This window comes from Streptomyces sp. NPDC096311 (assembly GCF_044763085.1).
Classification (GTDB): Bacteria; Actinomycetota; Actinomycetes; order Streptomycetales; family Streptomycetaceae; genus Streptomyces.
In genome coordinates, this window is sequence record NZ_JBIWFN010000013.1 from 283,750 (window position 1) to 339,870 (window position 56,121).

Sequence of the window (56,121 nt, forward strand, 5' to 3'; positions counted from 1 at the left end):
TGTCCGGGCTCTCGGTCCGCTCACTCGCGTGGGCCTCCGAAAGCAAAGGCCGGGAACCGTCGAGTTCGAGCAGTCCTTCAACGGAATCGAAATTTCCGCCATGTAGACAACGGTCAATCGCTGGTACCGGCTGAGGCGGAAATCCGCGACGGGGTGGCTCTGTCGACGGGCCATCCCGGGAACGCTCACGCCTGCTGCTGTGCGAGCCACTGCGTGAAGCGGGTGTCCGCGATCCGCGCGTCGGGGCCGGGCAGCAGGGTGGTCTTCTGCAGCTCGGCGCCGAAGTACCTGGCGTGCGGGCCGGTCACCACGGTGCGCGGGTCGTTCTTCGCGGCCAGCCCCTTGCGGATGACCTCGTCCAGCTGGAACGTGTCGGAACCGGACATCTCCACGACGCCGTTGACGGGGGTGCCGAGGGCCGTACGGCCCACGGTGGCGGCCACGTCGTCCGAGTGGATGGGGCGGATCGTGGCCGGGGCCAGCCGTACGGTGTCATCTTCGGTCGCTTCGGCGGCGATCCCCTTCATGAACTCGAAGAACCGCGTGGTGTGCACGATGGAGAACGGGATCCCGGACGCCTTGATCAGCTCCTCTTGCGCCTGCTCGGCACGGAGGCAGCCACTGTCCTGGAGGTGCTCGGCGCCGACCACCGACAGGGCGACGTGGTGGGTCACACCGGCCTCGCCCTCGGCCTTGAGGAGGCTGGCGGTCGAGGTGCGGAAGAACTCCATGGCGTCGTCGTCCGCGAACGAGGGGGAGTTGGACACGTCGACCACGACCTGTGCGCCCTCCAGGACCTCGGCGAGACCCTCACCGGTCAGCGTGTTGACGCCGGTTCCGTCGATGACTACAACCTGCATGATGCAATCCCTCTCGGAAGGCTCGGCGGATACGTTTTGGTCTTCATCAGGTAAAGACCGGGTTGTCACCGTGGTTGTGACAGCCACCCGCAAGAATTTCGATTGCTTGGTCCGTCACTGACTCCGAGCCGGACCGCGGGGTGTTCGTGACAACCCGGGGCCCGTGGCGGTGCGTCAGGGCAGAAGGCTGCCCAGCGGGACGGCGGGATCGGTGAGGGCGGCGTCGTCGAGCTCGGCCCCGGACTCGATGAGCGCGCGGATCGGGTCGATGACGTCCCATACGTTGACGCTCATCCCCGCGACGACGCGGTTCCCCGACATCCAGAAAGCGATGAACTGGCGATTGTCGGTCGGGCCCCGGAAGAGCACACGGTCGTTTCCGCCGGGTTCGGTGTGGCCCGTGTACTCCATGCCCAGGTTGTACTGGTCCGTGTAGAAGTACGGCAGGCGGTCGTACACGGCGTGCTCGCCGAGCATGCTCGCCGCCGCCGTGCGGGGCTGGTGGAGTGCGTTGGCCCAGTGCTCGACGCGCAGATGACGGCCGTACCGAGGGTGGTAGGCGTTGGCGACGTCTCCCGCGGCGTAGATGTCGGGCGCCGAGGTGCGCAGATGCTCGTCGGCGACGATGCCGTCGCGCACTTCCAGGCCGGCTTCCTGCGCGAGGCGGACGTTCGGCGTGATGCCCACACCCACGACGACGGCGTCGGCCGGCAGGTGGGTTCCGTCGGCGAGCAGCACGCCGTCCGCGCGGCCGTCGCTCGCGGTGATGCGCTCGACCTCCGCATGGGGGTGCAGGCGCACTCCGTGTTCCGTGTGGAGACCGGCGAACACCTGGGCCGCCTCCCGGCCCAGGACCTTGTGCAACGGCAGCTCGGAGTGCTCGAGGACCGTCACCTCCGACCCGGCCAGGCGGGCGGCGGCCGCCGTCTCCAGGCCGATCCAGCCGCCGCCGATCACCACGATCCGCGCGCCTTCGGTGAAGGCGGCCTTGAGCCGATCACTGTCGCCGACCCGGCGCAGGTACAGCACGTTCTCCAGGTCGGCTCCGGGGACCGGCAGACGGCGCGGCGTCGAGCCGGTGGCGAGCAGCAGCCTGGCGTACGCGATGCGTCGGCCACCCTCCAGTTCGACCAGTGCCGCGCGCGGGTCGACGGTGCGCACGGTCGTTCCGAGCAGCAGGTCGACGTCGTGGTCGGCGTACCAGTTCTCGGGGTGGACGTAGATCGACTCGCGGTCCTCCTTGCCCAGCAGATAGCCCTTGGACAGCGGGGGCCGGATGTAGGGCCTCTCCCGTTCGTCACCGATGACGAGGAGGCGGCCGTCGTAGCCGCGTTCGCGCAGGGCCTCCACGGCCGTGCCCGCGGCCAGGCCGCCTCCGACGATCACAAAGGGATTCACACCAGACATGGAGTTCCTCGTTTCCGGTCGTGCCATGGCGGGAGGCATGGTGCGTGACTCAACCTTCAGACCGAGTGATCACCCATCTTGTGACAGGAGCGGCGGGTGCGAGCGTGAGGTCAGGGCAAGCGAGGATCACACTGTTGTCACACTTTTACGTGTTGCTTGGTCATACAGGTGCCGAGAGGGCTGCGCCGGTCAGCCCCGATGACAGCGAACGTCCCCAGGGGCGCCGCCGTCCACCGTGACGGGGGCGCGGTCCGGGCGGACGCCGGCGACATCGCCGACGCCCTCCCGCACCGCCACGGCGGCCGGGTCCGCGCGGCCACCGGTGTCGGCGAACGGTGGTCGGCAGCCCGCCCTAGGAAGCCAGCCTGATGGTGGTCGGAGTGCCGCGCCACGCCATACGCGCGTAGGGACAGAGCGAGTCGGCCTGCTCCAGCAGCGGGGTCGCGATCTCCGGATCCACCTCCGGCCAGTTCACCACCAGAGCGATGTGCAGCAGATAGCCGCCGTCGTCCGGATCCCGCCCGAAGGAGACGGTCGCGTCCACCGAGATGGCGGCGGGGTCGAGTTCTTCCTGGCGCGCCACCAGGCTCAGAGCTCCGTGGAAGCAGGCCGCGAAACCGGCGGCGAACAGCTGCTCGGGATTGGTCGCCCGGCCGTCCCCGCCGAGTTCGGCGGGCATGCGCAGGTCGAGATCGAGGGCCCCGTCGGACGAGACTGCCCGGCCGGAGGCGCGCCCGTGGGAGGCGACGCCGCCGCTCACGGTCACGGTCGTCGTGTAGATGGGGGAGAAAGCCGTGCCCACGTAGTCCTTCTCCGTGGACAGGTTCGGCAACGGGAACTGCTCGGTCACAGGATGACTCCGGCGTTGTCGTGGCACGTGCACGGGCCTATGCCTGGTGACACGTACAGATAGGGCAGGGACGCGGTGGGGACGCCGCCCGCGGGTGGGGGGATCTTCTCTCGGCCGGCGAGGCAGAACTCCCGTTGCCGGGCGGGCGCCTGCGCGTCGCTCACGACATGTGTCACGTTGCGCTGTCCTTCGGTCAGGGGACATCCGGATTCCGTATGGCTGGTTGACCGACGAGTACGCGTTCTTGTGACATCCGGGCTGCCACGAGGTTGTGGGCGAGTGGCATCCCTGCCCGGAGGGGGGTCGGTCATCCCGGCGAGCCGGGCCCTGAATCGTCGAGAGCGAGGGCGAGCACGGACTCGTCGGTGGGGTCGGGCAGCGGCTTGAAGCCGTGCGCGCGCAGTTCGCCGATCACTTCCGCGCGCGAGGCCGGCCACATCCAGAACGTCTCCGTGTGCTCGCGCAGTACGCGCCGTCCCGCGCGCACCCAGTAGTCGAACCGTGCGCGGATCCGCGCACCGTCGGCCGACATCACCATGCGCCCTCGGTACTCGTGCCGGCCGACCCGCTGCGCTGGGAAGTGACGCACGACGTCCTTGCCGGGGAGGCGAGTTGGCGGGAGCTGGAGGAGGAGCGTGCCGCCGGGGACGAGGGCGTGGGCGAGCGACGGCCACAGGGCGCGGCGCACGGCAGGCGTCAGACAGGCGACGGTGTTGTGGCAGACGGCCACGTCCGCGACGTCGTACAGCCCGGCCCGGTCGAGCGGGTGGGGATGAACCGTGACGCGTGTCCTCGACTCGGCGGGCAGCGAGGCCAGATGTGTCATCAGGGAGGTCCGCATGGCCCGAGCGGGTTCGACGGCGTGCACGCCCACCCTGGATTCGCGCAGACTCATCCACGTGACACGACCGGTTCCGGCGCCCACATCCAGGACGCCGAGGCGGGCACCGCGCACGGCGTCGCCGTAGAGGTGGTGGACCCGTAGCTCGTCCTGCTGGGCCTGGAGCACGTCGTAGAACTCGGCGCTGACGGCGTACTCGTTCAGCGCGGGCGCAGGATCCGGCGCCCGGGAGATGAATGTGTGCATACACATCAAGACCGGCGATACTCCGCTTTCGTGACAACCGTGTGTTCCGGCATGGAACCGACGCACGCGCCGCGAAGGCCCCCGTGCCATGAGACGACCGGGGCCTTCGAAGCAGCGCGGATTCCGCTGCCAGGCAAAGCGGATTGCGACGTCAGGACCGCGTGACCGGCATGAGGTCCGCACCGAGGGCGTCGGACTCGAGGATCGTTTTGACAGTGCCGAGATAGCGGGCCGCGTCGGCACCGTCCACCAGGCGGTGATCGTACGAGAGCGACAGGAACACCATGTCGCGGATGCCGATCGCCGCCGAGCCGTCGGCCTCCACGATGGCAGGACGCTTCACCACGTTGCCGACACCCAGCGTGGCGGCCTGGCCGAGGGGCACGATCACCGTGTCGAACAGGGCCCCGCGGGAACCGGTGTGGGAGACGGTGAACGTGGCGCCCGAGACGTCGTCCGGGGTGAGGAGGCCGGTGCGGGCCTTGTCGGCGAGTGCGGTGGTCACGCGGGCGATCCCCGCGATGCTCAGGTCGCCCGCGGCCTTGATGACCGGGGTCGTCAGACCCTTGCCGGTGCCGACCGCGATGCCGATGTCCTCCGTGTCGAAATAGGTGATGGTCCCCGCGTCCGTGTCCAGCCGCGCGTTGACGACAGGGTGGGTCTTGAGCGCCTGGGCGGCCGCCTTGACGAAGAACGGGAAGGGGGACAGCTTGACGCCGGTGCGCGCCGCGAAGTCCTCCCGGGCGCGCGAGCGCAGCCGCATGAGCGAGGTGACGTCGGCCTCGACGAAGGTGGTGAGCTGGGCCTGCTCCTGCAGCGCCTTCTTGAGGTCGTCGCCGATGAGCCTGCGGTTGCGGGTCAATGGGGCGGTCTGGCCCCGCAGCGACGAGGAGGGGGTGGCCGGTACGGGTCGGGTGACCGCCGTGGGCGCCGGGGTCTCGCGCACGAACAGTGGTGGCGCCGAGGGCTGCGGCGCAGAGGGCACGGGCGGTGCCACGTACGGGACCACGGGCGGTGCCACGTACGGGACGGACGCCGGCGGTGCCACGTCGGGCGCGGGCACGGGCGGTGTCGCGTCGGGCGCGGGCACGGGCGGTGCCGCCTCGGGGACGGGCGCCATGGTCTCGTCAGGCCCCGGAGGCTTGAGGTCGCCAGCGGGCAGCGGCGAAGCCTCTTCCGTTTGGCCGATGACGGCGAGCTCGGCTCCGACCTCCACCGTCTCGTCCTCGGTCACGGTGATGCTGATCAGGACGCCCGCGGCGGGGGAGGGGATCTCGGTGTCGACCTTGTCGGTGGCGATCTCCAGGAGAGGTTCGTCGGCCTCGACGGTGTCTCCGACATTCTTGAGCCAGCGCGTGACAGTGCCTTCGGTGACACTCTCGCCCAGTGCGGGCAGGGGAACGGAAACGGTCATGATGGTGCGTGCTCCTTGTGTCGTCGCGGGGCGCCGTCGCACCCCAGGTCCTCGTCCGGCGTCGGCGACCGCAGGCCCGGTCGGGCCGGTCATCCCTTCCAGCCGTAGCGATCGCGGGCCTTGGCGACCATGGCGGGGTCGATCTCGTCGGCCAGGGCCAGTCGGTCCAGCGCCGCGACGACGATGGACTCGGCGTCGACCCGGAAGTAGCGGCGCACCGCGTCCCGGGTGTCCGACAGGCCGAATCCGTCGGTCCCCAGCGACGAGTAGTCCTGCGCGACCCATTGGCTGATCTGGTCGGGTACCTGACGCATCCAGTCGCTCACCGCGAGGACCGGACCCGCGGCCCCGTCGAGCGCCCGGGTGACGTAAGGGACGCGTTCCTCGCCGCGCAGCCGGGCCCGGTCGGCGTCCAGCGCGTCCCGGCGCAGCTCCGTCCAGGAGGTCACCGACCACACGTCGGCGCGAACACCCCAATGCAAGCTCAGGAGTTGCTGTGCCTCGAGCGCCCAGTGGATCGCCGTGCCCGAGGCGAGCAGCTGGATCCGGGGCCCGGTGGTGTCCGCGTCCGCTTCCCGGAAGCGGTACAGGCCCCGCAGGATGCCCTCTTCCACCGCGGCGCCCGGCGGTATGGCCGGCTGGCGCTTGGGCTCGTTGTAGACCGTCAAGTAGTAGAAGACGTCCTCGGGTCGCTCCCCGTACATCCGCCGCAGACCGTCCTTGACGATCACGGCGATCTCGTAGGCGAAGGCCGGGTCGTAGCTCACCGCCGCCGGGTTGGTGGAGGCCAGCAGGTGGGAGTGGCCGTCGGCGTGCTGCAGACCTTCGCCAGTCATCGTCGTACGCCCGGCCGTCGCACCGATCACGAACCCGCGCCCCATCTGGTCGCCGAGCGCCCAGAACTGGTCGCCGGTGCGCTGGAATCCGAACATCGCGTAGAAGATGTAGAAGGGGATCATCGGTTCGCCGTGGGTGGCGTACGAGGTCGCCGCGGCGGTGAACTCGGCCATGGAACCGGCCTCGGTGATGCCTTCGTCGATCAACTGCCCGTTCCTGGCTTCGCGGTAGTGCAGCAACTGGTCGGCGTCCACCGGCTCGTAGTTCTGCCCCAGCGGGGCGTAGATCCCGGCCGTCGGGAAGAGCGACTCCATGCCGAACGTCCGGGCCTCGTCGGGGATGATCGGCACCCAGCGCGGCCCCGTCTCCTCGTCCCGCATCAGGTCCTTGACCAGTCGGACCAGTGCCATGGTGGTGGCCACCTCCTGCTGGCCGAACCCCTTGTACAGGGCTTCGAAGGGTCGCGCGGGAGGCTGCTTCAGCGGCTTGGGGACGACGACGCGCGCGGGGGCGGGGCCGCCCAGAGCGGTGCGCCGGTCGCGCAGATACAGCACCTCGGGAGAGTTCTCGCCCGGATGCCAGTACGGGACCAGGTCGCCGCTGAGCGCGCTGTCCGGGATGGGCAGATCCAGTGCGTCGCGCATGTCGCGGAACTGGTCCATGGTGAGCTTCTTCATCTGGTGGTTGGCGTTGCGCGACGCGAAGCCCTGCCCCAGGGTGTGGCCCTTGACGGTCTGCGCGAGAACGACGGTGGGCTGTCCGCGGTGTTCGGTCGCGGCGCGGTATGCGGCATACACCTTGAGCGGCTCGTGGCCGCCGCGTGACTCCCCGAAGAGATCGAGGAGTTGGGCGTCACTCAGCCCTGCCGCGATGCCGGAGAGCGGGTCACCGGTGAAGAAGTGCGTGCGGATGTAGGCGGCGTCGCGGGTGGCGTACGTCTGCATCTGCGCGTCGGGCACCTCGCCGAGGCGGCGGACGAGTGAGCCGTCGGTGTCGTGGCGCAGGACAGTGTCCCAGGCCTCGCCCCACAAGGACTTGACCACGTTCCAGCCCGCTCCGCGGAAGCGTCCCTCCAGCTCCTGGACGATCTTGGAGCCGGACCGTACGGGCCCGTCCAGGCGCTGCAGATTGCAGTTGACGACGAAGGTGACGTTGTCCAGGCCCTCCCGGGCGGCGAGCGCGAGCGCCGCCGTCGACTCGGGCTCGTCCATCTCCCCGTCGCCGAGGAAGGCCCACACCCGGGAGCCGGACGTGTCCTTGATGCCCCGGTCGTGCAGATAGCGGTTGAAGCGGGCCTGGTAGACGGCGGCGAGCGGGCCGAGCCCCATGGACACGGTGGGGAACTCCCACAGCCACGGCAGCCGCCTCGGGTGCGGGTACGACGGCAGCCCGTGGCCGTCGGCCTCGCGGCGGAAACCGTCCAACTCCCTTTCGTGGAGACGCCCTTCGAGGAACACCCGGGCGTAGATGCCCGGCGAGGCGTGCCCCTGCACGTACAGCTGGTCGCCGGATCCGTCCCGTTCCTTGCCGCGGAAGAAGTGGTGGAAGCCGACCTCGTAGAGCCAAGCGGCCGAGGCGTATGTGGCGATGTGGCCGCCCAGGCCCAGGCGGGAGCCGCGGGTCACCATCGCGGCCGCGTTCCACCGGTTGAGTGCGGTGATCCGGGCTTCCATGGCGAGGTCGCCGGGGTAGTCGGGCTGGGCCGACGCGGGGATGGTGTTGATGTAGTCGGAGCTCAGCAGGGCCGGCACGGGGACGCCGGCCTTCGTCGCGTAGGCGTGCACGCGCCGCAGGAGGTACGCCGCCCTGTCCGGTCCCGCGGTGCGCACGACGGCCTCCAGGGAGGCCTGCCATTCGGCGGTCTCTTCGGCGTCGCGGTCGGGCAGTTGGTCGAGTTCGCTGGTCGAGGGCTCAGCGGGCCGGGCCGGGTCAGTCATGTCGGTCTTTCCTGTCGTGGCGCATGGGGTGAGAAGGAGCCGGTGCCGGCGCGGGAGCCGTGTTCCCGCGCCGGACAGTGGTGGAGAGGGCGCGGGTATTGGCCGCGGCGGTCAGTGCCGCGCGAGCCACTGCGTGAGCGTCTCGTGTCCCGGGTGGGCCGTCGCGCCGGGCAGCAGCGACCGCTCGCCGACCACGGCGCCGAAGAACGGAGCGCGTGTGTCGGTGACCACGCCGCGCGCGTCGCCGTGGGCGGCCTGCAGTTCGGCGGCGAGTTCGTCGAGGCGGTATTCCTCGGGCCCGGCGATCTCCAAGGCACCGAACTGCGGCAATCCGACGGCCACATGGGCGAGTCGGGCCGCGACGTCGTCCGTCGACATGGGGCGGATCAGTACGGGCGCGACGCGGACCTCGTCGGTGTGCGCGGTCGAGCGGGACAGGGCGTCCACCGACTCGAAGAACGGTGTGGCGCGCACGAGGGAGTGCGGGGTCGGCGAGCGCCTGGCCCGCTCCTCCTGCACCGCCTTGGCGCGGAAGTAGCCCTGCTTGATCCGGTCGACGCCCACGAGGGACAGCGCGACATAGTGCTCGACGCCGGCCGTGGCGGCGGCGTCCAGCAGGTTGCCGGTGGAGGCGTCGAAGAACGCGACGCTCGTCGCCTCCGTACGGGAGGGTGCGTCGGTGACGTCCACGACCACATCGGTGCCGTGCAGGGCCTCGGCGAGCCCTTGTCCGGTGATGACATCGACACCCTCGCGGCGCGACACGGGCACGACCTCCACACCGTGGTCCCGGAGCCGGGCGACGGTCCTGGATCCGATCACGCCGGTGGCCCCTGCAACAACGACTCTCATCTGCGTCTCTTCCCGTCAGGGGGTCGGCGACCCCGCGGTTGCGTTCGTGACGGCGACATCAGCCACCCACCACACCTAGGACAGTCGTTGCGTCGCTGTTGTGACACTTTCCGCGAACATGGCCGCGGAGCGCCGACTCCGTGTCACAGATCCACTCACTGCCCGGTCAACAGGATCGAAGGGGTGGGGAGTTCTGCCCCACCCGGCCACCTGATGACTCACGAAAGGTGCACAACAGTGTCGGACCATCACGCAGAGCACATGCACGGAGCCGGCGACCAAGGGGCGACGGAAAGCTGGATGAAGGCGGCGCAGCTGCTGCAGGACGCCTCCCCACTGACGATCCCCGAAGGTGCCTCGGCCATGACCATCCAGGTCGAGTGGGAGCCGGGCGACGCGGGAAGCCCGCCGCACCGCCACTCGGGTCCCGCCTTCGGCTACGTCGTGGAGGGCGCGGTCCGCTTCGAGTTGGAGGGCGAGCCCGAGCGGGTGGTGGAGGCCGGCGGCACGTTCTGGGAGCCGGGCGGCGACGTCATCCACTACCAGGACGGCAACGCGCTCGGTGACGCGCGGACCCGGTTCGTCGTGACCATGATGTGCGCGCCGGGCAAGCCCATGCTCGAACTCGTCTCCAAGGAGGAGCTGGCGCAGCGCGCCCATCTGCGCGCCCCGCGGCCCACCGAGTGAGGCGCTCGATGGATGGCCGCCGCGCGGGAGGGCACGCCGGGCGATGAACGCCGCCGACACCGTGCACGCCCTGCTGACCGCGCTGTTCGTGGGCGCGGCAGGCTACGCCGTGCGGCATGCGTGCGCACCGTCCGGCGGGGCGTGGCGCGGCCGCGTCGACCATTTCCTGCACGCCGCCATGGCTGTGGCCATGGCGGCGATGCCGTGGGGGCCGGTGCCGTCGCGGATGGGACAGACCGTTCTCTTCACCGCCGCGGCCCTCTGGTTCCCGCTCACCCCCGTGCGCAGGGCCGGTGAGTCCCGCTCGGCGGCGACGGTGCGGCGACTGCCCTCCGCGCTCGGCATGACCGCGATGGTCTGGATGCTGCGCACCGCGCACGCCCCGCACGCCCTGCACCACGCGCCACCCGCCGGATCACGGGTGGCGGTCTTGCTGGCCCTGTGCCTGCTCGTCTGCGCGCTGTGGTCGCTGACCCGGGACATGCCCGTACTGCGTGCAGGACCGGGGACCTCGGCGGTACTGCGGTCCCCGTACGGTCACTTCTGGGACGGGTCGATGGCCCTGGGTGCGGCGGTCATGCTGGTCATGCCGCACTGACCGGCACGACCGCCGGCGCCACGTCACCGTGCGCCCCCCTTTGCCACGTCGCCCTGCGCCGATGACGGCCTTGCTGCGCATCAGGAAGTCGGACAGACAGCTGTCGTGGGGCACTCCGGGCGCCATCCAATGGGTCGGGTGATCGCCGATGTACAGGTTGGCGACGGTGGGCTCCGCCAGCGGCTGCTCCAGGAGTGCCTGGTCGCGCGTCAGTGCCGACAGCACGAGCGTGTCACGCAGCGGGGCGATGCCGTCCGACCTGCTCCAGGGCGCCACCCACGCGCAGGGGAAGGGGAGTTCGGTGCGCAGTGGGACGGCGCCGGCGCGGTCGACCTGGTGGACGGCGGGGCGCAGCACGGCACTTCCGTCGCCGTGCGGCCCGGCCCCTGGGGCAGCACCCTGGGGTCGTGGGCGTAGTGGGCGACGACATCGTCGCCGCCGTACACGATGGCCCGGTCGGCTCCGTCTACGAGGGTGTCGGCGGCGTGGTGGCCGGTGGGCAGGAGTACGACCTGGTCCTCGCCCACCCCTGCCTGACGCAGCGCCCCGACCAGCCGGTGCGGTGTGAACGGCTCGCGTCGCGAGGGGCGGACGGCGACGCGATACCCCAACGCCAGCGCCTCCAGCCACAACCGGTGCACGCCCGGATGATTGCCGGAGGCGTTGACGGCGAACACCTCGCCGCGCCGCGCATTACGGGCTTCCGGCGGCCAGGGTATGGGCCGGCAGGTGGTGGAAGGCTGTGACGACAGGACCTAGCCCTGACCTAGCCCGGCTCGACGACCGTGGAGAGCAGCCCCGTCTTCAGGTCGTAGGCGTAGCCGCCGACCTTGAGGTTCCCGATGCTGCCTGCGAGCGCGGGGGCCGTGCGGAGCTTCTCGACGTCGCTGCGCACGGTCGCGGCCGGGTCGAGCACGGCCATGGCGGCGGCGGTGTCCTCGTCGTAGCCGCCGCGCGCGGCGTAGCCCCGGCGCAGATCGGCGTCCGCGAACAGGGCGGAGCCGCAGTCGGTGTGGTGGATGATCGCGACCTCGAACCAGTCGGCGTCCGGGGTCTTGTTCTCGTGCAGGTGGCAGATCCAGGCGAGGTCACGCACGACGGATTCGGTGACGCGGCCGCCGATGTTGCGGGCCACGATCGCCTCGCCGAGCTGCACGCCGACGATCGCCGCCGGTTCCACCCGCGGATCCACGCAGATGAGCAAGTAGAGCTGCTGGAACGGGATGAAAGGGATCTCGGGGACCCGGAGCTTGGCGTCGGTGGCCGCGAACGTCTCGTTGCGCTGCAGGTAGGCGGCGAAGTTGGAAGACACGGAGAACCGCTCCTCTCAAGAGAGGCGAGGTAGATGTAACGTTCGTTCTCTCTAGGTCGAATCTACTCGGGGCCGCGAGGCGTACTTGCGGGCCACCGACACCGACCTGCGCGCCGCGGTCGGCGTCGCTCTTGACCAGGGCACCGCGCAGCAGGCCGCCGCCGCTCTGCTCGAGCTGATAGGCCAGGTCACCTGCTCCGCGGGCTTCCGCGGCTGCCACTTCATCAACGCCTCGGCCGAATACCCCGACCCCGAGGACCCGGTCCGCGTCGCGGTCGCCGAGCACCGCGCCTGGTTCCAGGATACCGTGACCCGCCTCGCCGAACGCGCCGGGCACCCCGACCCGGACTACGCCGGACGCGCCGGGCACCCCGACCCGGACTACGCCGGACGCGTCCTGGTGCTGCTGCACGACGGCGCACTCTCGGCGGCCGAACTCGACGACCCGCAACAGGTACGCGACACCGTCATCCGCGCCGGGCGCGAGCTGCTCCGCCTCGACGCCTCAAGGTCGTGACTCGAACGAGGTACAGCCGACAGGCCGTGGAGAAGAGAAGAACCCGCTCCTGACCAGTGACCGAAGGTCGGTTCCCACCCCCGCACCAGGGCGGACAGCGGAACCGGGCGGCGTTCGAGGGCGGTCCGCAGGTGCGGGTTGCCGCCGTAGAGCTCATCTCCCTCCTTCGCCGCCGCGGCCGTACTCCTGGCCGCCTTCCTGTGCCTCCAGGCCTGCGCCGCCGACCCGATGATGCCGCTGTGCCTCTTCAAGGACCGCACCCGGTCGCGCAGTTATGCCACCCTGTCGTTCATCGGCGCGGGCATGTTCGCCACGTTCCACCCCGTCACGACGGGCCTCGGCCTGGGGATGGCCGCGGGCATCAGCACCAAGCTGGTCACGCACCTCGCGCCGCGCCTGATCGCCGGTCCCGGCCTGCTGGTCGCGGCCGTGGGCATGCTCAGTGGCGTCTCCCACCAGGACACCGGCGTCGCCTCCGCACTGCTCAACACCGCCCAGCGGATCGGCGGCGCGCTGGGCCTCGCCATCCTGTCGACGATCTCCACCTCCGTGGCCGACGACAAGCTGTCCGAGGCGGCCGGCTCTCTCTACCGGGGCCTGGCCGCCGAGGACTTCGCCGACGCGGGCGGCGCCCGACGGCCCTGGATCGTCTCCGTCCACCACGGACCACCGCCGCGCTCCCCGTACGCCGTCACCCCGCACGGCAACGCCCTCCCCACCCCGCTCGCCGCCCTGGAGGTCCGGGCCGAGGAACACCTGCCGCCGCACCCCGACCGACCCCGCCACAAGACCCTGGCAGGGCAGCCCCGAGGACCGTCAGCCGACGCGGTCCGCTATCACCCGGGTGATCTCGCGCGTGATCCGTGCGATGCCGGGGGAGCGGACCGGGCAGGGCTTCGGGGTGGATGTGGTCGGCGCCAGGCAGAAGTGCAGATAGTCGTCGTCGCGGTGGAGGGCGGCACGGTCGCGGCCCGGCTCGGTGCAGTACGACGGATGGTCGTGCTCGTACGCGGTGCACGGCAGGTACTGCGCCCACGTGTAGCGGGCTGTCGCCGGGCTCACCGTCCTCCCGGCGTCGGCGACCAGGTCGTGGGAGGCCGCGGCCCGTGCCGCGTAGAGCGCGTTCACGGTCCGGATCCGCTCGGGGGTGATCGGGTCCGGACCCTGCGACACCCAGACGATCCGGGGCCGTCGGGCGCCCCCCGCGTCCGCGATCTGCTCGGTCAGCCGCTGCATGTCCGCCGCGTACCGCTCGAAGTACGTGGCCGGTTCCTCGGCGTACGTGATGCCGTCCATACAGGGCGTGTAGCCCCAGGAGTTGCCCCAGAACTGGAGCACCACGAAGTCCGGACGCAGCGAGCGCACCAGCGCGGCGGCCTTCGCCGCGGGCGGTACGAGGGATCGCTCCCCGGTCCCCTCCAGGTAGTCGCAGAGGGTGGTGCCGGAATAGGGGGCGCTCGTGTAACGGGCGTTCACCTGCTCCCGGAGCGACTGTCCGAGCACCTTCTGGCTCTCCATGGCGAGCGAGTCCCCGAGGTAGACAACGGTGGGCGCCTTCGCCGTTGCGTCAGCTGCCGTGGGAGTCGTGGGTGAGGCGGCGGGGCGCTGGGCGGTGGTCGTGGTCGGTGACGGAGCGGCCGTGGGCAACGCGGGATCCGGCGGCGACTGCTCCGGCCCCGACGCGGGATCCCCGCACGCACCGAGCAGCAGCCCGGCCAACAGCACCCCCACGATCCACGGCCTCCGCATGAAGCAACCCCCGCCCCGCCCGCCGAAAGGGGTCCCCAGGCAAGCACAGCGGGCCACAAGGGGGAAGACGTACGTCGGTCACGGCGGCGTCGGGCCTCAGGCCGGGGGACGGTGGCGGATGCGGGCTGCCAGCAGCGCCACGTCGTCCTCCGCGTGCCGGGCGTCGAGCCCTACGAGGACCCTGTCGAGGGTCGCGTCGACACCGGTCCCGGGAGGCAGTCGCAGCCCGGCCAGCCGGGCGAGCGAGGCGTCGATGTCCTCACCGCGCCGCTCCACCAGACCGTCGGTGAACATCACCAGGGTGTCCTCGGGAGCGAGCGCGCGCATGACCGCCTCGTAGCCCCCCACGCCGGTGCCCAGCGGCGGACCGACCGCCAGTTGAAGGAGTTCCCCGGTGCCGTCCCCGGCGAACACGACCGGCGGCAGATGCCCGGCGCTGGCCAGCGTGGCCGTGCCCCGGGCCGGGTCGACCTGGACGAGCAGACAGGTCGCCGGACGCCGGGCGCTGTCCTCGGAGACGGCCGCGTCCAGGCGGCGCAGCACCCGGTGCGGCGGCAGATCCGTCGAGGCGACGTAGCGCAGCATCGAGCGGTACGCGTTCATGTCCACCGCGGCGTCCAGACCGTGCCCCATGACGTCGCCCACCACCAGCAGGGTGCGCCCGAAGTGCAGCCGTACGGTCTCGAACCAGTCCCCGCCCACCAGGACGCTGCTGCCGGACGGCAGATAGCGGGTGGCGAGGTCGAGGTTGGGATGCGGGCGGCCCGGTTCGGACAGCAGCGCCCGCTGCAGTGAGAGCACGGTGTCCCGTACGGCGTCGTGCTGCCGTGAGTGGCCGAGGTGGACGGCCGCGAGCCGTGCCGCGTAGTGCGTGACGGCGGTTCCCCGGTCGCTGAAGGCCCGCCCCTGCCGGACGGCCAGCAGCACTCCGAACAGGTGGCCGTGTGCCAGCAGCGGCACCGTCATGACCTCCCGGGGGACCGTGCCGGACAGGTCGAGCGACGCCGTGATCGGAAGCCCCTCGTCGAGCGCCTGGACGGACAGCGGGCGGGCGCCCTGCGGGGTCCAAGGGGCGAGCAACTCGGCCCGGCCACCCGTGGCGACACGGGTCAGGTTCGGCTCGTGCGCGTGCTGCGCGGCCGGGACGTCCGTGGGCAGCAGATCCACCGCGGCGGCGTCGCAGACCTCCCGGCACACGAACTCCGCGAGCTCCTCGCAGGTGGTCCGCTCGTCCAGGGTGGTGCCGATCGCCTCGACGGCGTCCTCCATCGCGGCGAACGACGCCCCTGCCCCCGTAGCGTCGTCACCGCCTCGGCCCGTCATGCCACCTCCACCGTCGCACACACGTCTGGTTCCATCCACGCACGCGCGTCGCGGGCGCGCATGCTCAGCTGCGCGCCGGGAATTCGTTCACCAGCACGGCCGCCCCGTCGAAACGGCCGGCCTTGAGGTCCCGCAGGGCCCGCTGCGCCTCGGACAGCGGGTAGGCGTGCGTCGTGGCACGTACGCCGTGGCGGGCCGCCAGCGCCAGGAAGTCCCGCCCGTCCCGGCGGGTGTTGGAGGTGACGCTGCGCAGCTCCTTCTCGTAGAACAGGTCGCTCTCGTAGTGCAGCGGCGGGGTGTCGCTCAGATGGATCCCGGCGACCGACAGGATCCCGCCCCGGTCGAGGGCCCGCAACGCGACCGGGACCAGGTCGCCGACCGGAGCGAACAGGATCGCGCTGTCCAGCGGCTCGGGCGGCTCGTCGTACGCGCCCCGGGCGGACGCGGCCCCGAGTTCCAGCGCGAGCCGCCGCGCGGCCGGGTCACGCGTCAGTACGTGCACGGTGACGCCCTGTGCGAGGGCCAGCTGCGCGCACAGATGGGCGCTGCCGCCGAACCCGTACAGGCCGAGCCGTCCGGCGTCCGGCAGCGCGGCCCGCAGCAGCGCGCGGTAGCCGATGATGCCCGCGCACAGCAGCGGCGCCAGCGCGACGTCGTCCACCTCGCCGGGCAGCCGGTAGGCGAAGGCCGCCGGGACGGTCGTGTACTCCGCGTAGCCGCCGTCGGCGTCCCAGCCTGTGTATTCGGAGGCCGGGCAGAGGTTCTCGGACCCGCGCGCGCAGTACCCGCACGTGCCGTCCGTACGGCGCAGCCAGGCGACGCCCACCCGGTCGCCGACCGCGTGGTCGAGCACGTCCTCGCCCGTCGCCGCGACCACGCCGACGACCTCGTGGCCGGGCGTGACCCGGGGCCGGCGCACCGGCAGGTCTCCCTCGCTGACGTGCAGGTCGGTGCGGCACACCCCGCACGCGCGCACATGGACGAGGAGCTCGTCGGCCCCCGGCACCGGGATCGGCCGCTCGACGAAACGCAGCGCTTCCCCCTCGATCGGCCCGGGCCGGGCCACTTCCCACGCGTGCATCATCCCGTGTCCCCGTCCCGTCGGCGACCACCCGAGGCCTCTCTCCAGTGTCGTCCAGGGCGTCCCGCTCGGCGCGCGGCCCGGACGGAGGCTGGCTAGCGTGAAACCGGAATGAACCATAACGAACCGGGAAGAGTGGAACGCCATGGCCGTACAGCCCGAGGGAACGCCCTGCTGGGCGGACGCGATGTTCAGCGATGTCGAGGGAGCGAAGAGTTTCTACGGTGAGGTGCTCGGCTGGACGTTCGGCGAGTCGTCCTCGGAGTACGGCAACTACACCCAGGCCTACGCGAACGGCAAGGCGGTGGCCGCCGTCGTCCCGCCCATGCCCGGCCAGGAGGGCCAGTCCGCCTGGTGTCTGTACCTCGCGTCGCCCGACGCCGCCGCCACCGCCCAGAAGATCCGGGCCGACGGCGGCGAAGTGCTGATGGAGCCGATGCAGGTCGGCGACTTCGGCACGATGGCGATCGCCCGGGACCCGAGCGGGGTCGTCTTCGGAGTCTGGCAGCCCGGCCGGCACGAGGGCTTCGAGGCCCGGGGCGTGCCCGGCGCGTACTGCTGGGCCGAGGTGTTCACCCGTGAACCCGAGAAGTCGGACACCTTCTTCTCGGCCGTCTTCGGATACCGCATGAAGCAGCTGGACGACGACGCCGTCGACTTCAGGCTGTACGACCTCGGCGAGGATCCGGTCCTCGGCCGGATGCGGATGACGGACGACTTCCCGCCCGAGGTCCCGCCCTACTTCAACGTGTACTTCACCGTCGAGGACTGCGACGCGGCGGTCGCGAAGGCCACCGAACAGGGCGCGATTCTCCGCTTCGGGCCGATGAGCAGCCCGTTCGGCCGCTTCGCCGCGCTGAGCGACCCGCAGGGCGCGGCGTTCTCCGTGATCGACGTCAAGACGACCGAGGGCGCGATGCCCAAGGCGACCGACGTGTCCTGAACGGACCACGGATCCCCCACGGACCGGCCCCCCGGAGAATGGCGGAATTTCTCCGGGGCGGACCGGGCCTTTTGCCCCCCGGGCAACCATGCGCATGCGGTTACTCGTCCTTTCTTGTGGTTGCGGCACGTTCGAACGGCCGAACCCCCCACAAGGATTGCGAGCGAAAGAGACCTCATGCTCCGCATTCACTTCACTTCGGACGACCTTCAGAACATTCGAGTGGCCCGGCAGCCTGATCCCCTGTGGGAACTGATGTGCAGTGTCTGCCGTCTGGAAACCGGCCAGGGACCGCTGGAATTCGGACATTGGCGTCGCTCGGCACGGCAACGATTCTCCGGCGATTCGAACCTGGGCCGCGCGCTGCGCCCATTGCGCGCCCTGATCCCCGCCACCGGCTATATTCCGGACTTCCTCACCCCATCGGTCACCGGCGGCGGTCTTTCCGCCGGACTCGACCAATTGCTGCGCACACCGCGTGTGCAACTGGTCCGCGAAGTGTCGCGGCTGGCCGAGTCGCGTCCGGTCCCGAACTGGGCCGCCTCGCTGGGCAGACCGGGCAGCGACGCGCTCAAGGTGCTGGCGAACTCCCTGGGGATCTACTTCCGCGGTCTCCTGGAACCGCACTGGCTGCACATCCGTACGGCGGTTGGCAACGATGTCGGGGTGCGCGCCCGAGCCCTCCTCGACGGCGGCACCCAGGCACTGCTGGAGAGCCTGCGCCCGGTCGCGCGCTGGAATGCCCCCGTGCTCGAAGTGGACTATCCGGTCCAGCGCGACCTGTACCTGGAGGGCCGCGGACTTCTCCTGGTGCCCTCCTACTTCTGCTGGCGCAGACCGACCGCGCTGGCGGACCCCGGTCTGGATCCCGTGCTCGTGTACCCAGTGGCGAAGACTCCGCTCGCCGTCGCGGACGGTACGGACGGCGGGGTCGAGCGCCTGCTCGGCCGCACCAGGGCCGCCGTACTGACCGAGGTCGCCGGACAGAGTGCCCGCACCACCTCCGAGGTGGCCGAGGCCGTGGGGATCGCGCTGCCCAGCGCCAGCTACCAGATCGGCGTGCTGCGCGACGGGGGACTGGTCGCCAGCCATCGTGACGGCAAGTACGTCCTGCACACGGCGACGCTGCTGGGTATGCGGCTGCTCGGCACCAGCCCCCGGATGCGGGAGAGCGTGCTCCGGCCCGTGCGGGGAGCCGCCGCCGGACCGTGGCATGATCGGGGACATGCTTGAACGTGTGGTGGCCGCGTGTGACGGGGCTTCGAAGGGAAACCCGGGACCTGCCGGATGGGCGTGGGTCGTGGCCGACGGCGCGGAGACGCCCACCCGCTGGGAGGCGGGAGCGCTGGGTACGGCGACGAACAACGTCGCCGAACTCACCGCGCTGGAACGCCTGTTGACGGCGATCGCGCCGGACGTCCCGCTGGAGATCCGGATGGACTCCCAGTACGCGATGAAGGCCGTCACGACCTGGCTGCCCGGCTGGAAGCGCAAGGGCTGGAAGACGGCCTCCGGAAAGCCGGTCGCCAACCAGGAACTGGTCGCGCGCATCGACGAACTCCTCGACGGCCGCACCGTGGAGTTCCGTTACGTCCCCGCCCACCAGGTCGACGGCGACCGGCTGAACGACTTCGCCGACCGCGCCGCGAGCCAGGCCGCCCTCGCCCAGCAGCCCGCCGGCAGCGACCTCGGCTCCCCGGAGCCCCCGCCGTCTCCCGACACCCCGGCCCCCTCCGGCGCCGGCCGCCGCCGCACCACGGCCACCGCCTCCGCCAAGACACCCCGGCAGGGCACATCGGCCCGCACGATCAAGGCCAAGTTCCCGGGCCGCTGCGTCTGCGGCCGCTCCTACGCGGCGGGTGAGCCCATCGCCAAGAACGGCCAGGGCTGGGGGCACCCCGAGTGCCGTACGGCCGAGCCCAGCAACGCGTAGTACTCACCCTGCCTCGATCTCCTTCGGGGGCTGTCCGCCGAGAGTTCGGCGGACAGCCCCCGAAGTGCGTGCCGGACACTGGTGCGAAGACGGGCGTAGGGGTGTTCGAGGCGCTGGAGTCGGGGGACCCGCGTCAGCTGGGGCGCTACCGGATCGTGGCGCGGCCCGGTCAGGAGTTCGGCGGGAGGCTGGACAGCTGTCCCGCCGCAAGGGAGTTGATCCACTGGCGCTGCCTGCTCGCCGCCGCCGGGCTGCCAGGCTCGCCCGCCCCGGAAGCTCTGCAGGAGGCCTTGTACCAGGTGGGCGCCCGGTGGCCGCTGGAGGACGCCGTCGTCCTCACCGAGCGCCCCGTCGCCCTGCTGCGTCAGGACGCTACGGACACCACCGCACCGCACGTACGGATCGGGTACGCGGACGGCCGGCAGGTGGAGGACGTCTGGACGAGCGGCGTGGGGTCCCGGTCGCCCCTCCCGGTGAGCAGGGGCGAGCGGGACCGGACCTGTGAACGCGCGGTCAGACGGTGTCGAAGGTGTAGAACGCGGTGTGATCCAGCAGGTCCGCCGGTTTCACGTCGTTCCACGGCTTCATGGTCTCGTCGAGGTCCACGACGTCGGGGGTGCCGGCGAGCGGCAGATAGCCGGAGGCGGGGTGGCGGTGCTGCCAGTCGGCCCAGAGCTTGTCTATGTAGGCGTGGTGCAGCCAGAAGACGGGGTCGTTGGGGGAGACACCGGTGGCCATCTGGCCGCCGACCCAGACGTGCACCCGGTTGTGGAGGTTGACGCCGCGCCACCCTTCGAGGTGATTGCGGAAACCGTCCGAGGAACTGTTCCAGGGCGCCATGTCGTACGTCGCCATGCCGAGCACGGAGTCCACCTCCGCGCGGGTCGGCAGCTCACGGGCACCGCTGCCGAGCGAACGCCGCAGATATGTACGGCTGTCGACGCGCACGTTGATCGGCCAGTTGCCCGCGGAGGCAGCGAAGGGGCCGTCCATCACCCGGCCGTCCAGACTGCGCCCGGTGCCGCCGAGGAAGTCGGGGGCCCACAGGGTGGAACGGGGCGAACGGTCGGTGCTCCAGTCCCAGTACGGGAGGGCGACGGAGGCGTCCACGGACTGCAGTGCCCGCTCGAACTCCAGCAGGAATCTGCGGTGCCAGGGCAGGAAGGAGGGCGAACGGTGGCCCGTCCGTTCGCCGTTGTCCGTGTCGCCGAGGATGAACGCGTTGTGCGTGGTGACGAAGGCGTCGTACCGGCCACTGCGCTTCAGCTGGAGGAGCGCGTCGGTGAAACGCCGCTTCTCGTCGGCGGTCAGGTTCGCCTGGTTCTTGCGTACGGTCATGTGCGGGACTCCACGGTGTGCTGACGGGGCTGGGTCACTGCTGGGGCATGGGCATGCCGAGGGGGACGAGCGGTGCCCCCTGGAGTTCCACGACCGCGGCGCGGGCGGCGGCGCGCGGGGTGGGTACCGGGTCGTAGTGGCTGACGACGCTGATCCAGCTGCCGTCGGCGTTCTGCATCACGTGCAGCGCGACCCCGTCGATGAACACGGCGTACCCGGCGCCGTGTTCGTGATGGTGGCCGCCGCCGGCGGCGGCGCGGCCCGTGATGCGACGACCCCGGTAGACCTCGTCGAAGGCCTCGGACCCGCCGTGGTGTCCGGTGTCCGCGGCCCTGGCCACGGCGACGGTCTGGGTGCCGGCCGCGGCGGCGAGGGCGGCCGCGGCCCCGAGGGCACGGCGACGGGTGAGTTCTGGCATGCGGAGACCTCCTGCGATCAAGCTCGGTCGATGACCCGATATGCCTATCGGTTCGTCGGAGAGCGGGAGAAATCGCCGGATGTCGGTTGGCCGCGATCAGGACAATTAAGTAAATGTCGTGCAAGGTTGAACGAGGATGATCTTGCTGTGGCAGGTGTCCGTGATCGACCGGAAGGCGGAATTCCTCCGGTCGGCGGACGCTCCGCCGATGATCTTCCCGGGTCGGCGGGTGGCGGGTGGCGCGGCTCACGCCCGCAAGCTGGCGCGAACCGCGGGGGTCGCACGTGCCTGCTACTCTACGTGATCAATCGACCGCTTTGTGTGACGAATTGGAGTGCGCGTGAAGATCGCGTGCGTCGGTGGCGGACCCGCGAGCCTGTACTTCTCGATCCTGATGAAGCGCCAGGACCCGTCCCACGACATCGCCGTCTACGAACGGAACCCGGCCGGATCGACCTACGGCTGGGGAGTGACGTACTGGGCGGGACTGCTCGACAAACTCCACGAGGGCGACCCTGAGTCCGCCCGCGCCGTCCGCGACCATTCGGTGTGCTGGAGCGACGGCGTCGCCCACGTCGGCGACCGGACGACGGTCCACCACGGTGACGAGGGGTTCGGCATCGGCCGTCGGTCCCTGCTCGACCTCCTCGCGCAGCGGGCCCGATCCCTGGGCGTACGCGTCGAGTTCGAGCACGAGGTCACCGTGGACCGGCTGCCCGAGGCCGATCTCGTCGTCGCAGGCGACGGAGTCAACAGCGCACTGCGCGCCCGTCACGCCGACCACTTCGGCAGTGACATCACCCTGGGCCGCAACCTGTACATCTGGCTCGGCACCACCAAGGTCCTCGACTCCTTCACCTTCGCCTTCGTGGAGACGGACCACGGCTGGATCTGGTGCTACGCCTACGGATTCAGCGCCCGGCAGAGCACCTGCGTCGTCGAGTGCGCCCCGGAGACCTGGACCGGTCTCGGGCTGGACCGGGCGAGCGAGGCCGACGGCCTGGCGCTGCTGGAGAAGCTCTTCGTCGACCTCCTCGGCGGACACGAACTGATCGGGCGGGCGCAGGCCGACGGCAGCGCGCAGTGGCTGAACTTCCGCACCCTGACCAACCGCACCTGGAGCCGCGGCAACCTCGTCCTGCTCGGCGACGCCGCCCACACCACGCACTACTCGATCGGCGCGGGGACCACCCTCGCCCTGGAGGACGCCATCTCCCTGGCCGGAGCCCTGGGCGAGCACCGGGAACTGTCCGCCGCCCTCGCCCACTACGAACAGGAGCGCAGGATGGCGCTGTTGTCGGTGCAGAGCGCCGCCCGGCACAGCGCCCAGTGGTACGAGAACCTGCCGCGTTACATCCGTCTCCCTCCGGCGCAGATGTTCGCCCTGCTCGGCCAGCGCCACTCTCCACTGCTCCCGTACATCCCGCCGCAGCTGTACTACCGGATCGACCGCGCGGCCGGGCAACTGGAGGCGCTGCGCCGGTTCAAGCGCTGGCTGGGTCCGCGCGTGGCGCGCACGGTGCAGGCCCGCTCGCGCCGGTAGCACCCCCTGAAGTAGGGCGCCCTTTGGGTGAATAGCAATTCACCAGCTATGGTGAATTGCTATTCACCTTTCTTCTTCGCGCCGACTTCTGGAGTGTTCATGGTGGCACTGCGTGACCGACTGACGGTCCCGGTCCTCGCGCTCGGCGGGAGCCTCATGGCCGTCATGCAGGTGGTGGTGGTGCCGCTGCTGCCCAACCTGCCGAGGCTGACGGGTGCGTCGGCGGGTGCCGTGTCCTGGATGGTGACGGCGACGCTGCTGACCGGAGCGGTGCTCAACCCCGTGCTGGGCCGCGCCGGCGACATGTACGGCAAGAAGAAGGTGTTGCTGATCTCCCTCGGGATGATGACGGTCGGCTCGCTCATGTGCGCCCTCACGTCCGACATCCGCATACTCATCGCGGCCCGAGCCCTGCAAGGGGCCGCGGCCGCCGTCGTACCGCTGTCGATCAGTCTCCTGCGGGACGAACTGCCCCCCGAGCGCACGGGTTCCGCGGTGGCGCTGATGAGCTCCACCGTCGGGATCGGCGCCGCCCTCGGCCTGCCGATCGCCGCGATGGTGGTTCAGTACGCCAGCTGGCACGTCATGTTCTGGGGGACGACCGCGGTCGGCGCCCTCGGGACGGGGCTGGCCTGGTGGGCGGTGCGCGAGTCGCCCGTCCGCGAGCCGGGCCGCTTCGACATGACCGGCGCGCTGGGTCTGGCCCTGGGGCTCTCCTGTCTGCTGCTGGGGGTGTCACAGGGCGGCCAGTGGGGCTGGACCAGCCCCCGGATCCTCGGCCTGTTCGTCGGGAGCGTCTGCGTCCTCGGCCTGTGGTGGGCGCAGCAACTGCGCGCCGCACGCCCCCTGGTCGACCTGAAACTGGCGACCAGCCCCCGCGTCGCCCTGCCTCATATCGCGGCGCTCCTGACCGGCTTCGCCTTCTACGCCAACTCCCTGGTGACGGCGCAGCTGGTGCAGGCGCCCAAGGCGACCGGCTACGGCCTCGAGCTGTCCATCGTGGCGACGGGCCTGGTCCTGCTGCCCGGCGGGGTGGTCATGCTGCTGCTCTCGCCGGTCTCGGCGCGTATCTCGGCGGCCCGCGGCGCCCGGGTGACGCTGGCCCTCGGCACCCTGGTCATCGCCGCCGGTTACGGCATACGCATCATCAACAGCCACAGCCTGCTGGTGATCCTGCTGGGCTCCGCGGTCTGCGCGATGGGAACGGCGTTCTCCTACTCGGCGCTGCCCACCCTCATCCTGCGCGCCGTGCCCGCCGGGCAGACCGCGTCCGCGAATGGCGTCAACGTGCTGATGCGCACCGTCGGCCAGGCCGTGAGCAGCGCCGCCGTCGCCGCCATCCTGATCCACCACACCAGCCTCGTCAGGGGTACCCCGATCCCCACGCTGCACGGCTATCTGCTGGCCTTCGCCATGGCGGGTACGGTCGCACTGGTGGCCTGTGCCGCCGCCCTCGTCATACCCGCCGACCCCACACTCCCCGACACCCGACGGGCCTTCAGCAGTTCGGACGTACCTCGGGACGAGGCATTCGAAGGAGCCTGAGCACCGTGTCCACTCCGCCCCCCGGACTCAGCGCGGCCCCGATCGACCCACCGCGCCGCGACGCCGAGGCCACGAAGGCGGCCATCCTCCGCGCGGCCCGCCATCTGATGGCCCGGCACGCCCACGCGGACATCACGCTCAAGGCGATCGCCGACCGCGCGGGGGTGAGCGCTCCGCTGATCCTCAAGTACTTCGGGAACAAAGACGCGCTCTTCGGGCGCGTGATGTCCTTCGAGACGGACGCCGCCGCCCTCCTGGACGCACCCCTGGACCAACTCGGCGCCCACATGGTCCGCCAGGTGCTCGTCGGTCAGACCGAGCGCGGAGCCGACCCCGTCCTGCGGATCATCTTCGCCCCGCACCAGGGCGACCAGGGCGACATCATGCGCGCCAACTTCCGCACCCAGGTCAGTGACCGCCTCGCCCTGCGGCTGAGCGGCCCCGACGCGGGCCTGCGCGCCGAACTCGCCGTCGGCACACTGCTCGGGCTCGGCGCGATGTACGGCATCGCACGCGGCACCCGGCTGCGCGCCACCGCGATCGAGGACATCGTCGACCGCTACGGCCCCACGGTCCAGGCACTCCTGACGCCGTGAGGCGAAGGGCCCTGCCGGACCGGAACACCCGCCCCCGTCTCAGTTCACGCCGTTCGGACGGAACTGGACGCTGATCCGCGGCCCCGCCGCCCGCGCCGTCTTGGGAATGGCGTGCTCCCAGGTGCGCTGGCAGGAGCCGCCCATCACGATCAGGTCGCCGTGTCCGAGCGGGCGCCGCAGGGTCTCCCCGCCGTGGCGCGGGCGCAGCAACAGGTCGCGCGGAGCGCCCACGGAGAGGATCGCGACCATGGTGTCCTCCCGTGCGCCCCGCCCGATCCGGTCCCCGTGCCAGGCCACGCTGTCGCGGCCGTCCCGGTAGTAGCACAGGCCCGCGGTGGTGAACGGTTCGCCCAGCTCACGGGCGTAGTGCGCGGACAGCGCCTGTCGCGCCTCGTCGAGGACCGGGTGCGGCAGCGCGTCGCCCGCCCGGTAGTACGCGAGCAGCCTCGGTACGTCCACCATGTGCTCGTACATCTGCCGCCGCTCCGCCCGCCACGGCACCTCGTCGACGAGCCGTGCGAACAGGGCGTCGGCGCCGCTGAGCCATCCGGGCAACAGGTCGATCCAGGCCCCGTCGCCCAGGACCGTCCGGCGCAGCGCGTTCAACTGACTGAGGTGGAGCTCGTCGGTCTGGTCGAACAGCGAGCCCTGGAGGTGCGTGGACATACCTCCAGCGTACTCCGTATTCGAATATACGTTCCATTGATGTCTCAGGGCCTGTCGTCGGCCTCCGTGAGGACCGCGTGGATGACGTGCTCGGCGTTGGCGGCGATCACCGGATTGGTGACGCGGTAGTACGGGAGCTGGAGGAGCGCCATGGACAGGGCCCAGCCGCGTCCCCGTGCCCAGGTGGCGTCGTCGGCGCCCGCCGCCTGTCGGAAGGTGTCCCGCGCCTCGGCGGGGAGCAGGTTCCAGGCCGGGATGAGGTCGCAGGCCGGGTCGCCGACGCCGACGGTGCCGAAGTCCAGCACGGCGTCGAGCCGGCCCCCGCGGATGAGCAGATTGCCGGGCATCAGATCGGAGTGGACCCAGATGGGCGGACCGGTCCATGCGGGCGCGGCGAGCGCCGCCTCCCAGGCGGCGGTGGCGGCGGGGGTGTCGATCGTGCCGCGCAGCTCGTCGAGCGCGGCGCGCGTCACGGCATCGGCGGTGGACAGGGGCACGCCCCGGTAGGCGGTCGGCCCGTCGGGCAGCCGGACCCGGCGCAGCGCGGCCACGAAGGCGCCGAGGCCGGCGGCCAGGGGCAGCGGGTCGCTGAGACGGCCGGCGTGCGGGGGTTCGCCGTCGAGCCAGCGCTGCACCATCCAGGGCCACGGGTAGCCCTCGCCGGGTGAGCCGGTGGCGAGGATCTCGGGGACGGTGGCCGGGAGCAGCGGGGCGAGCCGCGGCACCCAGTGCGCTTCTTTGGCCACGTCCTCGGCGCCCCCTTCGATCCGGGGGAGGCGTACGGTCAGGTTGTCGCCGAGCCGGTACAGGGCGTTGACGGTACCCGCCGACGGGAAGCGCTTCAGGGGCAGCTCGGCCCACCGTGGGAACTGCGCGGCCAGCAGTCGTCGCACGAGCGAGGCGTCGATCGGGAACTCGCCGGGACGCATCGGGCCCTCGGGGATCGTTTGCGCTTCTGGTTCTCTGTCTGACACGGGGCCCAACTATGCCGGGGGCGACGGAGGTTCGCGCTTCTTTTTCGCGACAGGCAACCTGGTGCACGCCATCGCCGTCTTGATCGGCAACGGGTGGGCGGCGCGGCAGCCGCGATACGGCAGGGATTCCCGAGTGGAAATCCAGCACACTATGCGCTCTATGTATACAAGGTGTGTATACAGAGTGTGTATACGTAGGTGCACAGTCGAGTCGTCGGGTGCCGCCGATCCGTGCAAGTCAGCCGATCGAAAGGGATCCATGTACGGCAAGGCCTTCGCCCCCGAGTACCAGGGCGCTTTGACCACCCTGTCCGTGAACTCCTCGCTGACCGATGTCCTGGCGGCGGGTACCGAGCAACTGCGCGCCGCCGAGCGCGAGGGCGCCCGTGCCGAGGCGGCCCGGTCGGGCCTGGCGGTCGCCGAGGCGCACCGCAGGCTCGGGCAGGTGGCCGACGCCGACCGGGCATGGAAGGCGAGCTACCGCACCGCCCGCGCGGCCCGGGACACCGGCGCGATGGCGTGGGCGCTGTGGAGCGGCGGCACCCTGGCCCGCCAGCGCGGGGCGTTCCCGCTGGCCTGGCGGCTGCTGCGACTGGCCGCCGAACTCGGCGAGCGGTCCGGGGACGTCGTCGTACGCGGCTACTCCCTGGCGGGCCTGGCGGAGACCGGCCGCATCCAGGGCGACTACGCCGCCGTGACCGCCCTGCACGAACAACTGCTGGCCGAGGCCCGCAAGCGCGGCGAGGCCCGCCACACCGTGTGGGCCCTGGAGGGCATCGCACAGATACACCGCAACACCGGCGCCTACGACACCGCGTACGCCATGTTCGAGGAAGCGGCCGAGATCGCCGCGCGCGCCGAGGACCGGCGCGGCCACGCCTGGGCTTTGCGCGGCCTCGCGGACATCGTCTCCGTACGCGACCGGGACCCGGACCGCGCGCTGGCACTGCTGAGCGAGGCGGAGGTGTCCTGCCGGGCGATGAACCTGTCCGGGGCCCTCGCCTACAACCACAAGATGCGCGGCAACGTCCTCTACCGGGCGGGGCGTTATGAGCGGGCCCGGGACCTCTACGCGCGGGCACTGGCGGAGTTCGAGGCGATGAGCGAGCCGCGCGGCCGGGCGCTGTCCCGGCTCGGGCTGGTCAAGTCCCTGGCCAGGCTCGGCCGCGACCGCGCCGAGACCGCCGCCGAACTCACCGAACTGGCCGGCGTGTTGGAGGGCATCGGGCTGCGACACGCCCGGGAGATGGTCGAACGGGCGCGGACGGAGCTCGGCCTCACCCCGGCGGAGGGCGCGGACACGGAGGCAGCCCGATGACCTCTCCCCGTACGGTCCTGACGGCGCCGCCCGCCGCCCCGGAGATCCTGGCGCGCTGCCGAGATCTGGTCGCCCCGGCCCTCGCGGAGGCGGTCGACGGCCTGCACCCCTGGGTGGCGGAGATGGCCGGCTACGCGCTGGGCCGCTGCGAGGTCGGCGGCGCCCCCGCGACCCACCGCCAGGGCAAGGGCGTACGACAGGCACTCGCCGTACTCGGGGCCGAGGCGGCCGGAGGCTCCGCCGAGGCGGGCGTGCCGGGCGCGGTGGCGGTGGAACTGCTGCACACCTTCTCGCTCCTGCACGACGACATCATGGACGACGACGCGCTGCGCCGCGGCCGTCCCGCCGTGTGGAAGGCCTACGGAACCGGCCCCGCCGTCCTCACGGGCGACGCGCTCTTCGCCCTGGCCGTCGAAACCCTCACCGCGGCGCCCGCGACCGCCCACGCCCCGGCGGCAGTGCGGCGGTTGACGAGGGCCTCGCGCGACCTGGTCCGCGGTCAGGCCGACGACCTGCTGTTCGCCCACCGCCCCTGGACCGGCCCCGACGCGGTGAGTGCGGGGGAGTACGAGGCGATGGCCGAGCACAAGACCGGTGCCCTGCTCGGCTGCGCGCTGGCCGTCGGGGCCGGGTTCGCGGGCGCGCCGCGGGAGACCGCCGCCGCCCTGGACCGTGCCGGACGGCATCTCGGGGTGGCCTTCCAGATCGCCGACGACCTGCTCGGCATCTGGGGCGATCCGGCCGTCACCGGGAAGCCGGTGCACGGTGATCTGCGGCACGGGAAGAAGACCCTGCCCGTTCTCGCCGCCCTGGCCGCGCCGGGCCGCTCCCCGCTCGCCGAACTCCTCGCCTCCACCGCCGTCCTCGACGACGGTGCCGTACGCCGGGCGGCGACCCTGGTCGAGCGGGACGGTGGTCGCACGGCTGCCCTGGACGCGGCGCGCCGGCATCTCGCGGCGGCGGACACCCTGCTGGCGGGAGCCTCCCTGGCCCCGCGTCCCGCCGCGGACCTGCGGACGCTCCTGACCTCCCTCGCCCACCGCACGATCTGACACCTGCGCCCCTCCGGCTCCCCCCCCGCTGTGGGCCGGAGGCGCTGCGACCTCGATCACATGTGCGGGTCGGTGGACCTCGTCGGGCAACCACCGCCCCCCTCGTCGCATCTGTCGGAAGGGCCCGACAGCCTCCACGGCGTTCAACGGCGCCGTGCCCCAGGGCGGTTGGCGACACCGGCCGCCCCCGTTCGAAGGAACTCAGTGCGTAGACCCCACATACGCCGCGTGGCGATCGCCGTCGCGGTGACGACGGCGGCCACGCTTCCGGCGGGCCCCGCCTTCGCGACGCCCGACTCGCCCGCCCGCGCCGCGACTTCGGCCTCCTCGCCGGTGGAGGCCGCCCGGGCCGCCGCGTTCGCCCACGCCCCGGCCACCGGTGTCGGCCCGGGTGACACCCTGCGGGCCACGGACGTCATGACGGACCCGGACGGCAAGCAGCACGTCCGCTTCGTCCGCAGCCATCAGGGGCTCCCGGTGCTCGGCGGCGACCTCGTCGTCCACCTCGGCAAGCAGTCCGCCTACCTGGGCGTGACCAGGGCCGCCGACCACGCCGTCAAGCCGGCCACGACCGAGGCGAGGCTGACGCCCCAGCAGGCCGAACAGAAGGCCGCCGCGGTCGCCCAGGGCGACGCGGGCAGCGCCGAACTCGTCGTCGACGCCCGCGACGGCGCCGCCGCCCTCGCCTACCAGGTGCGCGTGATCGACAGCGGCACCACCGAGGTCGGTGGCTCGCGCACGGTCGTCGTGGACGCGCAGAGCGGGCGGATCCGCAGCAACACTCCCGACAGCGACGAGTTCATCTCGCCGCACCTGGAGAAGACGCTGCGCGAGAAGGGCGAGACGGCGAGCCCGGTGACGGGCGTGGCCACCCAGCCGTCCGGCCTCCTCGGCGCGACGGCGGCCGCCCGCTACCCGGTCAAGGCGACCGGCAGCGGCACCTCCCTCTTCGCCGGCAAGGTGACGCTGACCACGACCCGAACCGCGCGCACCAGCTTTCTCCTCAAGGACCCCACCCGGTGGAACACCGAGACCCGGGACGCCAAGGGCGCGGAACTGGAAGCCTTCTCGCGCGGCACGAAGTTCACCAGTACCACCAACAAGTGGGGCACCGGCACCACCGCCAACCGGACCACCACCGCGGTCGACGCCCAGTACGGCATCACCCAGACGCTGGACTTCTACAAGAAGACCTTCGGCCGCAAGGGCATCAAGAACAACAGCACCGGCGCCCGCGCGATGGTCCACTTCGGCCGCAAGGTCGGCAACGCCTTCTGGGACTCGACGTGCGGCTGCATGCTCTACGGCGACGGTGACGGCGCCATGTTCAAGAAGCCGCTGGTCGTCCTGGACGTCACCGGCCACGAGCTGACCCACGGCGTCGTCGACGCCACCGCCGCCCTCGAACCCACCCGGGTGGACGCGGACGGCAACCAGTACGGCGAGCCGGGCGCACTCAACGAGTCACTCGCCGACGTCTTCGGGTCCAACGTCGAGTTCTCCGCCAACAACCCGAAGAACCCGCCCAACTACCTCATGGGCGAGAAGCTGGGCCTCGCCCAGAAGTTCCTGCGCCGCCTCGACCACCCCTCCCTGGACAAGCTGGAGGGCACCATCGACTACTGGTCGCCCGAGGCGTACGACACCGAGGTGCACGCCGGTTCCGGCGTCTCGTCGCACGCGTACTACCTGCTCGCCGAGGGCAGTGGCCGCAAGACGATCGGCGGTGTGACGTACGACTCGCCGACCTACGACGGCTCGCGGGTGACCGGCATCGGACGCGCCAAGGCGACCGCGATCTTCTACCGCGCGCTGACCCGCTACATGGTCTCCACGACCGACTTCCACGACGCGCGGACCGCGACCCTCAAGGCCGCCGCCGACATGTACGGAGCGACCAGCGCCGAGTACCGGGCGGTGGACGCGGCGTGGGCCGCCGTCAACGTCACCACCGCCAACACCCCGGCCGCCCGACGCTGACGGACGGCACGGGAAGGACGGCACGAGCAGGACGGCACCAGAAGAAGGGGCCCCGCCACCGGGCGGGGCCCCTTTCGCCGTTCCCCCCGGCGTCAGTGCTGCTGTGCCTTCTGCGGAGTCGCCTCACTCGGCCGTACGACGACCAGGCCGTCGCCCTCCAGCTTCAGCTGCACGGCCTCGCCCGAGCCGCCGCGGATCATCGAACCGATCGACTGCGAGCGGTGCAGCGAGGTGTGGAGCTGCGCGGTCCAGCCGACGACCGCGTCCGTGTCGACGTACACCGGCTGCTGCGGCGAGACGGGTATCACCAGCGGGTTGCCCTCGCAGATCAGCCCCAGTCTGCCGTGACCGCTGAAGACGCTGTTGAAGATGCCGCCGCCGGTGACGCCCGCGCCCTTCACGGTCTTTATCTCGTACGACAGCGTGGAGTCGAAGCACAGGACGTTGCGCCCGTTCACGGTGAACAGGTCGCCCGGCTCGATGTCGATGATGAAACAGTTCTGCGCCTCGTGCGCGAACCAGGCCTCGCCCTGCCCGCGCACCGTCATCAGCGGCAGTCCCTCACCGGTGACCGCCCGCTTGAGCATGCCGCCCACGCCCTGGCCCTTGCGCTCGAACTGCAGATTCCCCCGGTAGGCGATCATCGCCCCCTGGCGCGCGAGCATGTCGCCGTTGACGGCGTACTTGATCGATTTGGCGTTCTGGATGGTCATGCCCGGCGTGACGGCGGGCTGCACCATGTGGTCACTGGAAAAGAGATCACCCTTCATGCGGGCATCTTGGCCCGGAGGGTTCGGTTCCGCCAAGATCGCTGACAACTGGGGGGTCGTTGGGGGCGGTCGGCGGCTGCCGGGAACGCGCGAAGGGCCGGTCCGGTGGCACCGGACCGGCCCTGGGGGGAGTCGTCAGGCGGCGCTGGCCGTGCCGACCTGGCTGTGCAGGCGGGCGACGACCTCGGTGAGCTGGGCGGCGACCTCGGCGTCGTCGACCGGGTGGGTCTCGGCGAAGCGGGTCACGGAGCCGGGAACGGAGAGCTTGAGGTCCTCCAGGACGGCGGCACCGGCGATCCCGAGGGCCTTGCGGGCCTCGTCCTGCGCCCAGACGCCACCGAACTGACCGAACGCGGTGCCGACCACGGCGGCGGGCTTGCCGGTGAAGGCGCCGGCGCCGTACGGACGCGACAGCCAGTCGATGGCGTTCTTCAGGACAGCGGTGATCGTGCCGTTGTACTCCGGCGAGAAGAGCAGGAAGGCGTCGGCGCGGCCCGCGGCCTCACGGAGGGCGGTGGCGGCGGCCGGCACCTTGCCCTCGACGTCGAGGTCCTCGTTGTAGAACGGGACCTCGGCGAGCCCCTCGAACAGCTCGATCTCCGCGCCTTCGGGGGCGAGCTTGACAGCCGCCTCCGCGAGCTGGCGGTTGTGGGAGCCGGCGCGAAGGCTGCCGACGAGCGCGAGGATGCGTACGGACATGGGGAACTCCCGGGGACGAAACATTGCGGCAATAAAGCGGACCGAGGTCCGCTTGCTGGTCTGTTTAATGTTGTAGCACCTAAACGGACCAGGGTCCAGTTGCCCCCTTCTGCCGTTACGCTGTGTTCATGTCCACCCCACTTCCGCCCTTCCCGAAGGGGCAGGAACCCTCGGGAGCCCCGGTTCCGCTGGAGCTGACCCTCGGTCCCGCCGCGCCGCAGCTCCGCGCCGACGCCGCACGCAACCGCGCCCGGCTGCTGGAGGCCGCCACCCGCCTGGTGGAGGAGCACGGGGTCGCCAATGTGACCATGGAAGCCGTCGCCGTCGCGGCCTCGGTGGGCAAGGGAACCGTCTTCCGGCGCTTCGGTGACCGCACCGGCCTGCTGATGGCCCTGCTCGACCACACCGAGCAGCAGTTCCAGGCCGCCTTCCTCAGCGGCCCGTCACCTCTCGGCCCCGGCGCGTCACCGGCGGACCGCCTGCACGCCTTCGGCTGCCGGGCCCTGCGCGAGATCCACGACCGGCTCGACCTGTACATCGCCGCCGAGCCGGACGCCTCCCGTCGCTTCAGTTCCGCCCCGTACCGCGTCCGCTTCACCCATGTCGCCATGCTCCTGCGCGAGGCCGTGCCCGGCGCGGACGGCGTTCTCCTCGCCCAGACCCTCATGGGCTACCTGGAACCCGCCCTGATCCACCACCTGACGCGCCAGTGCGGGATGCCCCTCGAGCGCCTGGAGTCCGGCTGGCACGACCTCGTGAAGCGGACCACCTGCCCGGTGCCGGACAGGCCCTAGCTCTTCGGTGTCCGTCAGTTGAACGGGTCCAGCGTGACGTACGCCTGTTGGGGGTTGCCGTCGTGGACGAGGGACTCGTAGTTGCCGACGTCGTCGAAGGCGAACGCGTAGGCCTTGCCGTCGGCCATCTGCGCGTGGATCTTGCGGGCGTACTGGTTGGTCACCGTGTCCTGGTAGAAGTTCGCCGAGCTCGTGTCCGGCTGGTTGGGGTTGGTGAGAAGGGTCGAGCGGTTGAAGCCCGCGCACAAGGTTCGTGAAATGGGGCCGCGTACCAGGTCGTTGGGGGCGTCCAGCCGCTTGTAGCAACCGAAGATGCTGTCCGAGTCGGGCTTCTGGAAGCTGGTGACGACCGCGCCGGCGCTGTTGGTGAAGTTCATGACGTCACCGGAGACCCGCCCGAAGTACTTTGTGTTCGGCTGATCGGTGAACGGCGTCACCGTCAGCGTCGACGAACTGTACTTCTGCCACACGCGGTTGATGTAGTCGTCCATGACGGTGCCCGGCAGCGCGCCCGCCTCGATGCCGTGGCCGGGAGCCAGCGCCCGCAGGACGGTGCCGTCGGACCGGGTCTGGATCAGATGGGCCCAGCCGCCCGGCTGACCGCGCAGGGCGTTGAAGAACCCGGTGTAGCCGCCCGTTTTGAGGTGGCCGGTGTTCTTGGTGCTCCCGTCGGCGAGCTGGACCCCGACGGCGTACGGGGCCGAGAACATGTCGACCTGGGTGCTGTTGATCCACAGCCCGGAGTCGTTGAGCGTGTACTCCGACCAGTTGAAGAGGATGTTGTGGTTGGGGTCGCTCGGGTTCTGCACGGCCGGCTGCACCAGGCCGCCGGTGGTCAGGCGGAAGTCGAGTTTCTGGCCGTAGGAGAAGTAGATCCGGCCGGAGAATTTCGGCATCCGGATCGTCATCGACTGGCCGTTGGCCGGGCCCGTGATCGAAGCGTCGGGTGCGGGCGTCGGCGGATTGCCGCCGGCGGGCCAGGCGTGGAACGTGCCGTTCGCGTCGGCCCAGCCCTGCTGGCCCGTCGAGAGGAGTGTTCCGAGGTCGTAGATGTACACGGGTTCGCTGCGGCCGGAGTTGTTCGTGAACTTCAGCGGGATCGTCGTGGGGACGGCCGCGTTCGCGTCGGAGGGGGCGCCGAACGTGAGAAGCGCCGTGGTGGCGGTGGCCGCAGCCACCGCCAGGGCATGCCATGTGCGACTCCTGAGCCTTCTGGGCACTCGCTCTCTCCTTGAGTGGGGGGATTCCAACGAGGTGGATTCCGGCGGAGTGGAGCCGTCCGGTTCTCGTTGAGAGCGCTCTCAGAATTGCGGCGGGTGCCGTACATGTCAACGATTCCGGCAGGATTGGTCTGGTCCAACTGGGCGGGGACGCGGCGCCCAGCCCTCGTCCCAGACACTGGCCGCTCTCGCCCGGGCGCTGCGGCTGGGGGCGACCAGCGCGACCACCTGTTCCATCTCGCCGACCGGCCGCTGCCCGCATCGGCGCACGGCGCGAGCGCGCGGCACGCGCAGCCCGCCCTGCTCGGGCTGCTGGACCGGCTGGTCACCACCCCGGCCCAGGTCATCACCGACCTGCACGAGACCCTCGTCCAGAACGAGCCGGCCGCGGCACTGCTCGGCCGGGCTCCGGAGCCGCGCGGCCCCGTCACCGGCTTCGCGTACCGCTGGTTCACCGATCCGGCCGCCCGCGCGGTCCACCCGCCCGAGGACCATGCGCACCACTCACGCGTCTTCGTCACCGACCAGCAGGCAGTCGCCGCCCGCCGGGGCCGCGACACCGAGGTCGCCGGGATGACTGCCGCACTGCGGCGGCGCAACGCGGAGTTCGCCGCCCTGTGGGACACCCACGATGTAGGCCTGCGCCGCACCGATCACAAGCGCATCGTGCATCCCGCGCTGGGCGTCGTCGAGTTGGACTGCCACAGTCTGTTCAGCGAGGACGGCCGCCAGCGCCTCCTGTGGTTCACGGCCCCGCCCGGTACCGAGGGCGCCGCTCAGCTTGAGTTGCTCGGCGTCATCGGCACCCAGGACATGGCGGCGATTGAGGGCGCCTCTCACAGCGAAGGCGGCGTCCACACGGACTGAGAGTGGATGCCCCGCGGGACGGCGACCCTCGTGATGGCGAACTGCACCAGCCGACTCCCGAAGGTGCCACGTTCGCGGCTCCTCAGTCGAGACAGAACTCGTTGCCCTCGATGTCCTGCATCAAGAGGCACGACTCGTTGTGGGCATCGGCAAGCAGTAGTCGCACGCGTACAGCGCCGAGCGCGACCAGTCGTGCGCATTCGGCCTCGAGTGCGGCCAGGCGCTCTTCACCCACGAGCCCGGTGCCGACCCGCACGTCCAGATGCACCCGGTTCTTGACGACCTTGCCTTCAGGGACGCGCTGGAAATACAGTCGCGGGCCCACACCTGAGGGATCAATGCATGCGAACGCCGAACCCTGACGCTCAGGCGGCAGTGCGCGATCGAAATCGTCCCAAGTAGCAAACCCCTCCGGCGGCGGCGGTACGACGTACCCCAACACCTCGCACCAGAAACGAGCGACGCGCTCAGGTTCTGCGCAGTCGAAGGTGACCTGTATCTGCTTGATCGCTGCCATCGGTCCATCGTAGAGGCGGGGCCTCTCGTCGTGTCCACGTGCTCGCCCCTGGCCAGCTTGTGGCGCATGCAGCCGACTCCCGTCGCACTCGTGCCGGGTGCAGGATGCCGCACGCCCGGTCACAGCCGCGTGAATCCTCAGGCTGTCGCGCGAGTGAGGGTGCGAATTTCTTCCAACTGCTCTGGTTTCAAAGGGACTTGAATGTATGGTCGGCTGCGGCCTCTCACCGGGAGGGGCCAACACAGGGGGAGAACTGTGTCAGAGATTTCCCGGCGGACCATGCTGGGCGCCGCCACCGGCACGGCCGCAGCGGCAGCGCTTCTCACCGCGGCAGGGACAGCGCAGGCAGCCGCCACCGTGGACGACAACAGCGACGACACCCGGCAGGCCACGAACCAGGAGACCGATACACCCATGGCCGTCACCACCGAAGCGCAGAAGTACGAAGCCTACGTGGCCAACGACGAGGGCGAATGGCTGACCCACGCCATCTTCGACCCCACCGCCGACATCGGCGACATGTGGGCCTTCGTCGACGCGGCCCTGGCCCGCCTGCGGCCGAGGTACCCCAACTACACATTCACCGGGAACGTTCGGCGGTACGACCAGGTGATCACCGACATCGCACACCCGTAAGGACTCGCTTCCGGAACGGACACCACGCGAGCCGGGGCGAGCCCGGCAGTGCCGTACCGACTGTTGGGCCTGCCGGTCCCGACAGTCGGCCGGCGGCTGTGGCACCGGCGCGGTGGGGACCGAATCCGCCTGATGCGGTCGGTCGCTCATCGCCGGACCGTTCCCCGCTCAGGGTGCGCCCCCCCGCGCTGTCCGGCCGTGATCACGACGGACACCGACGGGGGATTCGCACCGCAAGCCGCCAGGCTCTCCTCTCCGGCCTCGGGCCTTGCTGCTGGGCGTTGTTCAGTCGGAAGCTATGGATGGGGCTTCCCGGTGTGGTCGGTCAAGGCAGGATCTCGACGTACCCGTCGGTTCCGTGCACGCGGATCCGCTGTCCGTCCCGGATCAGCCGGGTGGCCTGCGCCACGCCCACGACGGCCGGCAGGCCGTACTCCCGGGCGATCACCGCGCCATGGGTCATCTGGCCGCCCACCTCCGTCACCAGGCCCGCGACTGCGACGAACAGCGGCGACCAACTGGGGTCCGTGAAGGTCGTGACCAGGATGTCGCCCGCTTCGAGATCGGCCTCCGCGATGTCAAGGATGACGCGGGCCCTCCCCTCGATGGTCCCGGCGGAAACCGGGAGGCCGACCAAGGCGCCGGCCGGCACGTCGTCGCGCCGGTACGCCCCGGTGACCGCCTCACCGTCCGAGGTGAGCACCCGGGGCGGTGTGAGCGCGTGGTACGACCGGAAGGCGTCCTTGCGCTGCTGGATGAGCCGGTCATCCACCTGGTTCGAGCGCACGACGTCGTGGAGTTCCTGGAACGTGAGGTAGAAGATGTCCTCCTGCTCAGGAAGCAGGCCTGCCTGCACGAGGCGCTCGGCCTCCTCCAGCAGGGCCTGCTTGTAGACGAAGTAGCGGCTGATGATGCCGTACTTCGGGTACTCCCGGTACCCGATGAAGGTTCTGACCCGATCGATCATCCGCTTGGCCTCGTCGGCTTTCCGGTCCCCGTCCGGCAGGGCCCGCAAGCGTGACAGCACGTCCTGTTCCTTCTTCCGCGCCTTCTGCCGCCCTTGTTCGAAGCGCCGCTCGGCGGCGCCCGGCTCGAAGTTCCTGACGTTGTCGAGGATCACGGGCACGAGCGTGGTGGGGCGCTCGCGCCAACGTGGCCTCGTGATGTCGATCTCGCCGACGCAGCGCATGCCGTATCGGTCGAGGTAGCCCTCGATGGCGTCGCGCGCTTCGGCCCCGCCCGCGAGCTTCGCCAGCTCGTCCAGGAAGGATGCGTCCTCGACGTACGCGACGCCGTGCAGGAACGCCACCACCTCCGCGTGCGAGCGGATCACGTCCGCGACGTCGAGCAGCGCCAGACCCATCTCCGACGTGACGTTGTCGGGGGCGGACAGCGTGAGCGTGTCAGCCGCGTTCTTCTCGCCCAGCCACTCCCGCAGCGTGTCGTTGAGCCACCACGTGGCCTCCATCCCCGCCATGATCGCCTGCATGCTCAGCGGATCACTGAGGACTCGCTTGTGCTCCTTGAATGCCTCCAGCAGGAAGTCGAACAGCGCCGGTCCGGACTTCGTCCGGATGTCGCGCTCCAGGGCGGCGATGGACACCTGGCTGCGCTCGATCAGCTCGCTGACGATGGCCGGATCGGTCGCGATCGGGGCGGACGCACCGCCGGCCGGCGGCCCGCCGGGCCCCGCGTCCGGGGCCGACGGAACGAAATCGTCGCGGTCGAGGACGGTCTCCAGAGCGTCCCTGACCAGCGGATCGCCTCTCCCCACGAGGTCCAGGAAGCCGGCGCGGCTCGTGGGCGAGGCCAGGCGCCGGGTGGCGTCCACGAACAGCCTCCCGCCGGCCTCCTGCATGGGCGCCATGGCCGTCAGCTGCCACACGGAGATCCCCAGGGGCTTCATGGGGTCGGTCATCATCTGCTGATGCCCCACGGAGAGGTAGACGTGATTCTCCTGGTCACTGCTTTCCGGGATCGGGAACAGCGTCGTGATCGGCCGGCTCTGAACGATCTGGAAGCCGTCATCGACCAGGCACCATTCGATGTCCTGCGGGCGGCCGAAGTGTGCTTCGATCCGCCGCCCGAGCTGCACGAGCCGCACGACCTGCGCATCCGTCAGCGCCGGCTCCTCCTGCCGCTGCGCGTCGATCGCCACTTCCTGCGTACCGCCACCCGGAAGGGCGTGAACGGCACGCTGTTTGGCGGCGATCACCTTGGCGACGATTTCGCCGTGTCGCACCTTGAAGACGTCCGGGTTCACCAGGCCGGAGACCAGGGCCTCGCCGAGGCCGAAGCCGGCATCCACGGTGGCGACCTTCCGGTTGCCCGTGACGGGGTCGGCCGTGAACAGGATGCCGGCCGCATGCGGGAAGACCATCTGCTGCACGACCACGGCCATGTGGACCGTACGGTGGTCGATACCGTTCCGCTGGCGGTAGGTCACGGCCCGCTCGGTGAACAGCGAGGCCCAGCACCGGCTGACGTGCTGGAGGATCGCCGTCGGCCCCACGACGTTCAGGTACGTGTCCTGCTGGCCGGCGAAGGAGGCCGTCGGCAGATCCTCTGCCGTCGCGCTGGACCGTACGGCGCAGGCGGCCTGCTCGCCGAGCTCGGCGAGCGCGCCGGTGATCGCCGCCGCGAGATCGCCCGGGATGGCGATCCCCTCGATGGTCCGGCGGATCTGCGCGCTGAGCGTGCGGATCGCCTCACGGTCGTCCGGGTTCAGGCGCGACAGCTGATCGAGCCGATCGTCGATCGACGGCGCCTGCGCCATGATCCGCCGGAAGGCGTCCGTCGTCACGCAGAAGCCACCTGGCACGCGGATGCCTTCGATCCGCGACAGCCCGCCCAGGTGCGCGCCCTTGCCGCCGATGACCGCGACCTGCGTCTCGTCGACCTCGTGAAGGTCCGACACGTACCGCTCAGTCATCGCGATACCTCCGAGGCAGCCGTGCTCCGTCGCAGTGCGGCGGCCGATCGCATCACCGGCGCCTCGAACTCTGCCGAAGTTCCTGTCGAGCACGTCCTCCTCCCTGGTTGCCGTCCCCCTGACGAGTCGGCCGACCGCTCCGCCCGGTCGGGCCCATACGTCGACAACAACACACGCACGTCGTGTCCCCATTTCCGCAGGTTGTGGCATCGGCCGACGATTCTGCGCCGTGACCCGGGTCTTGCGGCAAGCCCCCCACTGCGCTATATGTTGAGAGTGGCAAGGAGAGAGCTCTCCTTGCCTTTTCCTTTTGCCGTCCACTGGAACTGACAAGAAGTTCCTTTCCAGACGCCTGACGGTCGCCGTGGCTCACGTCTCCCGACACCGCCGGCAGGTCAGGCCGGTGACGTGCCGGCCCGGCCGAGATGCCGCAGGAAGAACCGGGCCGAGTTGTCGACCTCGTATCCAGGCACCTGGTTGTGCCTGCCCGGGTAGGCGTGCAACGCCTTCTCCTTCGAGGCGCAGGCGTCGAACAACGCGAGACCGGACTGGCGGTTGATCTCCTCGTCGTCCCACGGGAGCAGGAACTCGACCGGGATGGTGATCCGCTTGGCCGCCTCGGTCAGCGCCTCGTACACGAAGACCCCGCCGAAGGTCGCGGCGGTGATCCGGGGTTCGATCGCCGTCAGCAGCAGCCCGGTCGCGGTGCCCAACGTCATGCCGCCATAGCCGACCGGCGCCTCGGTACCGATCTCGGGCAGTGCCTGGAGGGCGTCCAGGGTTGCCCGCCATTCCGGCACGGCGCGCTGGGCCAGTGAGCCGTTGAAGTCAACGATGATCGGGCCGATCGGCTCTCCTGCCGCCCGGGCCCGCAGGAGAGCGGCGACCCACTGCTTGTCCTCCGCGTTGCGCGGCCGGTCGCCGTGTCCGGGCGCGTCGATGGCGGCCACGGTGAATCCGCAGGTGGTCACGTAGTGGTGTGCACGGGCCAGGATTCCCGGTGCCTTCTTGTGCAGGCCGCCACTGTGACCCATCAGGACCAGGGGTGCGCCGGCGGAGCCGGATGCGGGTGACCAGAGCACGCCGGTGACCTCATCCAGAGCGAAGTTGCGTTCGACGACACCGTTCGACGATGTCTCTGCGGTGAAATGCATGAGTTGTTGCCTTTCGGGAGTGCCTTGTCGAGGCGCTCCCGGCGACAGCTACGTCAACCGCCCAACCGTGAAGAAGATGGGGAGCACCCATGGGATACGGCGTTCATGGGTCTCACCTCCTCGCGCGATGTCACGGTGTCCCGGACGCTAGCAGCCCCGGCATCGTCCCGCCCAGCCCTTTTCCGTCGAACCGGGAGTTCTGAAGATCCTCACGCCTGCGCCCGGGCGGGAGCTGAGGCGACGACGGCTCGTGCCGCCCCGGGCCGAGACCCCGGTTCGCCGTGGGCCGGGCAACCCCAACGGGTCAGCACCGATCGCGGGCGTGGAGCCGGGCACGGAGCATGGGGGAGGCCCGCAGACCGGGTTTTCGGACCGGCAGGAAGAGGACGAGCTCCATGAGCAGACGCACCCACGGTGGCCCGGCACGGACCGGCCGCGGCCGCGCGACCGCGGCCCTCCTGGCCACCCTGACCTGCGGCGCCGCGCTCGTCTCGTGCAGCACGAACAGTGGCGGCGACAGCGCCGCCGCCACCGTCACGCCGCGCGCCACCCCGCCGGACACCTCGTCGTTCAGTGGCACACCGCCGTCCGCCCTGGCCTCGGCCGCCTCCTCGATCATCGGCTCCGCCCGGGCCTCGGCCTCGGCGGCGGCCTCCTCGCTGTCCGCCGCGGCCTCGGAGTTCGAGGCGTCCGTCTCGGCCGACACGGCCCGCGCGAGCGCGCAGGCACAGGCGGAGCTGAAGAAGGTGCAGGGCTCCGGGAACGCGCGGTCCGACGTCGCCATGAGCGGCTTGCCCAGGGCGAAGACGGGCGGCCTGCTCGCCGTGCTCGTCAACATCACCAACAACACCGATCGCACGGCCTCGTACGCCGTCCAGGTCGACTTCAAGAACGCCGACGGCAAGGTCGTCGAGACCAGGTTCGTGGGCGCGGAGAACCTCAAGCCGGGTCAGCGCGCCCAGCCCGTCGCCATCAGCAGACAGCCCACCCAACCCCAGCTGACCCCGGTCCTGGCGAAGGCCCAGCGGTACTGACGGGCGCCCGACGGGCGAGAGCGACATCGGGCGGCCCACCAGCACATTGACGGGGTGTCAGTCCTCCCGGACGAGGTGCACTGCCGTGCTGGACCAGTCGCCCGCCGGCAGGTCGACGTCGAGACCGTACTCGCCGAGCACCGTGGAGTGGTGCACGGCGCCGGAGCGGGCGTCGCGGTAGCGGCCCCCGGGGGTCAGACCACGCGGCCGGACCGGCAGCCTCGGCGCGCCGTGGCGGGAGACACGCCGGTAGGCGAGCAGCAGGGTCTCCGAGGCGTCCGCGGCGGTGTACTGCACCACGCAGACCGAGTCCTCGGCGGGCGGCGACAGCCGGTCAAGCCTGCCGTGCTGGACGAGATGGCGGACCTTCTTGTACGTGGCGACCAGGTCGGCCCCCTCCCGCAGTTCCTCCTCGGACCAGTGCGTGAGATCGCCCCCGATGCCGAGCGCCCCGGCCATCGCGACGTGGAAGCGGAAGCGCAGCGGGACCGTACGGCCGGTGAGCTGGTTGGGTACGTCGGTCACCCAGGCGCCCATCGTGCGGGCGGGGTAGATCTGGCCGTAGCCCTGCTGGATCCCCATCCGGTCGGCGGCGTCGGTGTTGTCCGACGCCCACGCCTGGTCGGTGCGGGAGAGGATGCCCAGGTCGACGCGGCCGCCGCCACCACTGCACGTCTCGATCCGCAGCGCCGGATGGTCCGCGCGCAGACGGTCGAGGACGCCGTAGAGATTGCGTACGTACGCGGGGCCCAGACGGTCGGCGCCGTCCTGCCGGTCGGGCCAGCCGGCCTCGCTGAACGCACGGTTCATGTCCCACTTGAGGAAGTCGATGCCGTGGTCGCCGACCAGCCGGGTCAGCCAGCCATGGGCCCAGTCGGCGACGTCGCGGCGAGCGAAGTTGAGGACCAGCTGATTGCGCAGCTCGGAGCGGGGGCGGCCGGGGAAGTGCAGTACCCAGTCGGGGTGTTCGCGGTACAGGTCGCTGTCCGGGTTCACCATCTCGGGCTCCACCCAGAGGCCGAAGCGCATCCCGAGCCCGTGCACCGCGCGGACCAGCGGGGCCAGCCCGTCCGGGAAGCGGTCGGGCGCCGGTGTCCAGTCGCCGAGGCCCGCCCGGTCGCTGCGGCGCGCCCCGAACCAGCCGTCGTCGACGACGTAGAGCTCCACCCCGAGCGCCGCCGCCCGCTCGGCGAGCGCCTTCTGCCCGACCTCGTCGACGTCGAAGCCGGTCGCCTCCCAGGAGTTGTAGAGCACCGGGGCGAACTCGTCGGCATGGGGCAGGACATGGGCCAGGACGTACGCGTGCCAGGCGCGGCTGGCCGCGCCGAAGCCGCCGTCGGTGCACAGTCCCGCGAACGGGGGAGTGGCGAACTCCTCGCCCGGCGCGAGCGGCACGGCCGTACCGTCCTGGCCGGGGCCGCCGGTGAATCCGGCCCGCCCGTCGGGGGTGCGCTGCACGGTGACGCGCCAGCTCCCGCTCCACGCGAGGGCGGCGCTCCACACCCGCCCGTGCTCCTCCGTCGCCTCACCCGCGTCGAGCATCAGCCACGGGTTCGCGTGGTGACCGGTGATCCCGCGACGGCTGGTCAACACGGTTTCGCCGTACGGCAGCCGGTCGCGTCGCAACTGGTTCTCGGCGGACCACTGGCCCGTGACATGGCTGAGCCGGTAGTCCCGCTGCGGCGGCAGGGTCCAGGCGGCGGAGTCGGCACGCAGCAGGGTGACGGGCTCGTCGCCGTCGTTGCGGACGACGGTCCAGCGCTCGATGACGTCCGTGTCCTCGCGCACCCGGTAGTGGAGCGCCACTCGCAACGGGTAGCGGCGGTCGCGGAACGACAGGGTCAGCTCGCCCTCGTCGACCTGGTGGCCGGTCGGCTGCCACTCGAAGGCGCGGGAGCCGTCCGCGAACCGGACCTGCAGTGACGGCGGTCCGTAGCGCGTGCCGCCGTCGACCGGCAGCTCCTCGCCGACGGGCGGCCTGCCCTCGAAGCTGCTGGCCTCGGGCGCGGGTGGCACGGCGAGCTCCTCGGCCTCGGCCGGCGTCAGTCGTGGACCCCACGCGACATGGCAGGGCGCTCCGGTCTCGTCGATCCGCAGCGCGTACGAGGTGCGCGGTGTGGACAGCAGCCAGACCCCGGCGTCCGGGGCGAAGGAGATCGGCGACATGGATCCTCGCGTTCAGGTGGTGCTCACGTACGAGACAAGGAAAAGCCAACCCTGACCTTGGATCACGTGTCAATGCTTGCTCACATTCTGGATTTCATAGGTCACAGGTGCCTCATGGAGCGTCCTCAAGAGAATCCTGCTTCTTTCATTGACAGCAGAAAATAAGGGCCTTAGGTTCCGGCCATGCGCTCGACCTCTCCCACCGAGGCGTTCCCGGCCCATACGCCGGCCGCTTCCCAGATCTTCACCACCGTGCTGTCCCACGGCCCGCTCACGCGGTCGGAGATAGCGGGGCGGACCCAGCTGTCGGCAGCGGCGGTCACCAAGGCGGTCCGGCCGCTGATCGAGGCCGGCTATCTAGTGGAGGACAACGCGGAGGACGCGCGGCAGCCCGTCCTCGGGCGGCCCGCCAACCCGGTGCGGGTCGACGGCGGGAGGGCCCTGTTCCTGGGGATCAAGGTGACGGGCGACGAGCTCATCGCCGTACTCACCGACCTGTGCTGCCGCATCCGGGTCGCCCGGCGCGTTCCGCTCACCTCCCGCGAGCCCAAGGCGGTACTGACCTCCGTCGCGGGACTCGTACAGGAACTGCTGACGGAGGCGGACGGCTTCGGGGTGCAGGTCCGCGGGCTCGGCATCGCCGTCTCGGGTGACGTGGACCGGGCGGCCGGGGTGGTGCGCTACTCGCCGTTCCTGGAGTGGCGCGACGTTCCCCTCGCCGAACTGGCCGCGACCACGACCGGACTGCCGGTCACCCTCGACAACGACGTTCGGGCGCTGACGGTGGCCGAGCAGTGGTTCGGGGCCGGGGTGGGGCTGTCCGACTTCGCGCTGGTGACCGTCGGCGCGGGCATCGGCTGCGGCCTGGTGGTGCACGGACAGGTGGTGGCGGGAGCGCACGGCGTGGCCGGTGAGATCGGGCACGTGGCGATCGACCCGGCCGGTCCCCGCTGCCACTGCGGCAACCGGGGCTGCGTCGAGGCGATCGCCTCGGACCCCGCGATCGTCGGCCGGATCCGGGAGGTCACCGGCGCGCGTGTCGCCGACGCCACCGCGGCCCTGGCCCTCGCCCACGACGGCGACCCCGGCGCCCGGGAGGTGTACGCCCGGGCGGGAGCGGCGATCGGCCGGGGCATCGCGACCGTGGCCAACCTCCTCGGCCCCGAGCGCGTGATCATCTCCGGCGAAGGCCTGGCCGCCTACGACCTGTTCGCCGAGCAGATCCGTGACGCGTTCGCCGCGGCCGCGTTCGGTTCGGCCGCGGACTGCGACGTACAGACCAGGCCGCTGCCCTTCGAGGAGTGGGCACGTGGCGCGGCGGCCACCGCCATCCAGTCCTTCACCACCTCGGACGCGCGCTGAGGAGCACGACGCCCTGAGGGGCGAGCACGCGCCGACGAGCGCACCACGCACCGACCAGCACGTACTGAACCACAGCCACGCACTGAAGATCAGACATGTACGGACACGCGTGAGGAGCAACAATGACGCAGCAGAGCCGCAATCCCCTGGCTGCGCGTGAACCGGGCCGCCGCGGAGTCGTCGGCGGACTGTTCGGACTCGGCGCCGCCGCACTGGCCGCGCCCGTTCTGACCGCTTGCGGCGGGGGAGCGGGGGCCGACCCGAAGACGGTCACCTTCGGATCCAACGGCGCCGACGCCACCCCCAAGAAGGCCTACGCCTCCGTCACCGACGCGTTCGCCAAGGACAGCGGTCTGACGGTGAAGACGAACACCGTCGACCACGACACCTTCCAGAAGAGCATCTCCACCTATCTGCAGGGCACCCCCGACGACGTCTTCACCTGGTTCGCCGGCTACCGCATGCAGTACTTCGCCAAGAAGAAGCTCTGCAGCCCCCTCGACGACGTGTGGGACACGATAGGCGCCGACTTCAGCGAGGCCACCAAGCAGCTCTCCCGCGGCGAGGACGGCAAGTACTACTTCGTGCCGCTGTACAACTACCCGTGGGCCGTCTTCTACCGCAAGAGCCTCTTCAAGGAGCGCGGCTACCAAGTCCCGCAGAAGTGGAGCGAGTTCATCGCGCTCACGAAGCGGATGAAGAAGGACGGGCTCTCCCCGATCGCCTCCGGATACGGCGGCGGCGACAGTTGGAGCATCCTCGGCGCCTTCGACTACGTGAACCTGCGGACCAACGGTTACGACTTCCACATGTCCCTGATGCGCGGCAAGGTTCCCTGGACCGACAAGCGCGCCCTCGCCACCCTCGACCACTGGCGCGAACTCGCCCCCTACTACCAGCAGGGTGCCGCCGGCCGTTCCTGGCAGGACGCCGCCCAGTCGCTGCTCGACAAGAAGTCCGGGATGGCCGTCATCGGCCTCTTCCTCGGACAGCAGATCACCGACGAGAAGATACGCGCCGACATCGACTTCTTCCCCTTCCCCGAGATCGACGCCGCGCATGGTCAGGACGCCGTCGAGGCACCCACCGACGGCTTCATGCTCAGCCGCCGGCCCAAGAACGAGGCCGGTGCCAAGAAGTTCCTGGAGTTCCTCGGCGGCGCCCACGCCGAGGAGCTGTACATGGGCGTCGACCCGAGCAACCTCGCCGTCAACGACAAGGCGAGCACCGGCTCGTACAACGCGCTCCAGAAGAAGTCCGCCGAGCTCATCGCCTCCGCCAAGCACATCAGCCAGTTCGCGGACCGCGACAGCGACCCCGGCTTCATCTCCACCGTCGTACTCCCCGGCCTGACGCAGTGGCTCGGCCACCCCGACGACGGCTCGGGAACGCTGACGAAGATCGAGTCCCAGCGCTCGCGCTTCTTCACGGCCTGACCAGGACCGGAAAGGTCTCACGCACCGTGTCCTCCGCGCCCACCACGCCCCCCGCCCCGCGCGGCGCCCGCCCGCGCCGCCTCGGCACCGGCGACCGGATCTTCCTCACCGTCATCATCGGCATCCCGCTGGCGGCCCTGCTCTTCTTCGTCTGGCTGCCCGCACTGGCCTCCCTGGGGCTGTCCTTCACCACCTGGGACGGCATCGACCTGGCCGACATCCACTGGATCGGCCTGAACAACTACAAGGAGATCTTCACCAACTACCCGCCGTTCTGGCCCGCGGTGCGGCACAACGTGATCTGGCTGCTGTTCACGGCCCTGCTGCCGACCCCGTTCGGCATCTTCCTCGCCTACCAGCTCGACCGGAAGATCCGCTTCACGAGGGTGTACCAGACCGCCATCTTCCTGCCGATGGTGCTCTCCCTCGCCGTCGTCGGGTTCATCTGGGAGATCATCTACAACCCCGACACCGGGCTCCTCAACGGCATCCTGAGCGCCGCCGGTTCCAGCCACCACATCGACTGGCTGGGCAACCCCGACCTCAACCTGTGGGCCGTCCTGGTCGCCTCCAGCTGGCGGCACACCGGATACATCATGATCCTCTACCTGGCCGGGCTGAAGGGCTTCGACCCGGCACTCAAGGAGGCCGCCGCGCTCGACGGCGCCAACGGACGCCAGACCTTCCTGCGGGTGGTCTTCCCGGCCCTGAAACCGGTCAACGTCATCATCCTGGTCATCACGGTCATGGAGTCCCTGCGGTCCTTCGACGTCGTCTACGTCCTCGGCGGCGGCGTCGGAAGCAAGCCGGGCATGGAACTCCTGTCCCTCCTCATCACCGACAACATCATCGGCGAGTCCAGTCACATCGGCTACGGGTCCGCCCTCGCGGTCGTCCTGCTCGTGGTCTCCCTTGCCGCCATCGGGACCTTCCTCGTCCAGAACTTCCGCAAGGAGGACCAGTGACCACGACCGTGCCGCGCCCGGCCTCCCGACCGCGGACCCGGCGCGCGCAGCAGACGCCGAAGACCCCCTCCGGGCCGCGGCGCCAGACCGGCCGCCATCTGATGCTGGGCGGCATCGCCCTGCTGTGGCTCGTCCCGCTGCTGTGGGCCATGTACACCTCGCTGCGGCCCTACTCGGACACCGCGAAGCACGGCTATCTCTCCTGGCCCCACAGCATCGGCCTCGGCAACTTCAGCGACGCCTGGAGCCAGTCCGGGATGCCGCACTTCTTCTGGAACTCCGTCCTCATCACGGTGCCGTCCGTCCTGTGCACCCTGCTGTTCTCGGCCGCGGTCGCCTTCTTCGTCTCCCGGTTCGACTTCCGCTGGAACATCGTCCTGCTGATGCTGTTCACCGCGGGCAACCTGCTCCCGGCGCAGGTCCTCATCACCCCCCTGTACCGCCTCTACCTCCTCATCCCGCTGCCGCAGTGGATGAGCGACTCCCTCCTCCTCTACAACTCGGCCTGGGGCATCATCGCGATCCACATCGCCTACCAGTCGGGGTTTTGCACCTTCGTCCTCAGCAACTACATGAAGACGATCCCGAAGGAGATCTCCGAGGCGGCGCTCGTGGACGGCGCCCCCGTCTGGCGCCAGTTCTTCCAGATCATCCTGCCGCTGTGCCGCCCCGCGTTCGCGGCCCTCGCGACCCTCGAATCGATCTGGATCTACAACGACTTCTTCTGGCCGCTCGCACTGATCGAGAGCGGCGACAAGCGCCCGATCACCTCCGCCCTGGCCAACCTCCAGGGCGCGTACTTCACCAATCCCAACCTCATCGCGGCCGGTGCCCTGATGACGGCGATCCCCACTCTCCTGGTGTACTTCGCGCTCCAGCGCCAGTTCATCAGCGGGCTCACCATCGGCTCGGGCAAGGGCTGAGCCGCCCCAACCCTGACCCCACAGGAGGCACGACCCATGCGGTCATCCTCGTATTCCGTCCTGCCCGCACGCACCCTGAGAGCCGTGGTGGTGTTCGCCCTCACGGCAGGACTCGCGACGACCGTCCCCGCCGCACAGGCCAAGACCCCGGTGCCGCGCGAGACCACCGCCACCACTCCCGTCGCCGCCAAGCCGTACATGGGATGGTCGAGTTGGAGCATGCAGTCGTCGAAGTACCCGGGCCTCAACCCGGACGGCGACTACAGCTACCTCACCGAGGCGAACGTCCTGAAGCAGACGGACGCCCTCGCCGCCAAGCTGAAGAACTACGGCTACGACCATGTCAACATCGACGCCGGCTGGTGGATGGACAAGACCTGGAAGACGGGCTTCGACCGGTACGGCCGCCAGACGCCCGACCCGGTCCGCTTCCCCCACGGCATGAAGTCGGTCGCCGACCACATCCACTCCAAGGGCCTCAAGGCCGGCATCTACCTGCCCGTCGGCCTGGAGAAGGGCGCGTACGGCGACGGCGGTACGCCGATCTGGAACACCCCCGGCTGCACCACCGCCGACATCGTCTACCCGGACCTGCGCACCACCAACGGCTGGGACAACGCCTACAAGATCGACTTCGGCAAGCCCTGCGCGCAGAAGTACATCGACTCGCAGGCGCAGCAGTTCGCCGACTGGGGCTACGACTTCCTCAAGCTGGACGGCGTGGGCCCGGGCTCCTTCAAGTCCGGTGACAACTACGACAACGTGCCCGACGTCGCCGCCTGGCAGAAGGCCATCGCCACCGCCGGGCGCCCGATCCACCTCGAACTCTCCTGGTCGCTGGACATCGGCCACGCCGCCGACTGGAAGAAGTACTCCAACGGCTGGCGCATCGACACCGACGTCGAGTGCTACTGCAACAGCCTCGTCACCTGGGAGAACTCGGTCAACGACCGGTGGGACGACGCCCCCGCGTGGAGCCGCAAGGCGGGCCCGGGCGGCTGGAACGACCTGGACGCCATCGACGTCGGCAACGGCGAGATGGACGGCCTCACCAAGGCCGAGCGGCAGAGCTACATGACCCTGTGGGCCATCAACAAGTCGCCGCTGTTCACCGGTGACGACCTCACCAAGCTGGACAGCTACGGGGTCTCCCTGCTGACCAACAAGGAAGTCATCGCCGTCGACCAGAACGACTCGCCCGTGGCGCGTCCGGTCACCCCTGTCGGCGACCAGCAGGTCTGGGGCACCAAGAACGCCGACGGCAGCTACACCGTCGCCCTGTTCAACCTCGCCGACTCGCCGGCCTCCGTCACCGCCCAGTGGGCCTCGCTCGGGTTCACCGGAAACGCCTCCGTGCGCGACCTGTGGAACAAGGCGAACCTCGGGACCTACAAGAACAAGATCACCGAGGCGCTGCCCGCCCACGGCTCGCGGCTGTTCACCGTCAAGCCCGGCGGCGGCACGCCGGCCACCACGAGCTACGAGGCCGAGTCCGACGCCAACACCCTGTCGGGCAACGCCTCGGTCGCCGGCTGCGACGCCTGCTCCGGCGGCAAGAAGGTCGGCAACCTCTACACCGGCGGCACGCTGCGGTTCAACAACGTCACGGTGAAGAAGGACGGCATCTACACCGTCCAGGTCGCCTACGTCAGCGGCGACGCCCGCTCGGTGACCGTCTTCTCCAACAGCGGCAACGGCACCAGCGAGAAGTTCCCCTCCACGGGCGACTGGAGCACGGCTGAGACGGTCAGCGTCCAACTGGCGCTGAAGGCGGGCTCCAACACGATCACCTTCGACAGCGGCAGCGGTTACGCCCCCGACATCGACAGGATCGTCGTCCCGCAGTCGGTCTGAGTTCCGTAGTCGGTCTGAGTTCCGCACTCGGTTCTCAGTTCAGCGGCCGGTTCTCAGTCCAGCAGTCCGTCCGACCAGCTTCCCGCGGGGCCCGGTGACGCGACCCGGGCCCCGCGGGGACCTGCAGCACGCCGACGGTCCGCAGCCGTCGTTCCCGCATGAGCAGCTCCCGGATATGGAGTGCAACACCGTGGACGTTCAGCACACCGCATCACGCGACAACACCCCCAGCCGCAGAGGCTTCCTCGCCCTCGCCGCCGCAGCCGGCGCGGCCACCGCACTCGGTGGTCTGCCCGCCTTCACCGCCTCGGCGGCCCCCCTGCGCCCCACCGCGTCGCCCATGCTCTCCGCGGCCGACGCCGCGAAGAACCAGCTGTGGTGGTCGGCTCCCGGCTCCGCCAAGTCGATGATCGAGCAGGGGCTGCCGGTCGGGAACGGGCGCCTCGGCGCGCTCGCGAGCAACGACCCCTCCGGCGAACTCCTGATGATCACCGACGCCACCCTGTGGACCGGAGGCCTCAACGACAAGCTGCAGAGCGACGGTCAGTTCCCGTACGGCCGGGACGACTTCGGCTCCCTGACGATGCTGGCCGAACTCACCGTCGCCCTCCCCGACCACGACCTGGGCAACGTCAACAACTACCGGCGCACCCTCGACCTGGCCCAGGGCCTGATCAGCACCTCGTACGACATCTCCGGCGTCACCTACCGGCGGCAGATCTTCGCCAGCCGCCCCGACGACGCCATCGTCCTCTACTTCTCCCAGCAGGGCGGCGGCTCCTACACCGGTACTGTCTCCCTCGCGGGCACCCACGGCGAGTCCACCACCGCCAACAGCGCGGGCCGCTACGCGTCGTTCGGCGCCTCCTTGGCCAACGGCCTGAAGTACGGCGCCGCCGTCATCGCGTACAGCGGCACGGGCCGAGTCCGCGTCGACGGTGCGTCGATCGCGTTCAGCGGCTGCAAGGATCTCACCGTCGTCGTCAGCGGTGGTACCAACTACGCGCCCGACGCGGCGGCGAAGTTCCGCGATCCGTCCCTGGCCCCGGAGCGCCTCGCCAGGACCAAGGTCCTGAGCGCGGCCGGTCACTCGGCGAGCACCCTGCTGCACACCCATGTCGCCGACTTCCGGGCCGTGTTCGGACAGCTGGACATCGACCTCGGTACGTCCTCCGCGGCGCAGCGCGAACTGGACACCTGGGATCGGCTGCAGGCCCGCCACCGGGACGACGTCCCCGACCCGGAACTCGAGGCGGCCTACCTGCAGTTCGGCCGTTACCTGATGATCTCCGGATCCCGGGGCAGCCTGCCGATGGGCCTCCAGGGCCCCTGGCTGGACGGCAACGACCCGGACTGGATGGGCGACTACCACACCGACATCAACGTCCAGATGAACTACTGGATGGCCGACCGGGCGGGCCTGTCCGACTGCTTCGACGCCTTCACCGACTACTGCCTCGCGCAGCTGCCCGACTGGTCGGACGTCACCCGGCGGCTGTTCAACGACTCCACCAACCGGTACCGCAACTCCAGCGGAAAGATCGCCGGCTGGACCGTGGCGATCTCCACCAACCCCTATGGCGGGGGCGGCTGGTGGTGGCACCCGGCAGGCAACGCCTGGATCTGCCAGAGCCTGTTCGAGCACTACGAGTACACGCAGGACCGCGCCTACCTCAAGAAGATCTACCCTCTCCTCAAGGGCGCCGTGCAGTTCTGGGAGGCCCGCCTCATCACCACGACCGTCACCGACACGTCGGGGGACGAGCGGGAGGTGCTCATCGCCGACAGCGACTGGTCGCCCGAACAGGGTCCGCTCGACGCCAAGGGCATCACGTACGCCCAGGAACTGGTGTGGAACCTCTTCGGCAACTACCGCACCGCGACCCAGGAACTCGCCAGGGACGCCGCCTACCGCAAGACCATCGACGGTCTGCGGGCGCGTCTCTACCTGCCCGTGGTCAGCCCCAAGACCGGTTGGCTCGAGGAGTGGATGTCGCCCGACAACCTCGGCGAGACCACCCACCGGCACCTCTCCCCGCTCATCGGCCTCTTCCCCGGCGACCGGATCCGTCCGGACGACTCCACGCCGAAGGACATCCTCGCCGGCGCGACGGCCCTCCTCACCGCTCGTGGCATGAACAGCTACGGCTGGTCCAATGCCTGGCGCAGCCTGTGCTGGGCCCGGCTGAAGAACGCGGAGAACGCCTACCGGCTCGTCGTCAACAACCTGAAGCCGTCGGTGAGCGGTGGCAACGGCACGGCGCCGAACCTCTTCGACATCATGGACATGGGGGAAGGCCGCGGCATCTTCCAGATCGACGCGAACTTCGGCACCTCCTGCGCGATCATCGAGATGCTGGTCTACTCGCGGCCCGGACACATCGAGCTGCTGCCCGCCCTGCCCGCCGCCTGGGCGGCATCCGGCTCGGTGTCCGGCGTGGGCGTCCGCGGCGGGTTCGTCGCCGACCTCAGCTGGAAGAATGGCAAGGTGACCCGGGCCACGCTGAAGAGCGTCGGGGGCCGCGAGACGACCGTCGTCTCGGGCGGCGCCTCGCGCAAGGTCAGTCTCAAGCCCGGTGAGTCCGTCACCCTGAGGGGTCTCCGGTGAGCGGCGCCCGGTTCCGACGCCGCGCCGTGGGCGTCGTATCGGCGCTGCTCCTCGCGGTCTGCGGACCACTGACCGCCTCGGCGGCGGCGCAGCCGGGGGCCTCGTCGGGCGCGCCGGTGACGCCCGCCGCCGAGGCGCGGGCGAAGCACTCCGTGGTCACCTGGGGCGCCGGCGCCGACCGGCAGGGGGCGGGACCGGCCGACCGCAGCTACCGACTGATCGTGCGCACCAGCGTCGGCGGCACGAACATGCGGATCCGGCTGTCCAACGCCTTCGGCGAGCACCCGGTGACCTTCGCGAGCGCGTACGCCGGGCTGCGGAAACAAGGCGCGGAACTGGTCCACGGCTCCAACCGGCGGCTGTCCTTCGGCGGGGCCGCGTCCGTCACCGTCCCGGCCGGCGAGACCGTGCTCAGCGATCCGCTGCCCGGAACACTGGCCGCCCAGAGCGACCTGGTCATCAGCCTGTATGTGACCGGCGCCCAGGGACCGACGACCGGCCACGGCATGGCCATGCAGACCAACTACGCGACCGCGGGCGACCACGCGGCCGATGAAGGCGCGGCCAACTGGACCGATCCGATGGGCTCCTGGTACTGGCTGGACGCCGTCGACGTGCAGACGTCCGCCGCGGTCGGCTCGGTGGTGACCCTCGGCGACTCCATCACCGACGGATGGGCCTCGACCACCGACCAGAACCGCCGCTGGCCCGACTATCTGTCCCGGCGGCTCCAGGCCGCGTCCGGGCTCACCGTGAAGGGAGTGGCGAACGAGGGGATCTCGGGCAACAAGGTGCTCGCGGACGGCGCCGGGCAGGCCGCCCTGAACAGACTCCAGCGTGACGTCCTCTCCCAGCCCGGGGTCCGCACGGTCTTCCTCTTCGAAGGCATCAACGACATCAAGGCCCATACCGGTGTCACGGTGGACGACATGATCGCCGGCTATCGGCAGATCATCGACCGGGCGCACGCGGCAGGCACATGTGTCGTCGGCGCGACCGTCATGCCGTTCAAGGGCTGGTACGAGTACGACGCCGCCTCCGAGGCCGTGCGCCAGGGCGTCAACGACTGGATCAGGAACAGCGGCGCGCTCGACGCCGTGACGGATTTCGACAGGATCACGCGCAATCCCTACGATCCGCAGCTGATCCTGCCGTTCTTCGACGGCGGCGATCACCTGCACCCCAACGACAAGGGGATGCAGGCGATGGCCGACGCGGTGGACCTCGGGAGCCTGACGTCCTGCTGACCTCGGGCTCCGCGCGGGGCGGTCAGGGGTACGAGACCACGGCGGACGGCACCGTCGAGGCGCCCGACGTGGGTGCGCCGGTCTCGTTGACGACGTGCTCGTACCGACCCTGGCCGCCCAGCGAGACGACCAGCAGGTCCTTCCACTTCACGTCCGGCGTGTGCGGCGCGGCGAAGCCGTTGTGCCGCACGGGCCCTGCGCCACCCGGCGGTGTCGGTGACCGACACTGGAGCGGTCAGCAGGATCGAGGGACCGGCAGCGCGGGCGAGCCGGCGACAGAGAGGCAGGCGCATGACCGACAGGATCACCGTGGGAGTGGACGGATCCCCGGAGAGCCGGGCCGCGCTGGCCTGGGCGGGCAGGGAAGCCGTCCGCCGCGGGCTGCCCCTGCGCGCGGTGTACGCCTGGCAGTGGTCCCACCACGAACTCCTCGGCGGCGCGGACCGGGACGAGCAGGCGCGCTGGGCGCGGGACATGGTCGAGGACGCGGCCCGCACCGTCACCGACCGGCACCCGGACCTGCCGGTGACGACCGAGGTACTGGACGGCGGCGCCGTCGACTCGCTGCTGGCCGAGGCCGCGGTGGCTGGGACGCTGGTCCTCGGATCCCGCGGACACGGCACGATCGTCGGCTTCCTGCTCGGTTCCGTCGCCCAGCAGGTGATCGCCGAGGCCCCGTGCCCGGTCGTCCTGGTGCGGGCCGGTGACCGCGCCGCGTCCGAAGCGGGCGGCCGGGAGATCGTCGTGGGCCAGCAGGGCGGTCCGGACGACAGCGCGGCCGGCCTTCGGTTCGCCTTCGAGACCGCGGCGGCGCGTGGTGCCGGGGTGCGCGCCGTACGGGCGTGGAGCCTGCCGCCGGTGTTCGCCTACAGTCCCGGCTCGCTGAAGCTGCTGGACGAGGCCGGGGGCCTGGAGCCGTACGAGAAGAAGGCGCTCGCCGAGGCGCTCCAGCCGTGGCGGGAGCGCTTCCCCGAAGTGCCCGTCACCCAGCACGTAGAGATGGGCAGCGCCGGGCAGGTCCTGCTGGCGCTGGCCGACCGGGCCCAGCTGATGGTCGTCGGTCGCCGCGCACACCACTCGGCGGTAGGGGCACGGATCGGTTCGGTGACCCACGCGGTGATGCACCACGCGCCCTGCCCGGTGGCGGTGGTTCCGCACTCCTGAGCCGGGGGTACGGGCTGACCCCGCGCCGGCACGGGCCGGGCCTGGGCGATTCGTTCCGGTACCGGAACCGTCCATGGCGCCTGAAGCCGCGATCCCCGTGTGCCGGGAGGCAGTTGTGGCCGTGCCCGTCGTCGATGTGGCCCATGCGGGCGGCGTGAGGAGGACGACCGTGTCGCGGGTGCTGAACACCCGTGGCGAGGTCGACCGGGTGCGCGTGGAGCAGAAGAGCTGACCGGCGCGCGGGCGTGGCGCACCGAGGAACGTCCGGGCTCCGAAGCCCTCGCGCCGGTCTCACTCCCGGATCGGGAAAGTCCTGACAGGTCCTAGGTGTTGTCGGCCCTCGACATGCGCAGGGCGAGGTCTTGGAGCAGGTCGGCCGTCTTGACGTCGGTACGTCCGGAGTCGTGGAGGTCGGCGAGTTCGGAGAAGAGGAACGCGAAGGCGCCCACGAGCGAGATGGTGGCGGGGAGGTAGGCGTCCGCGACGGCCTGCCCGGCCTCCGCGGGACCGGCGTCCCCTGGCACCTCCACCCTGGGGAACACCTCCGTGACGAGCGCGCCCAGTTGGGTCTCGGCCGAGTCGACCTCGGCGTCCTCGTCCTGGGCGATCCTGCGCACCATCGCGTTGGTCTCGGTGAGCACGCCGATGGCGCGCAGGATGATCTCCGTCTGTTCCATGCCGTGAGCCTAGACGGGCGAAGCCCCGCTGTGGCCTCGATGATCGGGCCGGGATGGTAGACAGTGGTCATGAACCACTTCTCCCGCCCCCGCCCGGTCCGCACACGATGACCGCAGGCATCGACACCCCGGACCGCCGGGGCCGTACCGGACTTGACCGCGTCGGCCGCGATCTGACCGGCAACCCCCGGGTCAAGGTCCGCGAAGTAACGCTCCTGTCCAGCCACTGGTATGTGGAGCGCACCACCACCTTCGACTTCCAGCACGCCGACGGCACCT

50 protein-coding genes and 3 pseudogenes (1 of these 53 only partly in view) are annotated in these 56,121 nt (G+C 70.5%); 26 read left to right on the forward strand and 27 right to left on the reverse strand.

Annotated features, from left to right (window positions below):
* Positions 1-185: 185 nt before the first annotated feature.
* The 8 genes from ACIRA5_RS31600 to ACIRA5_RS31635 form a co-directional block, all read right to left on the reverse strand.
* A complete protein-coding gene (locus ACIRA5_RS31600) occupies positions 186-860 on the reverse strand; it encodes an SDR family oxidoreductase (protein ID WP_403696421.1) in 675 nt (224 codons plus the stop codon).
* Positions 861-1,034: 174 nt separating this feature from the next.
* Positions 1,035-2,267: an NAD(P)/FAD-dependent oxidoreductase gene (locus ACIRA5_RS31605; RefSeq protein ID WP_403696423.1), complete on the reverse strand. Its 1,233-nt coding sequence runs from the start codon at positions 2,265-2,267 to the stop codon at positions 1,035-1,037.
* A 352-nt stretch (positions 2,268-2,619) separates the two neighbouring features.
* Complete coding sequence (locus ACIRA5_RS31610; protein ID WP_352050244.1) at positions 2,620-3,117, reverse strand: Ohr family peroxiredoxin; 498 nt, start codon at positions 3,115-3,117, stop codon at positions 2,620-2,622.
* The gene (locus tag ACIRA5_RS31615; protein WP_403696425.1) at positions 3,114-3,293 is read right to left on the reverse strand and encodes a hypothetical protein; all 180 of its coding nucleotides are present in this window, start codon (positions 3,291-3,293) and stop codon (positions 3,114-3,116) included. The genes ACIRA5_RS31610 and ACIRA5_RS31615 overlap by 4 nt, the downstream gene beginning before the upstream one ends.
* 131 nt (positions 3,294-3,424) lie before the next feature.
* Complete coding sequence (locus ACIRA5_RS31620; RefSeq protein WP_403696426.1) at positions 3,425-4,204, reverse strand: methyltransferase; 780 nt, start codon at positions 4,202-4,204, stop codon at positions 3,425-3,427.
* 151 nt (positions 4,205-4,355) lie between these two features.
* Positions 4,356-5,618 (reverse strand): 2-oxo acid dehydrogenase subunit E2, encoded by a 1,263-nt coding sequence (locus tag ACIRA5_RS31625; protein WP_403696428.1) that lies wholly within the window; start codon positions 5,616-5,618, stop codon positions 4,356-4,358.
* An 89-nt stretch (positions 5,619-5,707) separates the two neighbouring features.
* Positions 5,708-8,392, reverse strand: coding sequence for a pyruvate dehydrogenase (acetyl-transferring), homodimeric type (aceE, locus tag ACIRA5_RS31630; RefSeq protein WP_403696430.1), 2,685 nt, complete (start codon positions 8,390-8,392; stop codon positions 5,708-5,710).
* A 111-nt stretch (positions 8,393-8,503) separates the two neighbouring features.
* Positions 8,504-9,244: an SDR family oxidoreductase gene (locus tag ACIRA5_RS31635; RefSeq protein ID WP_403696433.1), complete on the reverse strand. Its 741-nt coding sequence runs from the start codon at positions 9,242-9,244 to the stop codon at positions 8,504-8,506.
* Positions 9,245-9,544: 300 nt separating this feature from the next.
* On the opposite strand from ACIRA5_RS31635, the gene ACIRA5_RS31640 reads away from it, so the two are divergent.
* Positions 9,545-9,931, forward strand: coding sequence for a cupin domain-containing protein (locus tag ACIRA5_RS31640; protein ID WP_403696435.1), 387 nt, complete (start codon positions 9,545-9,547; stop codon positions 9,929-9,931).
* A 43-nt stretch (positions 9,932-9,974) separates the two neighbouring features.
* A complete protein-coding gene (locus ACIRA5_RS31645) occupies positions 9,975-10,529 on the forward strand; it encodes a DUF5134 domain-containing protein (protein ID WP_403696438.1) in 555 nt (184 codons plus the stop codon).
* Positions 10,530-10,589: 60 nt separating this feature from the next.
* Here the strand turns inward: ACIRA5_RS31645 and ACIRA5_RS31650 are convergent.
* Together ACIRA5_RS31650 and ACIRA5_RS31655 are read right to left on the reverse strand one after the other, a co-directional pair.
* Positions 10,590-11,236 (reverse strand): annotated as a pseudogene (locus ACIRA5_RS31650) (aldehyde dehydrogenase); the annotation flags it as partial.
* Positions 11,237-11,295: 59 nt separating this feature from the next.
* Positions 11,296-11,841: a carbonic anhydrase gene (locus tag ACIRA5_RS31655; RefSeq protein ID WP_403696440.1), complete on the reverse strand. Its 546-nt coding sequence runs from the start codon at positions 11,839-11,841 to the stop codon at positions 11,296-11,298.
* A gap of 85 nt (positions 11,842-11,926) precedes the next feature.
* Between ACIRA5_RS31655 and ACIRA5_RS31660 the strand changes: the two genes are divergently transcribed.
* Complete coding sequence (locus ACIRA5_RS31660) at positions 11,927-12,358, forward strand: TetR family transcriptional regulator C-terminal domain-containing protein (RefSeq protein WP_403696442.1); 432 nt, start codon at positions 11,927-11,929, stop codon at positions 12,356-12,358.
* Between the two features lie 153 nt (positions 12,359-12,511).
* Here ACIRA5_RS31660 and ACIRA5_RS31665 read toward each other — a convergent pair whose 3' ends face one another.
* The 4 genes from ACIRA5_RS31665 to ACIRA5_RS31680 form a co-directional block, all read right to left on the reverse strand.
* A complete protein-coding gene (locus ACIRA5_RS31665; RefSeq protein WP_403696444.1) occupies positions 12,512-13,021 on the reverse strand; it encodes a hypothetical protein in 510 nt (169 codons plus the stop codon).
* Positions 13,022-13,174: 153 nt separating this feature from the next.
* Positions 13,175-14,107, reverse strand: coding sequence for an SGNH/GDSL hydrolase family protein (locus ACIRA5_RS31670; protein WP_403696446.1), 933 nt, complete (start codon positions 14,105-14,107; stop codon positions 13,175-13,177).
* Positions 14,108-14,203: 96 nt separating this feature from the next.
* Positions 14,204-15,430, reverse strand: coding sequence for a PP2C family protein-serine/threonine phosphatase (locus ACIRA5_RS31675; protein WP_403696449.1), 1,227 nt, complete (start codon positions 15,428-15,430; stop codon positions 14,204-14,206).
* 64 nt (positions 15,431-15,494) lie between these two features.
* On the reverse strand, positions 15,495-16,511 hold the full coding sequence (locus ACIRA5_RS31680; RefSeq protein ID WP_403696563.1) for a zinc-binding alcohol dehydrogenase family protein: 1,017 nt from the start codon (positions 16,509-16,511) through the stop codon (positions 15,495-15,497).
* Between the two features lie 145 nt (positions 16,512-16,656).
* On the opposite strand from ACIRA5_RS31680, the gene ACIRA5_RS31685 reads away from it, so the two are divergent.
* The 3 genes from ACIRA5_RS31685 to ACIRA5_RS31695 all read left to right on the forward strand — a co-directional run bounded on the left by ACIRA5_RS31685 (position 16,657) and on the right by ACIRA5_RS31695 (position 19,387).
* The gene (locus ACIRA5_RS31685; protein WP_403696452.1) at positions 16,657-17,454 is read left to right on the forward strand and encodes a VOC family protein; all 798 of its coding nucleotides are present in this window, start codon (positions 16,657-16,659) and stop codon (positions 17,452-17,454) included.
* Positions 17,455-17,631: 177 nt separating this feature from the next.
* Positions 17,632-18,687, forward strand: coding sequence for an ArsR/SmtB family transcription factor (locus ACIRA5_RS31690; protein ID WP_403696454.1), 1,056 nt, complete (start codon positions 17,632-17,634; stop codon positions 18,685-18,687).
* Entirely contained in the window at positions 18,668-19,387 is a 720-nt protein-coding gene (locus ACIRA5_RS31695; RefSeq protein ID WP_403696455.1) for a ribonuclease H, read from the forward strand. Before ACIRA5_RS31690 ends, ACIRA5_RS31695 begins: the two co-directional genes overlap by 20 nt.
* A 513-nt stretch (positions 19,388-19,900) precedes the next feature.
* Here ACIRA5_RS31695 and ACIRA5_RS31700 read toward each other — a convergent pair.
* On the reverse strand, positions 19,901-20,725 hold the full coding sequence (locus ACIRA5_RS31700) for a tyrosinase family protein (RefSeq protein ID WP_403696456.1): 825 nt from the start codon (positions 20,723-20,725) through the stop codon (positions 19,901-19,903).
* Positions 20,726-20,759: 34 nt separating this feature from the next.
* On the reverse strand, positions 20,760-21,143 hold the full coding sequence (locus ACIRA5_RS31705) for a tyrosinase family oxidase copper chaperone (RefSeq protein ID WP_403696457.1): 384 nt from the start codon (positions 21,141-21,143) through the stop codon (positions 20,760-20,762).
* 340 nt (positions 21,144-21,483) lie between these two features.
* Here ACIRA5_RS31705 and ACIRA5_RS31710 point away from each other — a divergent pair, with 340 nt between their 5' ends.
* From ACIRA5_RS31710 to ACIRA5_RS31720, 3 genes are all read left to right on the forward strand, one after another.
* Entirely contained in the window at positions 21,484-22,686 is a 1,203-nt protein-coding gene (locus ACIRA5_RS31710; RefSeq protein ID WP_403696458.1) for an FAD-dependent monooxygenase, read from the forward strand.
* A 99-nt stretch (positions 22,687-22,785) separates the two neighbouring features.
* The gene (locus ACIRA5_RS31715; RefSeq protein ID WP_403696460.1) at positions 22,786-24,231 is read left to right on the forward strand and encodes an MFS transporter; all 1,446 of its coding nucleotides are present in this window, start codon (positions 22,786-22,788) and stop codon (positions 24,229-24,231) included.
* Complete coding sequence (locus ACIRA5_RS31720) at positions 24,228-24,827, forward strand: TetR family transcriptional regulator (RefSeq protein WP_403696566.1); 600 nt, start codon at positions 24,228-24,230, stop codon at positions 24,825-24,827. The genes ACIRA5_RS31715 and ACIRA5_RS31720 overlap by 4 nt, the downstream gene beginning before the upstream one ends.
* 39 nt (positions 24,828-24,866) lie before the next feature.
* Here the strand turns inward: ACIRA5_RS31720 and ACIRA5_RS31725 are convergent, their stop codons facing one another.
* Both ACIRA5_RS31725 and ACIRA5_RS31730 read right to left on the reverse strand, forming a co-directional pair.
* Positions 24,867-25,493 (reverse strand): alpha-ketoglutarate-dependent dioxygenase AlkB, encoded by a 627-nt coding sequence (locus tag ACIRA5_RS31725; RefSeq protein ID WP_403696462.1) that lies wholly within the window; start codon positions 25,491-25,493, stop codon positions 24,867-24,869.
* A 44-nt stretch (positions 25,494-25,537) separates the two neighbouring features.
* Positions 25,538-26,422: an aminoglycoside phosphotransferase family protein gene (locus tag ACIRA5_RS31730; RefSeq protein ID WP_403696568.1), complete on the reverse strand. Its 885-nt coding sequence runs from the start codon at positions 26,420-26,422 to the stop codon at positions 25,538-25,540.
* Positions 26,423-26,726: 304 nt separating this feature from the next.
* On the opposite strand from ACIRA5_RS31730, the gene ACIRA5_RS31735 reads away from it, so the two are divergent.
* From ACIRA5_RS31735 to ACIRA5_RS31745, 3 genes are all read left to right on the forward strand, one after another.
* The gene (locus ACIRA5_RS31735; RefSeq protein ID WP_403696463.1) at positions 26,727-27,785 is read left to right on the forward strand and encodes a tetratricopeptide repeat protein; all 1,059 of its coding nucleotides are present in this window, start codon (positions 26,727-26,729) and stop codon (positions 27,783-27,785) included.
* On the forward strand, positions 27,782-28,837 hold the full coding sequence (locus tag ACIRA5_RS31740; protein WP_403696464.1) for a polyprenyl synthetase family protein: 1,056 nt from the start codon (positions 27,782-27,784) through the stop codon (positions 28,835-28,837). The genes ACIRA5_RS31735 and ACIRA5_RS31740 overlap by 4 nt, the downstream gene beginning before the upstream one ends.
* A gap of 204 nt (positions 28,838-29,041) precedes the next feature.
* Positions 29,042-30,817: a M4 family metallopeptidase gene (locus ACIRA5_RS31745; protein WP_403696466.1), complete on the forward strand. Its 1,776-nt coding sequence runs from the start codon at positions 29,042-29,044 to the stop codon at positions 30,815-30,817.
* A gap of 92 nt (positions 30,818-30,909) precedes the next feature.
* On the opposite strand, the gene ACIRA5_RS31750 is transcribed toward ACIRA5_RS31745, so the two are convergent.
* Together ACIRA5_RS31750 and ACIRA5_RS31755 are read right to left on the reverse strand one after the other, a co-directional pair.
* Positions 30,910-31,587 (reverse strand): AIM24 family protein, encoded by a 678-nt coding sequence (locus tag ACIRA5_RS31750; protein ID WP_067377408.1) that lies wholly within the window; start codon positions 31,585-31,587, stop codon positions 30,910-30,912.
* A gap of 135 nt (positions 31,588-31,722) precedes the next feature.
* Positions 31,723-32,286, reverse strand: a complete 564-nt coding sequence (locus ACIRA5_RS31755; protein WP_352050266.1) for an NAD(P)H-dependent oxidoreductase — start codon at positions 32,284-32,286, stop codon at positions 31,723-31,725.
* Positions 32,287-32,414: 128 nt separating this feature from the next.
* On the opposite strand from ACIRA5_RS31755, the gene ACIRA5_RS31760 reads away from it, so the two are divergent.
* A complete protein-coding gene (locus tag ACIRA5_RS31760) occupies positions 32,415-33,080 on the forward strand; it encodes a TetR/AcrR family transcriptional regulator (protein ID WP_403696469.1) in 666 nt (221 codons plus the stop codon).
* Between the two features lie 14 nt (positions 33,081-33,094).
* Here ACIRA5_RS31760 and ACIRA5_RS31765 read toward each other — a convergent pair whose 3' ends face one another.
* The gene (locus ACIRA5_RS31765; RefSeq protein ID WP_403696471.1) at positions 33,095-34,258 is read right to left on the reverse strand and encodes a glycoside hydrolase family 64 protein; all 1,164 of its coding nucleotides are present in this window, start codon (positions 34,256-34,258) and stop codon (positions 33,095-33,097) included.
* Between the two features lie 187 nt (positions 34,259-34,445).
* On the opposite strand from ACIRA5_RS31765, the pseudogene ACIRA5_RS31770 reads away from it, so the two are divergent.
* Positions 34,446-35,167, forward strand: a pseudogene (locus tag ACIRA5_RS31770) (transcriptional regulator); the annotation flags it as partial.
* Between the two features lie 82 nt (positions 35,168-35,249).
* On the opposite strand, the gene ACIRA5_RS31775 reads toward ACIRA5_RS31770, so the two are convergent.
* Entirely contained in the window at positions 35,250-35,684 is a 435-nt protein-coding gene (locus ACIRA5_RS31775) for a VOC family protein (protein WP_403696474.1), read from the reverse strand.
* A 255-nt stretch (positions 35,685-35,939) separates the two neighbouring features.
* On the opposite strand from ACIRA5_RS31775, the gene ACIRA5_RS31780 reads away from it, so the two are divergent.
* Positions 35,940-36,320, forward strand: a complete 381-nt coding sequence (locus tag ACIRA5_RS31780; RefSeq protein ID WP_403696476.1) for a hypothetical protein — start codon at positions 35,940-35,942, stop codon at positions 36,318-36,320.
* A 325-nt stretch (positions 36,321-36,645) separates the two neighbouring features.
* Here the strand turns inward: ACIRA5_RS31780 and rph are convergent, their stop codons facing one another.
* Together rph and ACIRA5_RS31790 are read right to left on the reverse strand one after the other, a co-directional pair.
* On the reverse strand, positions 36,646-39,252 hold the full coding sequence (rph, locus tag ACIRA5_RS31785) for a rifamycin-inactivating phosphotransferase (protein ID WP_403696478.1): 2,607 nt from the start codon (positions 39,250-39,252) through the stop codon (positions 36,646-36,648).
* Between the two features lie 395 nt (positions 39,253-39,647).
* Positions 39,648-40,406: an alpha/beta hydrolase gene (locus ACIRA5_RS31790; RefSeq protein ID WP_403696481.1), complete on the reverse strand. Its 759-nt coding sequence runs from the start codon at positions 40,404-40,406 to the stop codon at positions 39,648-39,650.
* Positions 40,407-40,801: 395 nt separating this feature from the next.
* On the opposite strand from ACIRA5_RS31790, the gene ACIRA5_RS31795 reads away from it, so the two are divergent.
* The gene (locus tag ACIRA5_RS31795; protein ID WP_403696483.1) at positions 40,802-41,440 is read left to right on the forward strand and encodes a hypothetical protein; all 639 of its coding nucleotides are present in this window, start codon (positions 40,802-40,804) and stop codon (positions 41,438-41,440) included.
* 57 nt (positions 41,441-41,497) lie between these two features.
* Here the strand turns inward: ACIRA5_RS31795 and ACIRA5_RS31800 are convergent, their stop codons facing one another.
* A complete protein-coding gene (locus ACIRA5_RS31800; protein WP_403696485.1) occupies positions 41,498-43,606 on the reverse strand; it encodes an alpha-galactosidase in 2,109 nt (702 codons plus the stop codon).
* Positions 43,607-43,789: 183 nt separating this feature from the next.
* Between ACIRA5_RS31800 and ACIRA5_RS31805 the strand changes: the two genes are divergently transcribed.
* From ACIRA5_RS31805 to ACIRA5_RS31835, 7 genes are all read left to right on the forward strand, one after another.
* On the forward strand, positions 43,790-44,968 hold the full coding sequence (locus ACIRA5_RS31805; RefSeq protein ID WP_403696487.1) for an ROK family protein: 1,179 nt from the start codon (positions 43,790-43,792) through the stop codon (positions 44,966-44,968).
* 122 nt (positions 44,969-45,090) lie between these two features.
* Entirely contained in the window at positions 45,091-46,404 is a 1,314-nt protein-coding gene (locus ACIRA5_RS31810) for an ABC transporter substrate-binding protein (RefSeq protein ID WP_403696489.1), read from the forward strand.
* Between the two features lie 26 nt (positions 46,405-46,430).
* Positions 46,431-47,369, forward strand: a complete 939-nt coding sequence (locus tag ACIRA5_RS31815) for a carbohydrate ABC transporter permease (protein WP_403696491.1) — start codon at positions 46,431-46,433, stop codon at positions 47,367-47,369.
* Entirely contained in the window at positions 47,366-48,292 is a 927-nt protein-coding gene (locus tag ACIRA5_RS31820; RefSeq protein WP_101407006.1) for a carbohydrate ABC transporter permease, read from the forward strand. The genes ACIRA5_RS31815 and ACIRA5_RS31820 overlap by 4 nt, the downstream gene beginning before the upstream one ends.
* 36 nt (positions 48,293-48,328) lie before the next feature.
* A complete protein-coding gene (locus ACIRA5_RS31825; RefSeq protein WP_403696494.1) occupies positions 48,329-50,146 on the forward strand; it encodes an alpha-galactosidase D in 1,818 nt (605 codons plus the stop codon).
* A gap of 190 nt (positions 50,147-50,336) precedes the next feature.
* Positions 50,337-52,754 carry a glycosyl hydrolase family 95 catalytic domain-containing protein gene (locus ACIRA5_RS31830; RefSeq protein ID WP_403696496.1) on the forward strand — a complete coding sequence of 806 codons (2,418 nt, stop codon included), beginning with the start codon at positions 50,337-50,339 and terminating at the stop codon, positions 52,752-52,754.
* Positions 52,751-54,001 (forward strand): SGNH/GDSL hydrolase family protein, encoded by a 1,251-nt coding sequence (locus ACIRA5_RS31835; RefSeq protein WP_403696499.1) that lies wholly within the window; start codon positions 52,751-52,753, stop codon positions 53,999-54,001. Before ACIRA5_RS31830 ends, ACIRA5_RS31835 begins: the two co-directional genes overlap by 4 nt.
* 22 nt (positions 54,002-54,023) lie before the next feature.
* On the opposite strand, the pseudogene ACIRA5_RS31840 reads toward ACIRA5_RS31835, so the two are convergent.
* Positions 54,024-54,191, reverse strand: a pseudogene (locus ACIRA5_RS31840) (coagulation factor 5/8 type domain-containing protein); the annotation flags it as partial.
* 101 nt (positions 54,192-54,292) lie between these two features.
* Here ACIRA5_RS31840 and ACIRA5_RS31845 point away from each other — a divergent pair.
* Both ACIRA5_RS31845 and ACIRA5_RS31850 read left to right on the forward strand, forming a co-directional pair.
* Complete coding sequence (locus tag ACIRA5_RS31845) at positions 54,293-55,165, forward strand: universal stress protein (RefSeq protein ID WP_403696501.1); 873 nt, start codon at positions 54,293-54,295, stop codon at positions 55,163-55,165.
* 73 nt (positions 55,166-55,238) lie between these two features.
* Positions 55,239-55,397, forward strand: a complete 159-nt coding sequence (locus ACIRA5_RS31850; RefSeq protein ID WP_403696503.1) for a hypothetical protein — start codon at positions 55,239-55,241, stop codon at positions 55,395-55,397.
* 91 nt (positions 55,398-55,488) lie between these two features.
* Here ACIRA5_RS31850 and ACIRA5_RS31855 read toward each other — a convergent pair whose 3' ends face one another.
* The gene (locus ACIRA5_RS31855; protein ID WP_403696505.1) at positions 55,489-55,842 is read right to left on the reverse strand and encodes a hypothetical protein; all 354 of its coding nucleotides are present in this window, start codon (positions 55,840-55,842) and stop codon (positions 55,489-55,491) included.
* Between the two features lie 107 nt (positions 55,843-55,949).
* Between ACIRA5_RS31855 and ACIRA5_RS31860 the strand changes: the two genes are divergently transcribed.
* On the forward strand, positions 55,950-56,121 hold the 5' end (the start) of the coding sequence (locus tag ACIRA5_RS31860) for an NUDIX domain-containing protein (RefSeq protein ID WP_403696508.1). 497 nt of this gene lie beyond the right edge of the window; 172 of the gene's 669 nt are visible here — the first part of the coding sequence; the start codon lies at positions 55,950-55,952; the stop codon falls past the right edge of the window.

What these genes read in the sequence shown, in the direction of transcription:
- ACIRA5_RS31600 (WP_403696421.1), bottom strand. Translation starts at nt 860, where the DNA reads ATGCAGGTTGTAGTCATCGACGGAACCGGCGTCAACACGCTGACCGGT.
- ACIRA5_RS31605 (WP_403696423.1), bottom strand. Translation starts at nt 2,267, where the DNA reads ATGTCTGGTGTGAATCCCTTTGTGATCGTCGGAGGCGGCCTGGCCGCG.
- ACIRA5_RS31620 (WP_403696426.1), bottom strand. Translation starts at nt 4,204, where the DNA reads ATGCACACATTCATCTCCCGGGCGCCGGATCCTGCGCCCGCGCTGAAC.
- ACIRA5_RS31625 (WP_403696428.1), bottom strand. Translation starts at nt 5,618, where the DNA reads ATGACCGTTTCCGTTCCCCTGCCCGCACTGGGCGAGAGTGTCACCGAA.
- aceE (WP_403696430.1), bottom strand. Translation starts at nt 8,392, where the DNA reads ATGACTGACCCGGCCCGGCCCGCTGAGCCCTCGACCAGCGAACTCGAC.
- ACIRA5_RS31635 (WP_403696433.1), bottom strand. Translation starts at nt 9,244, where the DNA reads ATGAGAGTCGTTGTTGCAGGGGCCACCGGCGTGATCGGATCCAGGACC.
- ACIRA5_RS31640 (WP_403696435.1), top strand. Translation starts at nt 9,545, where the DNA reads ATGAAGGCGGCGCAGCTGCTGCAGGACGCCTCCCCACTGACGATCCCC.
- ACIRA5_RS31645 (WP_403696438.1), top strand. Translation starts at nt 9,975, where the DNA reads ATGAACGCCGCCGACACCGTGCACGCCCTGCTGACCGCGCTGTTCGTG.
- ACIRA5_RS31670 (WP_403696446.1), bottom strand. Translation starts at nt 14,107, where the DNA reads ATGCGGAGGCCGTGGATCGTGGGGGTGCTGTTGGCCGGGCTGCTGCTC.
- ACIRA5_RS31675 (WP_403696449.1), bottom strand. Translation starts at nt 15,430, where the DNA reads ATGACGGGCCGAGGCGGTGACGACGCTACGGGGGCAGGGGCGTCGTTC.
- ACIRA5_RS31680 (WP_403696563.1), bottom strand. Translation starts at nt 16,511, where the DNA reads ATGCACGCGTGGGAAGTGGCCCGGCCCGGGCCGATCGAGGGGGAAGCG.
- ACIRA5_RS31685 (WP_403696452.1), top strand. Translation starts at nt 16,657, where the DNA reads ATGGCCGTACAGCCCGAGGGAACGCCCTGCTGGGCGGACGCGATGTTC.
- ACIRA5_RS31690 (WP_403696454.1), top strand. Translation starts at nt 17,632, where the DNA reads ATGCTCCGCATTCACTTCACTTCGGACGACCTTCAGAACATTCGAGTG.
- ACIRA5_RS31695 (WP_403696455.1), top strand. Translation starts at nt 18,668, where the DNA reads ATGATCGGGGACATGCTTGAACGTGTGGTGGCCGCGTGTGACGGGGCT.
- ACIRA5_RS31700 (WP_403696456.1), bottom strand. Translation starts at nt 20,725, where the DNA reads ATGACCGTACGCAAGAACCAGGCGAACCTGACCGCCGACGAGAAGCGG.
- ACIRA5_RS31705 (WP_403696457.1), bottom strand. Translation starts at nt 21,143, where the DNA reads ATGCCAGAACTCACCCGTCGCCGTGCCCTCGGGGCCGCGGCCGCCCTC.
- ACIRA5_RS31715 (WP_403696460.1), top strand. Translation starts at nt 22,786, where the DNA reads ATGGTGGCACTGCGTGACCGACTGACGGTCCCGGTCCTCGCGCTCGGC.
- ACIRA5_RS31725 (WP_403696462.1), bottom strand. Translation starts at nt 25,493, where the DNA reads ATGTCCACGCACCTCCAGGGCTCGCTGTTCGACCAGACCGACGAGCTC.
- ACIRA5_RS31730 (WP_403696568.1), bottom strand. Translation starts at nt 26,422, where the DNA reads ATGCGTCCCGGCGAGTTCCCGATCGACGCCTCGCTCGTGCGACGACTG.
- ACIRA5_RS31735 (WP_403696463.1), top strand. Translation starts at nt 26,727, where the DNA reads ATGTACGGCAAGGCCTTCGCCCCCGAGTACCAGGGCGCTTTGACCACC.
- ACIRA5_RS31740 (WP_403696464.1), top strand. Translation starts at nt 27,782, where the DNA reads ATGACCTCTCCCCGTACGGTCCTGACGGCGCCGCCCGCCGCCCCGGAG.
- ACIRA5_RS31750 (WP_067377408.1), bottom strand. Translation starts at nt 31,587, where the DNA reads ATGAAGGGTGATCTCTTTTCCAGTGACCACATGGTGCAGCCCGCCGTC.
- ACIRA5_RS31755 (WP_352050266.1), bottom strand. Translation starts at nt 32,286, where the DNA reads ATGTCCGTACGCATCCTCGCGCTCGTCGGCAGCCTTCGCGCCGGCTCC.
- ACIRA5_RS31760 (WP_403696469.1), top strand. Translation starts at nt 32,415, where the DNA reads ATGTCCACCCCACTTCCGCCCTTCCCGAAGGGGCAGGAACCCTCGGGA.
- ACIRA5_RS31775 (WP_403696474.1), bottom strand. Translation starts at nt 35,684, where the DNA reads ATGGCAGCGATCAAGCAGATACAGGTCACCTTCGACTGCGCAGAACCT.
- rph (WP_403696478.1), bottom strand. Translation starts at nt 39,252, where the DNA reads ATGACTGAGCGGTACGTGTCGGACCTTCACGAGGTCGACGAGACGCAG.
- ACIRA5_RS31790 (WP_403696481.1), bottom strand. Translation starts at nt 40,406, where the DNA reads ATGCATTTCACCGCAGAGACATCGTCGAACGGTGTCGTCGAACGCAAC.
- ACIRA5_RS31795 (WP_403696483.1), top strand. Translation starts at nt 40,802, where the DNA reads ATGAGCAGACGCACCCACGGTGGCCCGGCACGGACCGGCCGCGGCCGC.
- ACIRA5_RS31800 (WP_403696485.1), bottom strand. Translation starts at nt 43,606, where the DNA reads ATGTCGCCGATCTCCTTCGCCCCGGACGCCGGGGTCTGGCTGCTGTCC.
- ACIRA5_RS31805 (WP_403696487.1), top strand. Translation starts at nt 43,790, where the DNA reads ATGCGCTCGACCTCTCCCACCGAGGCGTTCCCGGCCCATACGCCGGCC.
- ACIRA5_RS31810 (WP_403696489.1), top strand. Translation starts at nt 45,091, where the DNA reads ATGACGCAGCAGAGCCGCAATCCCCTGGCTGCGCGTGAACCGGGCCGC.
- ACIRA5_RS31825 (WP_403696494.1), top strand. Translation starts at nt 48,329, where the DNA reads ATGCGGTCATCCTCGTATTCCGTCCTGCCCGCACGCACCCTGAGAGCC.
- ACIRA5_RS31845 (WP_403696501.1), top strand. Translation starts at nt 54,293, where the DNA reads ATGACCGACAGGATCACCGTGGGAGTGGACGGATCCCCGGAGAGCCGG.
- ACIRA5_RS31850 (WP_403696503.1), top strand. Translation starts at nt 55,239, where the DNA reads ATGGCGCCTGAAGCCGCGATCCCCGTGTGCCGGGAGGCAGTTGTGGCC.
- ACIRA5_RS31855 (WP_403696505.1), bottom strand. Translation starts at nt 55,842, where the DNA reads ATGGAACAGACGGAGATCATCCTGCGCGCCATCGGCGTGCTCACCGAG.